This is a genomic window from Plastoroseomonas arctica (assembly GCF_018128965.1).
Taxonomy (GTDB): domain Bacteria; phylum Pseudomonadota; class Alphaproteobacteria; order Acetobacterales; family Acetobacteraceae; genus Plastoroseomonas; species Plastoroseomonas arctica.
This window is the reverse complement of the sequence record NZ_JAAEDH010000021.1, coordinates 1-55,094: the sequence shown is the minus strand read 5'-3', so window position 1 is coordinate 55,094 and position 55,094 is coordinate 1. Positions and strand designations below refer to the sequence as shown.

56 protein-coding genes (1 of these 56 running past the window's edge) are annotated in these 55,094 nt (G+C 70.4%); 32 read left to right on the top strand and 24 right to left on the bottom strand.

All coding sequences use genetic code 11. The features are described 5' to 3' along the window. The 8 genes from GXW79_RS16810 to GXW79_RS16775 form a co-directional block, all read left to right on the top strand. On the top strand, positions 1–462 hold the 3' portion of the coding sequence (locus GXW79_RS16810; RefSeq protein ID WP_246504068.1) for a phytoene/squalene synthase family protein. 348 nt of this gene lie to the left of the window's left edge; the window shows 462 of its 810 coding nt (coding positions 349–810); its start codon lies off the left edge, out of view; it ends in the stop codon at positions 460–462. Between the two features lie 236 nt (positions 463–698). Continuing rightward, entirely contained in the window at positions 699–1,364 is a 666-nt protein-coding gene (locus GXW79_RS16805) for a hypothetical protein (RefSeq protein WP_211875597.1), read from the top strand. A gap of 45 nt (positions 1,365–1,409) precedes the next feature. Further along, the gene (locus GXW79_RS16800; protein ID WP_211875596.1) at positions 1,410–2,150 is read left to right on the top strand and encodes a molybdate ABC transporter substrate-binding protein; all 741 of its coding nucleotides are present in this window, start codon (positions 1,410–1,412) and stop codon (positions 2,148–2,150) included. Then, positions 2,147–2,923, top strand: a complete 777-nt coding sequence (locus GXW79_RS16795; RefSeq protein WP_211875595.1) for a hypothetical protein — start codon at positions 2,147–2,149, stop codon at positions 2,921–2,923. Before GXW79_RS16800 ends, GXW79_RS16795 begins: the two co-directional genes overlap by 4 nt. Before the next feature lie 90 nt (positions 2,924–3,013). Further along, a complete protein-coding gene (locus GXW79_RS16790) occupies positions 3,014–3,985 on the top strand; it encodes an ABC transporter substrate-binding protein (RefSeq protein ID WP_211875594.1) in 972 nt (323 codons plus the stop codon). Continuing rightward, on the top strand, positions 3,982–4,755 hold the full coding sequence (locus GXW79_RS16785) for an ABC transporter ATP-binding protein (RefSeq protein WP_211875593.1): 774 nt from the start codon (positions 3,982–3,984) through the stop codon (positions 4,753–4,755). Before GXW79_RS16790 ends, GXW79_RS16785 begins: the two co-directional genes overlap by 4 nt. Next, positions 4,752–5,519, top strand: a complete 768-nt coding sequence (locus GXW79_RS16780) for an ABC transporter permease (protein ID WP_211875592.1) — start codon at positions 4,752–4,754, stop codon at positions 5,517–5,519. Before GXW79_RS16785 ends, GXW79_RS16780 begins: the two co-directional genes overlap by 4 nt. 17 nt (positions 5,520–5,536) lie before the next feature. Further along, the gene (locus GXW79_RS16775; protein ID WP_211875591.1) at positions 5,537–7,036 is read left to right on the top strand and encodes an amidohydrolase family protein; all 1,500 of its coding nucleotides are present in this window, start codon (positions 5,537–5,539) and stop codon (positions 7,034–7,036) included. A gap of 3 nt (positions 7,037–7,039) precedes the next feature. Here the strand turns inward: GXW79_RS16775 and GXW79_RS16770 are convergent, their stop codons facing one another. After that, a complete protein-coding gene (locus GXW79_RS16770) occupies positions 7,040–7,876 on the bottom strand; it encodes a hypothetical protein (RefSeq protein ID WP_211875590.1) in 837 nt (278 codons plus the stop codon). Between GXW79_RS16770 and GXW79_RS16765 the strand changes: the two genes are divergently transcribed. Continuing rightward, a complete protein-coding gene (locus tag GXW79_RS16765; RefSeq protein ID WP_211875589.1) occupies positions 7,848–8,777 on the top strand; it encodes a hypothetical protein in 930 nt (309 codons plus the stop codon). The genes GXW79_RS16770 and GXW79_RS16765 overlap by 29 nt on opposite strands. A 6-nt stretch (positions 8,778–8,783) precedes the next feature. Here GXW79_RS16765 and GXW79_RS16760 read toward each other — a convergent pair whose 3' ends face one another. The 4 genes from GXW79_RS16760 to folK form a co-directional block, all read right to left on the bottom strand. Beyond that, on the bottom strand, positions 8,784–9,746 hold the full coding sequence (locus GXW79_RS16760; RefSeq protein WP_211875588.1) for a Bug family tripartite tricarboxylate transporter substrate binding protein: 963 nt from the start codon (positions 9,744–9,746) through the stop codon (positions 8,784–8,786). Continuing rightward, on the bottom strand, positions 9,743–10,651 hold the full coding sequence (locus GXW79_RS16755) for an NAD(P)-dependent oxidoreductase (protein ID WP_211875587.1): 909 nt from the start codon (positions 10,649–10,651) through the stop codon (positions 9,743–9,745). The genes GXW79_RS16760 and GXW79_RS16755 overlap by 4 nt, the downstream gene beginning before the upstream one ends. A gap of 71 nt (positions 10,652–10,722) precedes the next feature. Beyond that, positions 10,723–12,549, bottom strand: coding sequence for a hypothetical protein (locus tag GXW79_RS16750; protein WP_211875586.1), 1,827 nt, complete (start codon positions 12,547–12,549; stop codon positions 10,723–10,725). 52 nt (positions 12,550–12,601) lie between these two features. After that, entirely contained in the window at positions 12,602–13,105 is a 504-nt protein-coding gene (folK, locus tag GXW79_RS16745) for a 2-amino-4-hydroxy-6-hydroxymethyldihydropteridine diphosphokinase (RefSeq protein WP_211875585.1), read from the bottom strand. Positions 13,106–13,204: 99 nt separating this feature from the next. Here folK and GXW79_RS16740 point away from each other — a divergent pair, with 99 nt between their 5' ends. The 3 genes from GXW79_RS16740 to GXW79_RS16730 are packed head-to-tail and all read left to right on the top strand — an operon-like array spanning position 13,205 to position 15,526. Further along, positions 13,205–13,843 (top strand): LabA-like NYN domain-containing protein, encoded by a 639-nt coding sequence (locus GXW79_RS16740; RefSeq protein ID WP_211875584.1) that lies wholly within the window; start codon positions 13,205–13,207, stop codon positions 13,841–13,843. A 13-nt stretch (positions 13,844–13,856) separates the two neighbouring features. After that, a complete protein-coding gene (locus GXW79_RS16735; RefSeq protein WP_246504067.1) occupies positions 13,857–14,498 on the top strand; it encodes a uracil-DNA glycosylase in 642 nt (213 codons plus the stop codon). Positions 14,499–14,509: 11 nt separating this feature from the next. After that, on the top strand, positions 14,510–15,526 hold the full coding sequence (locus GXW79_RS16730; protein ID WP_211875583.1) for an amino acid ABC transporter substrate-binding protein: 1,017 nt from the start codon (positions 14,510–14,512) through the stop codon (positions 15,524–15,526). A 314-nt stretch (positions 15,527–15,840) separates the two neighbouring features. Here the strand turns inward: GXW79_RS16730 and GXW79_RS16725 are convergent, their stop codons facing one another. The 4 genes from GXW79_RS16725 to GXW79_RS16710 all read right to left on the bottom strand — a co-directional run bounded on the left by GXW79_RS16725 (position 15,841) and on the right by GXW79_RS16710 (position 19,114). Then, entirely contained in the window at positions 15,841–16,368 is a 528-nt protein-coding gene (locus GXW79_RS16725; RefSeq protein ID WP_211875582.1) for a glutathione peroxidase, read from the bottom strand. Continuing rightward, entirely contained in the window at positions 16,361–17,032 is a 672-nt protein-coding gene (locus tag GXW79_RS16720) for a sulfite oxidase-like oxidoreductase (RefSeq protein WP_211875581.1), read from the bottom strand. Before GXW79_RS16720 ends, GXW79_RS16725 begins: the two co-directional genes overlap by 8 nt. Before the next feature lie 173 nt (positions 17,033–17,205). Further along, positions 17,206–18,102, bottom strand: a complete 897-nt coding sequence (locus GXW79_RS16715) for an alpha/beta hydrolase family protein (RefSeq protein ID WP_211875580.1) — start codon at positions 18,100–18,102, stop codon at positions 17,206–17,208. Between the two features lie 40 nt (positions 18,103–18,142). Continuing rightward, positions 18,143–19,114, bottom strand: a complete 972-nt coding sequence (locus tag GXW79_RS16710) for a Bug family tripartite tricarboxylate transporter substrate binding protein (protein WP_211875579.1) — start codon at positions 19,112–19,114, stop codon at positions 18,143–18,145. 86 nt (positions 19,115–19,200) lie between these two features. Here GXW79_RS16710 and GXW79_RS16705 point away from each other — a divergent pair, with 86 nt between their 5' ends. Further along, a complete protein-coding gene (locus GXW79_RS16705; protein ID WP_211875578.1) occupies positions 19,201–19,845 on the top strand; it encodes a glutathione S-transferase family protein in 645 nt (214 codons plus the stop codon). Here the strand turns inward: GXW79_RS16705 and smpB are convergent. Beyond that, positions 19,842–20,330 carry an SsrA-binding protein SmpB gene (gene smpB, locus GXW79_RS16700; protein WP_211875577.1) on the bottom strand — a complete coding sequence of 163 codons (489 nt, stop codon included), beginning with the start codon at positions 20,328–20,330 and terminating at the stop codon, positions 19,842–19,844. The genes GXW79_RS16705 and smpB overlap by 4 nt on opposite strands. A 27-nt stretch (positions 20,331–20,357) precedes the next feature. Next, positions 20,358–21,236: a 4-hydroxy-tetrahydrodipicolinate synthase gene (gene dapA / locus GXW79_RS16695; RefSeq protein ID WP_211875576.1), complete on the bottom strand. Its 879-nt coding sequence runs from the start codon at positions 21,234–21,236 to the stop codon at positions 20,358–20,360. 107 nt (positions 21,237–21,343) lie between these two features. Between dapA and GXW79_RS16690 the strand changes: the two genes are divergently transcribed. The 9 genes from GXW79_RS16690 (at position 21,344) to GXW79_RS16650 (ending at position 30,828) form a co-directional block, all read left to right on the top strand. Next, complete coding sequence (locus tag GXW79_RS16690) at positions 21,344–23,260, top strand: lytic transglycosylase domain-containing protein (RefSeq protein WP_246504066.1); 1,917 nt, start codon at positions 21,344–21,346, stop codon at positions 23,258–23,260. 13 nt (positions 23,261–23,273) lie between these two features. Next, positions 23,274–23,690, top strand: a complete 417-nt coding sequence (locus GXW79_RS16685) for a hypothetical protein (protein WP_211875574.1) — start codon at positions 23,274–23,276, stop codon at positions 23,688–23,690. Further along, positions 23,687–24,208, top strand: coding sequence for a hypothetical protein (locus GXW79_RS16680; RefSeq protein ID WP_211875573.1), 522 nt, complete (start codon positions 23,687–23,689; stop codon positions 24,206–24,208). Before GXW79_RS16685 ends, GXW79_RS16680 begins: the two co-directional genes overlap by 4 nt. 35 nt (positions 24,209–24,243) lie before the next feature. Continuing rightward, positions 24,244–24,657, top strand: coding sequence for a hypothetical protein (locus GXW79_RS16675; RefSeq protein WP_211875572.1), 414 nt, complete (start codon positions 24,244–24,246; stop codon positions 24,655–24,657). Next, positions 24,654–25,508: an alpha/beta fold hydrolase gene (locus GXW79_RS16670; protein ID WP_211875571.1), complete on the top strand. Its 855-nt coding sequence runs from the start codon at positions 24,654–24,656 to the stop codon at positions 25,506–25,508. The genes GXW79_RS16675 and GXW79_RS16670 overlap by 4 nt, the downstream gene beginning before the upstream one ends. Then, positions 25,505–25,951 (top strand): phosphatidylglycerophosphatase A family protein, encoded by a 447-nt coding sequence (locus tag GXW79_RS16665; protein ID WP_211875570.1) that lies wholly within the window; start codon positions 25,505–25,507, stop codon positions 25,949–25,951. The genes GXW79_RS16670 and GXW79_RS16665 overlap by 4 nt, the downstream gene beginning before the upstream one ends. Before the next feature lie 14 nt (positions 25,952–25,965). Then, positions 25,966–26,445 carry a CinA family protein gene (locus GXW79_RS16660; protein WP_246504065.1) on the top strand — a complete coding sequence of 160 codons (480 nt, stop codon included), beginning with the start codon at positions 25,966–25,968 and terminating at the stop codon, positions 26,443–26,445. A gap of 92 nt (positions 26,446–26,537) precedes the next feature. After that, entirely contained in the window at positions 26,538–27,704 is a 1,167-nt protein-coding gene (locus tag GXW79_RS16655; RefSeq protein ID WP_211875568.1) for an efflux RND transporter periplasmic adaptor subunit, read from the top strand. Between the two features lie 31 nt (positions 27,705–27,735). After that, positions 27,736–30,828, top strand: coding sequence for an efflux RND transporter permease subunit (locus tag GXW79_RS16650; protein ID WP_211875567.1), 3,093 nt, complete (start codon positions 27,736–27,738; stop codon positions 30,826–30,828). 39 nt (positions 30,829–30,867) lie between these two features. On the opposite strand, the gene GXW79_RS16645 is transcribed toward GXW79_RS16650, so the two are convergent. Both GXW79_RS16645 and GXW79_RS16640 read right to left on the bottom strand, forming a co-directional pair. Next, the gene (locus GXW79_RS16645; protein ID WP_211875566.1) at positions 30,868–31,050 is read right to left on the bottom strand and encodes a hypothetical protein; all 183 of its coding nucleotides are present in this window, start codon (positions 31,048–31,050) and stop codon (positions 30,868–30,870) included. A 101-nt stretch (positions 31,051–31,151) separates the two neighbouring features. Continuing rightward, a complete protein-coding gene (locus GXW79_RS16640; protein ID WP_211875565.1) occupies positions 31,152–31,892 on the bottom strand; it encodes a DUF1028 domain-containing protein in 741 nt (246 codons plus the stop codon). A 73-nt stretch (positions 31,893–31,965) separates the two neighbouring features. On the opposite strand from GXW79_RS16640, the gene GXW79_RS16635 reads away from it, so the two are divergent. After that, positions 31,966–32,949, top strand: a complete 984-nt coding sequence (locus GXW79_RS16635) for a Bug family tripartite tricarboxylate transporter substrate binding protein (protein ID WP_211875564.1) — start codon at positions 31,966–31,968, stop codon at positions 32,947–32,949. Positions 32,950–33,237: 288 nt separating this feature from the next. Here the strand turns inward: GXW79_RS16635 and gltX are convergent, their stop codons facing one another. Then, positions 33,238–34,611, bottom strand: coding sequence for a glutamate--tRNA ligase (gene gltX / locus GXW79_RS16630; protein WP_211875563.1), 1,374 nt, complete (start codon positions 34,609–34,611; stop codon positions 33,238–33,240). Between the two features lie 128 nt (positions 34,612–34,739). Here gltX and GXW79_RS16625 point away from each other — a divergent pair, with 128 nt between their 5' ends. Continuing rightward, a complete protein-coding gene (locus GXW79_RS16625) occupies positions 34,740–36,860 on the top strand; it encodes a ComEC/Rec2 family competence protein (RefSeq protein WP_211875562.1) in 2,121 nt (706 codons plus the stop codon). Positions 36,861–36,866: 6 nt separating this feature from the next. Here GXW79_RS16625 and lexA read toward each other — a convergent pair whose 3' ends face one another. The 6 genes from lexA to GXW79_RS16595 form a co-directional block, all read right to left on the bottom strand. Next, the gene (lexA, locus tag GXW79_RS16620) at positions 36,867–37,580 is read right to left on the bottom strand and encodes a transcriptional repressor LexA (RefSeq protein WP_211875561.1); all 714 of its coding nucleotides are present in this window, start codon (positions 37,578–37,580) and stop codon (positions 36,867–36,869) included. Between the two features lie 134 nt (positions 37,581–37,714). After that, on the bottom strand, positions 37,715–38,905 hold the full coding sequence (locus GXW79_RS16615) for a molybdopterin molybdotransferase MoeA (RefSeq protein WP_211875560.1): 1,191 nt from the start codon (positions 38,903–38,905) through the stop codon (positions 37,715–37,717). Next, positions 38,902–39,375 (bottom strand): cyclic pyranopterin monophosphate synthase MoaC, encoded by a 474-nt coding sequence (moaC, locus tag GXW79_RS16610; protein ID WP_211875559.1) that lies wholly within the window; start codon positions 39,373–39,375, stop codon positions 38,902–38,904. Before moaC ends, GXW79_RS16615 begins: the two co-directional genes overlap by 4 nt. Next, positions 39,375–40,214: an indole-3-glycerol phosphate synthase TrpC gene (gene trpC, locus GXW79_RS16605; protein WP_211875558.1), complete on the bottom strand. Its 840-nt coding sequence runs from the start codon at positions 40,212–40,214 to the stop codon at positions 39,375–39,377. Before trpC ends, moaC begins: the two co-directional genes overlap by 1 nt. Beyond that, the gene (gene trpD / locus GXW79_RS16600) at positions 40,211–41,242 is read right to left on the bottom strand and encodes an anthranilate phosphoribosyltransferase (RefSeq protein ID WP_211875557.1); all 1,032 of its coding nucleotides are present in this window, start codon (positions 41,240–41,242) and stop codon (positions 40,211–40,213) included. The genes trpC and trpD overlap by 4 nt, the downstream gene beginning before the upstream one ends. An 8-nt stretch (positions 41,243–41,250) precedes the next feature. Further along, positions 41,251–41,844, bottom strand: a complete 594-nt coding sequence (locus GXW79_RS16595; RefSeq protein ID WP_211875556.1) for an anthranilate synthase component II — start codon at positions 41,842–41,844, stop codon at positions 41,251–41,253. 98 nt (positions 41,845–41,942) lie between these two features. On the opposite strand from GXW79_RS16595, the gene GXW79_RS16590 reads away from it, so the two are divergent. Next, entirely contained in the window at positions 41,943–42,893 is a 951-nt protein-coding gene (locus GXW79_RS16590) for a 2-hydroxyacid dehydrogenase (RefSeq protein ID WP_211875555.1), read from the top strand. Between the two features lie 304 nt (positions 42,894–43,197). On the opposite strand, the gene trpE is transcribed toward GXW79_RS16590, so the two are convergent. Continuing rightward, positions 43,198–44,700 carry an anthranilate synthase component I gene (gene trpE, locus GXW79_RS16585; RefSeq protein WP_211875554.1) on the bottom strand — a complete coding sequence of 501 codons (1,503 nt, stop codon included), beginning with the start codon at positions 44,698–44,700 and terminating at the stop codon, positions 43,198–43,200. Further along, positions 44,697–46,586 carry a peptidylprolyl isomerase gene (locus GXW79_RS16580; RefSeq protein WP_211875553.1) on the bottom strand — a complete coding sequence of 630 codons (1,890 nt, stop codon included), beginning with the start codon at positions 46,584–46,586 and terminating at the stop codon, positions 44,697–44,699. The genes trpE and GXW79_RS16580 overlap by 4 nt, the downstream gene beginning before the upstream one ends. A 115-nt stretch (positions 46,587–46,701) precedes the next feature. Here GXW79_RS16580 and tpiA point away from each other — a divergent pair, with 115 nt between their 5' ends. Next, positions 46,702–47,433, top strand: a complete 732-nt coding sequence (gene tpiA / locus GXW79_RS16575) for a triose-phosphate isomerase (protein WP_211875639.1) — start codon at positions 46,702–46,704, stop codon at positions 47,431–47,433. A 50-nt stretch (positions 47,434–47,483) separates the two neighbouring features. On the opposite strand, the gene GXW79_RS16570 is transcribed toward tpiA, so the two are convergent. Then, positions 47,484–48,548, bottom strand: a complete 1,065-nt coding sequence (locus GXW79_RS16570; RefSeq protein ID WP_211875552.1) for a class I SAM-dependent methyltransferase — start codon at positions 48,546–48,548, stop codon at positions 47,484–47,486. Positions 48,549–48,880: 332 nt separating this feature from the next. On the opposite strand from GXW79_RS16570, the gene secG reads away from it, so the two are divergent. The 6 genes from secG to GXW79_RS16540 all read left to right on the top strand — a co-directional run bounded on the left by secG (position 48,881) and on the right by GXW79_RS16540 (position 54,389). Further along, the gene (gene secG, locus GXW79_RS16565; protein WP_211875551.1) at positions 48,881–49,201 is read left to right on the top strand and encodes a preprotein translocase subunit SecG; all 321 of its coding nucleotides are present in this window, start codon (positions 48,881–48,883) and stop codon (positions 49,199–49,201) included. 114 nt (positions 49,202–49,315) lie between these two features. Beyond that, entirely contained in the window at positions 49,316–50,953 is a 1,638-nt protein-coding gene (locus tag GXW79_RS16560; protein ID WP_211875550.1) for a CTP synthase, read from the top strand. 150 nt (positions 50,954–51,103) lie between these two features. Further along, a complete protein-coding gene (gene kdsA, locus GXW79_RS16555) occupies positions 51,104–51,925 on the top strand; it encodes a 3-deoxy-8-phosphooctulonate synthase (RefSeq protein ID WP_211875549.1) in 822 nt (273 codons plus the stop codon). Positions 51,926–52,009: 84 nt separating this feature from the next. Further along, the gene (locus tag GXW79_RS16550) at positions 52,010–52,627 is read left to right on the top strand and encodes a hypothetical protein (RefSeq protein ID WP_211875548.1); all 618 of its coding nucleotides are present in this window, start codon (positions 52,010–52,012) and stop codon (positions 52,625–52,627) included. Between the two features lie 69 nt (positions 52,628–52,696). Further along, positions 52,697–53,974, top strand: a complete 1,278-nt coding sequence (eno, locus tag GXW79_RS16545; protein ID WP_211875547.1) for a phosphopyruvate hydratase — start codon at positions 52,697–52,699, stop codon at positions 53,972–53,974. An 82-nt stretch (positions 53,975–54,056) separates the two neighbouring features. Further along, on the top strand, positions 54,057–54,389 hold the full coding sequence (locus tag GXW79_RS16540) for an FtsB family cell division protein (RefSeq protein WP_367614936.1): 333 nt from the start codon (positions 54,057–54,059) through the stop codon (positions 54,387–54,389). Here GXW79_RS16540 and GXW79_RS16535 read toward each other — a convergent pair. Beyond that, positions 54,386–55,094, bottom strand: a 709-nt coding sequence (locus GXW79_RS16535) for an MFS transporter (RefSeq protein ID WP_211875546.1), incomplete at its 5' end; no start/stop codon positions are given. The two genes, GXW79_RS16540 and GXW79_RS16535, sit on opposite strands and share 4 nt — an antisense overlap.

The following is a 55,094-nucleotide window of genomic DNA, read 5'->3' as shown; positions in this document are numbered from 1 at the left end:
GCCTTCGCCGGCTACCTGCGCGCGACCGCCGGCGGCCTCGCCATCGCCGCCGCGCGCCTGCTCGTCGCGGATCCCGCCTGGCTGCCGCTGATCGAGCGCCTGGGGGCGGGCTATGGGCTCGCCGGCGTGCTGCGCTCGGTGCCGCACCTCGCGCGCGCCGGGCGCTGCCTTCTGCCGGTGGAACCACTCGCCGCGGTCGGCCTGAACTGCGAGGCGGTGTGGGCCGCGCCCGACACCGCCGCCCCGCTCATCCGCGCCATGGCGGAAGAAGGTGGCGCGCGCCTCGCCGAGGCGCGCGCCGAAGCCCGTGCGATGCCACGCGCGCTGCTGGCGGCGACGCTGCCGGCCGTGTTTGCATCGCGCGATCTCGCGCGGCTGGCGCGCGGTGCTGCGACGCCCGACGCGCGTGGCTTGCTCGATCGTGCCGCGCTCATCACAGCCGGGCTGCGCGGGCGCCTCTGATTTCGCTGCCATTTGCGCCGCATCGCGCCGGGCCAGTTCCGCGACAGGGCAAGCGCGGAAGGAATTCCAGCGGACTGGGCAATAATCGTTTTCGAACAACGAGTTCGTAAACGCTCGCCGGTAAACGCAGCCTCCGTCCTGACCGCCGCAAGTATACCGCACGCAGCGCCGAAATTTCTTGCGATCCATCCCCGGCGAGGCGGAAGCTCGTCGCGTTCTGGGAAGGGAGATGCGCCATGTCCGCGACAACCTCCGCCGACACCGAACGCCGTCGGCAAATCGTCAACGTGATCCTTCCGCCGATGAAGGATGTCTGCATCGGCAATCCGAAGTTCGAGAAGATCGACAAGGGTTGGTTCAAGGGCTGCGGCTATACCACCTGCGGCGGCCTGCCCGCCTATGTCGCGCGCGAACTCGGCCTGCAGCCGCAGGTCGCCAGGGACGGGCTCAACATCGGCGGGCTCGCGGGCATGCGCAACGCCGCCATCAAGGCCGGCGCCTGGCAGCACAATGAGACCGTGCTCCGCAATCTCGGCCGCGGCATGGGGCTGGAGCCGCGCCGCCCGAAGCCCGGCGATTTCTACATGCTGTGCAGCGGCGACCGGCATGACACCGGCTGCAACGCCATCTGCCCGGAGAAGAAGGAGGAGCAGCACCTCTACAAGGGTGCGAAGGTCGAGCATGTCGGCGTCATCCTCGATTCCAACGGACCGGTGTGGAAGACGATGGATGCCGGCCAGGACGGGCCCGATACTCAGTGCGTGCGCCTGATGACGCGCAATTTCGACGCCGCCACCGGCTTCATGACCGGCGAGCGCGGACGCGAGGGCAAGCCGATGCGCCGGCTGTGCGGTTGGCTCGACGTCGACAAGTATCCCTTCCTCAAATTCGCCGAAGCGTAAGCCCGGCGACATTGCGCCGCGCGCCGGGCGTGGCATCTTGCGGCCATGATGATGACAAGGCGCGCCGTGACCAGCCTCGCCGCCGCACTCCCGGTCACCGCGGCCGCGCAATCCGCACCGGCGATCTTCGCCGCCGGCGCGGTGAAGACCGCCGTCGAGGCGCTGCTGGCCGAGCTGCCCGAACCGCCGACCGTGCGGTTCGCAACGGTGGGCGCCCTGCGCGACGAGGTGCTCGCCGGCGCACGGCCGCGGCTGGTGCTGCTTTCCGAGGACGCGCTCGTGCGGCTCGACGCGGCGGGGCTGCTGCTGCCGGGCAGCCGGCGCTCCATCGGCCGCACCGGCGTCGCGCTCGCGACGCGGGCCGGCGCGGCGCTGCCGGATGTCGGGACGCTCGGCGCCTTCCGCGCCGCACTTCTGGCGGCCCCGAGCTTCGCCTATGCCGACCCCGCCCGGGGGGCGACGGCGGGCGCGCACATGGCACGCATCTTCGACCAGCTCGGCATCGCCGAGGCCATGCGCGCGAAGTCGCGGCTGGTGCCCTTCGGCGTGGACGGCGTGAGCCTCGCCGCCGCCGGTGAGGTGGCGCTGGCCGCGAGCCAGGCGAGCGAGATCATCGGCCGCCCAGGCGTCGCCCTGGTGGGAATGCTGCCCGATGCGCTGCAACTCTGGACGCGCTACGGCGTCGCCGCGCTGCGCGATGCGGCGGAGCCCGCGCCGTTGCTCGACCTGTTCACTTCGCCCGCGGCGCGCGCCGCGTTCACCGCCATTGGATTTGTCCCATCATGATCGAGCGTCTTCGTGCCCTCTGGCCGACCCGGCCCATCAAGCTCCGCTCCCCGGTTGCGGCGTGGCGTGGGTGGGTGTTTGCCCTGTTCTGCGTGCTCTTCGCCGGCGGGATCCTCGCCTATGTGGGCATCTCCCTCGCCCCCGGCCTCATCGACGATGTGCAGATGCGCAACCGGGCGCGGCCGGTGCAGATGGCGCGCATCGAGGGCGGGCGGTGTTCCTCGCGCCTCGCGCTCCTGCACAGCTGCGAGGCGACCGTCGTCGCGACCACGAAGGAGGGCCTGGTCCGGCGCCCGCTGAACCATGTCTTCTTCGACCTCCATGTCGGCGGCTGGACGGCGCAGGTGCTGGCCGACCCCGAGCGCGCCGGCGTGTTCAGCACCGATATCGGGCTCGACCGGATCTGGCATCGCTTCGGCACCGCGCTGTTCTTCATCGTGATCGCGCTGGTCATGCTGGTCTCGCCCTGGAGCCATCTGCGCCGCGCCGCCGCCGAGCGCCGCCGGATCGCGACGCTGTCGGAGCAGCCGGTGACGCCTGTCGCGCTCGCCATCCAGGGCTGGCAGGGGCAGGTGGTGACGCTCGCCGACCCGAGCGGCGCGAGCCATCGCTGGACGATGCCGAACAAGACGCCGCTCTTCGCACTCGGCGGCGGCTATGTGCTGGGCGTAACCGGTGCCAGCGGGGAAGCGTTTCCGCTCGATGAGAAGCTGCGCTGGGCGAGGCTGACCGACCTTGAGCGCGCCGCGCTGAAACAGGCGCGGCCTGCCTGAGGGGGCCTTGCGCCTCGCGCTTTATTGCTCTCCCATACGCGCCGGGAGAACGCCCCACCACGGCAGCCGCCACGGAAAGGGGAATTTGCGATGAAGCGTTTTCTGGGCGCCGTCCTGGGTGCGTTGATGGCCGTGCCGGCCGCCGCGCAGGATCGCGCATTGCTCCAGCTCGACTGGATCCCGACCGGCGAGCACGCCGCCTATTTCGCCGGTGCGGCGCGCGGCTTCTGGCGCGAACAGGGCATCGAACTGTCGCTCACCCGCGGCTACGGCTCGGGCGACACGATCAACAAGGTGGCGGCCGGTGCGGCGCAGTTCGGCGTTGCGGACATCGGCGGGGTCATGGCGGCGCGGGCGCGGCAGAACGTGCCGGTGCGTTCCATCTCGGCGGTCTACACGCATTCGCCGCACAGCCTGTTCGTGCTGCGCTCGTCCGGCATCACGAATTTCCGCGGGCTTGAAGGCCGGCGCATCTCGATCACGCCGGGCAACAGCCACCGGCTGTACTTCCCTGAGGTCGCGCGCCGGGCGGGGACCGACCCCGACCGCATCACCTGGGTGAACACGGATGCCTCGGCGATGGCCTCGCTGCTCATCGCGCGCCGCGTCGATGCCGCGCCCTTCTACTCGATCCACCACTACTACCAGAACAAGGCCGCGCGCCGGGCGGGCGAGGAGATCGTGGTCCTGCCCTTTGTCGAGACGGGCTTCGCCATCTACGCCGCGAGCCTGATCGCCACCGACGACACCATCACCCGCAACCCCGACCTGGTCCGTCGCTTCCTTGCCGGCGCGCACCGCAGTTTTGCATGGGCCAACGAGAACCAGGTGGAAGCCTGCCGCCTGCACGTCGCGCGCAACGCCGAGGTTGAGCAGGATGATTGCGAAGGCAGCCTGCGCGCCACGATGAGCTTCGTCTTCAACCCGCACCAGCAGGCGACCGGCCTCGGCCGCTTCGAGGCCGAGCGCCTGGCCACCACCTGGCGCGTCGTGGCCGAGAGCCTGCAGATGGATGCGAACTGGGATCCCAACCAGGCGGTGTCCACGGCGCTGTTGCCGTGATCGCCATCGAGGGCGTTGGTAAGCGCTTCGCCGGCCGCGACGGCGGCGCGGTGCAGGCGCTGGAGGATGTCTCCATCGCCATCCGCCCCGGCGAGTTCGTCGCCATCGTCGGCGCCTCCGGCTGCGGGAAATCCACCCTGCTGCGCCTGATCGCGGGCCTTGCGATGCCCACCAGCGGGGCGGTGCGCATCGAAGGCACCGCCGTCACCGGCGCGCGCACCGACACGGCCATGGTCTTCCAGGCACCCACTTTGCTGCCCTGGGCCGATGTGCTGCGCAACGTCACCTTCCCGATGCGCCTGATGCACCGCGCCGGGCCCGGCACCGAGGATGCTGCGCGCGCCCTGCTCGCCCGCGCGGGCCTCGCGGGTTTCGAGACGCGGCTGCCGCGCGAACTCTCGGGCGGCATGCAGCAGCGCGTCGCCATCTGCCGCGCGCTGTTGCAGCAGCCGCGAATCCTGCTGATGGACGAGCCCTTCGGCGCGCTTGATGCGCTGACGCGCGAGGAGATGAGCCTCGAACTCCTCCGCCTCTGGACCGAAACGCCCATGGCCGTGGTCTTCGTCACCCATTCGATCAGCGAGGCCGTGCTGCTCGCCGACCGCGTGGTGGTGATGTCGCCGCGCCCCGGGCGCGTGGTGGATGTGGTGGAGATCGACCTGCCGCGCCCGCGCGATTTCGCGCAGGAGGCCTCGCCCGCCTTCCAGGCGGCGGCGCAGCGCATCCGCGCGCACATCTTCCGCCGGCCCGCCGCGAAGCTGGCCGCATGATCCGCCGCGCGCTGCCCTCGGTCATCGCGCTCGCGGCGTTCTTCGCGCTGTGGGAAGGCGCCTGCCTCGCCTTCGGCATCCGCGAATTCCTTCTGCCGCGGCCTTCGGTGATCCTCGCCTCCGTCATCGGCGCCTGGCCGCTGATGCTGAGCCATACGCTCGCGACGCTCACCACCGTGCTGCTCGGCTTCGCCGCCTCCATCATCGTGAGCCTGCCGCTCGCCATGGCGATCGCGTCCTCGACCACCATCGCTGCCGCGATCTACCCGCTGCTGGTGGTCACCCAATCCATCCCCAAGGTGGCCCTCGCACCCATCCTGATCATCGCGCTGGGTGCGAACGAGGCGCCGCGCATCATCGTCACCTTCCTCGTCGCTTTCTTCCCGCTGGTGGTCGCCGCCGTCGCCGGCCTGCTCGCCGCACCGCCGGAGCTGATCGAATTGGGCCGCGCCTGCCGTGCGGGCCGCATGCAGGAGCTGCTGCGCATCCGGCTGCCCTTCGCCGTGCCCTTCGTCTTCGGCGGGCTGAAGGTCGCCGCCGCACTCTCCGTGGTGGGCGCGGTCGTGGCGGAATTCGTCGGCGCCGATGCCGGGCTGGGCTACCTGATCCAGACCTCGATGGCCTTCTTCCGCACGCCGCTCGCCTTCGGCGCGGTGGTCATCCTGGCCCTGCTCGGCATCCTGCTGTTCCAGGCCGTCTCGCTCGCCGAGCGGCTGCTGTTCCCCTGGTCGAGCGGCGCCGAACGCCCCGCTCTGGCCGCCTGAACCCAGACGAGGCATCCATGGCCCAGGACGAACCCGGCATCACCCTCATCCGCAACGCCCGCATCGCCGATGCGGGTCTCCGCCGCGCAGCACCCGGCGATGTGCTGATCGAGGACGGCACCATCCGCGCCGTCGGCACCGACCTCACCGTGCCCGCGAACGCGCGCATCATCGACGCGACCGGCATGCTCATCCACCCCGGCCTGATCAACGGCCACACGCACGGCCATGGCGGCCTCGCGCGCGGTACCGGCGACAAATGGACGCTCGAACTGCTGCTCGCCGCTGCCCCCTGGATCGGCGGTAACCGTGCGCTCGCCGACAAGAAGCTCGCGACGCAGATCATCGCCGCCGAGATGGTGATGAAGGGCTGCACCGCGGCCTACGACCTCTACTCTGAACTGCCGCTGCCGACTGTCGAGGGCATGGATGCGGTGGCCGAAGCCTATGCCGGCATCGGCATGCGCGCGGTCATCGCGCCCATGGTCGCGGACCGCACGGTGTACGAGGCGATCCCCGGCCTGCACGACGCGCTCCCCGACAGCGTGCAGGTGGATGTGGACAAGCTCCGCCTGCGCCCCTGGCAGGACACGCTCTCCGCCATGGAGACGGTGATGCGCGGCTGGTCCTGGGCCAGCCAGGACATCCGCTTCGCCATCGCGCCCACCATCCCGCACCATTGCTCCGACGAGTTCCTCGACGGATGCGCCTGCATGGCGCGCGACCATGGCCTCGCCGTCCACTCCCATGTCGGCGAGAGCAAGGTCCAGGCGATCGTGGGCATGAAGCGCTACGGCAAGACGCTGCTCGCCCACATGGACGCGATGGGCCTGGTCAACGACCGCTTCACCGCCGCGCACGCGATCTGGCTCGATGATGACGACATGCGTCTCGCCGCCGACCGCGGTGCCTCGCTTGTCCACAATGCCGGCTCCAACATGCGCTTGGGCAACGGGATGTTCGCGCTGCGCCGTGCGCTGGATCTCGGCGTCAATGTCGGGCTCGGCACTGATGGTGCGAACTGCTCCGACAACCAGAACATGTACGAGTCGATGCGCTACGCCTCGATGCTGTCCAAGGTGCAGACGCCCGACCCGCGCGAATGGGCGAGCGTGGAGGAATGCTATTCTGCGGCCACCAAGGGCTCGGCGCGTGCGCTCGGCTTCGACAATCTCGGCGCCATCGCGCCGGGGATGAAGGCCGACATCGTCTTCCTCTCACTCACCAGCCTCAACTGGATCCCGCACAACGGCACGGTCAACCAGCTGGTCCATGCCGAGGACGGCACCGGCGTGCGCCACGTTATGATCGGTGGCAAGTTCGTCGTGCAGGACGGCAAGCTGCTCACGCTCGACCTCGCGAAACTCGCCGAGGAAGCCGAGGCCGCGCGCGAGCGGCTGGAGGGCCTGAACGCCGAATACGGCGACCTCTACGAGCGGGTCGCGCCGATCATCGCGAGCTTCTGCCCGGGCATGGCGGCGAAGCCCTACCACATCCGCCGCTATCTCTGCGACTGAGCCTCAGGCCTCGTTGTCGAGGAAGTCGAAAAGCGCCTTGAGGTCTTCCTCGTCGAACACGTCGGCGAGGTCATCGCCCATGAACTCGCCCTGCACCAGGCTCAGCGCCGTGGCCTCCTTCATGCCGTACTGGATGAGCAGCGTGACAAGCCCTTGCACATCGGCCGAGTAAGGCGCCGAGGCGAGCGGCTTCGCGAGCGTCTGCCCCTCCCGTTTGATGCGGCCGAGTTTCCTCGGCATCACGATGGTCGCAGCGGTGTTGGCCGCCGCCGCCTCGGCCTGTGTCTTTGCGGCCGCGTTGACGCCCGCCCAGATGAGAAACGGGACGCCACACATCAGGATATTTAACTCGGGTCCGTTCATCGTGCGCAGCAGCACCGTCTTGCCGACCGCGGCCGCCTTGTTGTTCTTCGGCCGCCCATCGACCCCGCCGCGAAACGCGCGATAGGCAGCGCTAGGATTGCGCACCGCGCCGCGGTTTACGCTGCTGCCATACATCAAGCCGAAATTGTGCTCGATCTGGCGGCCGAAGGCGGTTCGCTTCAGCACAGAATGGAGCGCGCCGCGCGATCGATCGCTGATCTTCTCCAGCGCGCGCGCCATTGCGCTGCGATCAGCGGCATTTCCACCGTTGTTGCCCGACATGTCGCCAACCTCCCTGCGCCCAACTAGTGTGTTGAAGTCCCACGCATTCGTTTGCGGCGACGACCTTGCGCCTTCAAGCAATGCGGTTAGAATTTCCAGGAAGTTCCAATTTTCAATTTCTGGTTGTGCCGCGGCGATGAACCTCCGGAGCACCGCACCTGGCGGAATGAAGGATTTCGCTGCGAAGCTGCGCATCGCGATGGCGGCACTCGCCTGCAACGGCACCAAGGAACTCGCCGCGCGCTTCCGCGCCGTGAACCCCGCGACCGATTTCGACGCGAGCCGGGCGTATAAGTGGCTCGCGAACCTGGCCAGGCCGCGCGGCAGCGGCGTGTACCGGGATTTGGCGGTCGTGCTCGATCTCGCCTTGCCGATGGAATGGGTGCTCGGCTCCGACGCGGGGGCCTTCGCGGAAGCCGTCGCCGCACGCTACGGCATGACCGCTGCCTTCCTGCTCGCCCAGGCAACGCGCGAACGCGAACCGCCGGCCGCTTCGGATCCGAACCAATGGATCGCCGGCCACTTCGCGACCTTCTGCCATAGCCAGGCACCGCACTACCAAGGCCGCGTCACCCGCGGCTCGATGGTCATCGCCCGCGACCGCGGCAACGGCATGGTCGCGACCTATGCGCAGAACATGCCGTTCGGTCGCGCCGAGGCGGTCGGACCGGTTGCCTTCGCCGGTGCCAACCTCGTCTTCGAACTCCGCGCGCCGGCGGTGAGCGGCGTGATGCAGTACGTCATCACCTTGCGTCCCTCGCCGCCGGCGAGCGTCCTGCTAGGCTACATCATGGGCCCGGCCACGATGCACCCTAGCCAGCCACCCTTCGCGAGCCGCATCGTGATGGTCCGCGTGCCCGACGCCGCGGCCGAGGCGCTGGCCGCCTCCAACCGCTATCTCGAAGCCGGCGAGGAACGCACCGCGGCACAGGACCTCGCGCGCCTTGGCCTGCCGGTCGAACGTACGCCGGGCCTCGATGCCGCGTTGGTCGCGGCGCTGCGCAGCGAGCCGAGCTGGAACACCGGGTCGGACCGGTTTCCGCTCGACGCCGCCGAGGCCATCGTCACCGCCTGCGACGCGCTGTGGTTCGAGTAATCCGCGCTATTGCGGCTCCAGCCCGACCTCGCGCGCCTTTTCCGACAGCAGTGCGATCTGCTGGCGCAGGAAGGCCTCGAACACCGCCGGCGTGCCGCCCTGCGGCGTGAAGCCCAGCCGCCCCAGCCGTTCGCGCGTCTCGGGCAGGGCGAGCACGGTGTTCAGCGCTTCGTTGGCCCGCGCGACGACCGGCGCCGGCGTCGCGGCCGGTGCCGAAAGCCCGAACCACACGATCAGCTCGAAGCCTGGCACCGCCGCCCCGATCGGCGGGATCTCGGGCGCCAGCGGGGATGCCGCCGCCGAGGTCACGCCGAGCGCCCGCACCCGCCCCTCGCGCACCTGCGCCATGCCGTTGGCGAAATCGGTGAGCGTGGAATCGATGCGCCCGGCGACCACGTCGGTGAGCGCCTCGGGCCCGCCGCGATAGGGGATGGGCGTCATCTGCACCCCCGCTGCGCGGTTGATCATCTCCGAACCGATCAGCGCGGAGGCATTGCCATGGCTGAACGTCAGCATGCCCGGCCGCTCGCGCGCCTGTGCGAGCAGGTCCGCCACGCTGCGCGCGGGCGAGGTGTTGGGCACCACCAGCACGTAGGGGGCGACGGCCAGGAAGCCGATCTGGGCGAAATCGCGCAGCGGGTCATAGGGCAGGCGGCGGATGAGGAAGGTGTTGAGCGCGCCGTTCGTCACCGACAGAACGCACATGGTGTAGCCATCCGCGGGGCCGCGGGCGACCGCCTCGGTCCCGATCGCGCCATTCGCGCCGGCGCGATTCTCGATCACGACGGGCTGGCCCAGCTCGCGCGAGAGCGGGTCGGCCACGATGCGCATCAGGCTGTCGGTAACGGAGCCGGCGGGGAAGGCCACGACGATGCGCAGCGGCCGGTCCGGCCAGGTGCCGCGCGCCTGGCCCGCGGCCTGCCCGGCCGCGAGGATGAATGGCGCGGCGAGCAGCGGGCGGCGCTTCATGACGTGGCCTTCGCCGCGAGGATGCGATGGATCTCGGTGTTGTCCGCCTTGGGGCCGAGCTCGCCGAGCGCGCCATCCCACAGCGTCCGGCACAGCGCCAGCGCCTCCGCACTGACGCCCGTCTCGGCGGCGATCGCACCCGCGGTCTCGAGGTCCTTGCGCATCAGGCCGAGCTGGAAGCCGCCCGCGTAGCGGCCGGGGATGATCTCCTGGCGCAGCTTGGTCTCGGTCGCGACGTTGCGCCCGGAGGAGGCGTTGAGCACGTCGGTGAAGACGCGCAGGTCGAGGCCCAGCTTCTCCGCCATGATCACCGCCTCGGAGGCGGCGAGCAGGCCCGCGGCATAGACGTAGTTGTTCAGCGCCTTCATCGCATGCGCGCTGCCGACGGTCCCTGTCCGGATGATTTTCTCGCCCATCGCACGCAGCACTTGCTCGGCCTGGGCGAAGCCGGCGTCGCCGCCGCCGATCATGATGGCCAGCGTCCCGGCGCGAGCCTTGACCACGCTGCCCGAGACCGGCGCATCCATCAGCGCCGCGCCCTTGGCATCGGCGAGTGCGGCAAGGCGCCGCGTTTCGCCCGGCACCGAGGAACCCATGTCGAGCACCAGCGTGCCCTGCCGCAGTGCCGGGACCAGGCCATCGGCGCCCTCGCACACGGCAGCGACCACCTCGGAATTGGGCAGCATGAGAATGATGAGGGAGACGCGCGCGGCGAGTGCGGCCGGCGTGTCGGCGAATTCGAGCTTACCCTCGGGCGCATCTTCGGCGAGCGCCGCACGCGCCGTTGCCTCGCTGTCGCACGCAACCAGGGAAAATCCTTTCGCCAGCAGGCAGCGCGCCATGGGAAGGCCCATCATGCCCAGGCCCACGAAGCCGACCGCGGCGGGCGCCGCTTCCTGGGACATGATCTTCTCCTCCCTCGATACCGGCCGGCAATCTCCCGTGCGCGCGGGGTTCTGGCAAGCGGTGCCGCCGGTTACCGCCGGCCCTGCTGCAGCACCAGCTCGAACCCGCCGGCGCCGCCACCGAGGATGGAGGCGCGCAGGTAGCTCGGCCCGGACTTGCCCGATTGCTGGATGGCGAGGCGCGAAGCGAGGCCCCCGCCGCCATCATCATCCTCGGCGATGACGTTGCCCTGCGCGTCGAGCAGCGCCAGCACCGTGTCGGTATTGGCGCGCAGGTTCTGGGTGAACGCGACGAGGCTGCCCTCGGGCAGGCGGAAAAACGCCTCCTCGCCGCGGCGTAGCCGGATCGAGAGCGTCTGGCCGACCGGCAGTGGCGTCGCCGCCGCGATCGAGGCGCCGAACGGCGCGCTGGGCTCGGTCTTGTCCGCCTCGACCAGCACCTCGAAGCTGCCAGCGCCGCCGCTGCCGGCGAGCAGGCCGGCACGCAGGAACAGCGGCCGCGCCTCGGACGCCGCGATCTCGAGGCGGGAGGCGAGGCCGCCGCCGCCATCATCATCTTCCGCGATCACCGTGCCGGACCCATCGACCAGCGCGAGCACCGTGTCGGTGGCATTGCCCAGCGCACGGGTGAGCGCGATCAGGTCGCCATCGGGCAGGCGGAAGAAGGCCTGCTGGTTGCGCCGCAGCCGCAGCGGCACCGCGGTGCCGAGCGTGATCGCTGGCGCCTGCGCCGCCTCGACGATTGACGTTGGGAAAGCAGGCCCAGTGCGCGGCGGCTCGACATCGAGGATCAGCTCGAAGGTGCCGCCGCCATTGCCGAGCACGCCGGCGCGCAGATAGGCGGGGCGGCGCTGCGCGGCCGGGACGTCGAGCGAGGAGCTCAACGGCTGCTCGCCGCCATCATCGTCGGTGGCGAGCTCGACGCCATTCGCGTCGAGAAGCGTGAGCACGGTATCGGTGCCATCGGCCAGCGCGCGCGTCGTCGCGACCAGGTCGCGCGCATCGTCGGGCAGCCGGAAATACGCGTTCTGACGGCGCGAGAGCGTGATCGCCACGGCCTGGCCCACCGGGATCGCCGGCACCGTCGCGGCGGCGGTCAGCGAGGTCGGGAAGCGCGCGGGCGGCTCCGGCGGCGCTTCGTTCACGACCAGCTCGAAGCGGCCGGCGCCGCCGCCGAGGATGCTCGCGCGCAGGAACAGCGGCCGGCGCTGCGCCGCATCCACCTCCACCAGGGAGGCCAGCGATTCCTCGCCACCGTCATCATCCGTGACCAGCTCGCGCCCGGCGGCGTCGAGCACGGTCAGCACAGTGTCGGTGCCCTGCGCCAGCGCGCGGGTCTGCGCGATCAGGTTGCCGTCAGGCAGGCGGTAGAAGGCGTTCTGGCCCCGCCGCAGCCGGATCGGCTGCGCCTGGCCAAGCGCGATGGGCGCGGCTTGCGCCGCCTCGGTGATGCTCTCGACGAAGGTCTGCGCCGGGGCGGGGGCCGAGCGGGTCAGCAGCACCTCGAAGCTGCCAGGCGCGTCGCCGAGCAGGCTCACCCGGATCAGCGCGACGGCGTCGGCCGCCGAGACCTCGATGCGCGAGGCGAGGCTCTCGGAGCCGCCATCGTCATCCTCGGCCACCACATTGCCGCGCGCGTCGATCGCCTGCAGCACCGTGTCTGTGCCACGGCCGAGACGCCGCGTGATGACGACGAAATCGCCGCCGGCCTCGGGTGCGATGCGCAAGAAGGCGACCTGGCCGCGATTGAGCCGGATCGGCACCGCGGCATCGGGGGCGAGCGGTGCGCGCGCACTCGCCTGCTGCATCATCTGGGCCACGGGGGGCAGGCGCGATGGCTGCGCGAGCGCCAGGAGCGGCGTGAACATCACCAGGGCGGCCAGCATGTAACGGCGCATCATTGTCTCCCAACTCGGCTTGGGCGGAGGCAAGCAGGTATCCCCGGTGGGATCAATCTCCTTCCGGCGACAATGGCCGTGCGTCCTGCGCGGCGACCTTGTCGAGCAGCGCGCCGACCGGCAGGCCGGAGCGCGGATGTACCCAGCCAGGCGAGACCTCGGCCAGCGGGCGCAGCACGAAGGCGCGCAGATGCGCCCGCGGATGCGGCAGCACGAGGCCAGGGCCATCCAGCACGCGCCCGCCGGCGTCGATCAGGTCGAGGTCCAGCGTGCGCGGCGCATTGGCGAAGGGACGCACGCGGCCGAAGCGATCCTCGATCGCGTGCAATGCGTTGAGCACGGCTTCGGGCACCGCCTCGCCCGCCAGCAGTGCGACCCCGTTCACATAGGGCGGCATCCCGGGCGCCGGTGGGATCGGCGCGCTTTCCCACCAGCGCGAGAGCGCGACCAGGTGCAGGCCGCAGATCCCGTCGAGCAGGCGCGCCGCGCGCCGGCAGGTCTCCAGCGCCGATGCGCCATCCGGCCCAGGAAGGTTGGCGCCGATCGCGACCAGCATTCTCCTTGCCGTGTCGATGGACTCGGCGCCAATTGCGTCGGTTACACCAGCGCCTATTGTGTCACCCATTGCCGACCATCCCTTTTCATCAGGAATTCCATGCCCGATTATGCACCCGAGCGTACTGCGCTGTTCATCGACGGCGCCAATCTCCATGCCGCGTCCCGCCTCCTCGGCTTCGACATCGACTACCGCGCGCTGCTCGACCATGTGCGCAGCCAGTGCAAGCTGCTGCGCGCCTACTACTATACGGCGGTGCTCGACACCGATGAGCACAACCCGATCCGGCCACTGGTCGACTGGCTCGCCTATAACGGCTACCGCGTGGTGACCAAGCCGGCGCGCGAATTCACCGACCGCGACACCGGCTATCGCCGCATCAAGGGCAATTGCGACATCGAGCTCGCGGTGGACATGCTCGAACTGGCCCCGCATCTCGACCATGCCGTGCTGTTCTCCGGCGATGGCGATTTCCGCCGCGTGGTCGAAGCCGTCCAGGCCAAGGGCGTGAAGGTCACGGTGTGCTCGACACTGCGCGTGCAACCGCCGATCTGCTCGGACGACCTCCGCCGGCAGGCCGATGCCTTCATCGACCTCGCCGACCTCGCCACCGAGATCACGCGCCGGCCGAGCGAAGCACGGCCGCGCAACCAAGCGCCGCCGCCACGCCCCGCGCCGACGCGCGCGACGCCGGCCGAGCCCTTCGCCGAGGAACCCGAGGTGAGCAACGGGGAGTGATCCCCGCCGCCGCATGACGATGACGCCCGCCGAACCCGATCGTGACTGCCCGCTCTGCCCAAGGCTCGTCGCCTATCGCGCCGCCAACCGCGCGCGAGAGCCGGGCTGGCACAACGCGCCGGTGCCCTGCTGGGGTGAGCGCGAGGCGCCGCTGCTCATCCTGGGCCTTGCGCCGGGGGTGCGCGGCGCCAACCGCACCGGGCGCCCCTTCACCGGCGATTTCGCGGGCAAGCTGCTCTACGCGACGTTGCTGAAATATGGCCTGGCGAGCGGCGCCTATGGCGAGGCGCCCGATGACGGCATGGTGCTGCGTGGCACCCGCATAGCGAACGCCGTGCGCTGCGTGCCGCCGGAGAACCTGCCCACCCCGGCGGAGATCCGCACCTGCAACCCCTTCCTCACCGCTGAGCGCGGCGCGATGGAGAACCTGCGCGCGGTGCTCGCCCTCGGCACCGTCGCGCACAATGCCCTGTTGCGGTCGCTGGGCATTCCGGTCGCGCGCCATCGCTTCGTGCACGGCGCCCAGCACGCGCTTCCCGGCGGGCTGCTGCTCGCCGACAGCTATCACGTCAGCCGCTACAACACCTCGACGCGGCGGCTCACGCCGGCCATGTTCGAGGCCGTCGTCGAGGCGCTGCTGCCCCACCTCCGCTGAAGGATTTTCGCATGCGCGCGTTGCTGATCCTGCTGTTGTTCGCCGCACCGGCGCTGGCGCAAACGATGGCACCGGCCGGCGTCACGCTCGCCGGCGTGCGCTCGCGCGGCACCCTCGCTTGCGGCATCTCAACCGGCGACCCCGGCTGGTCGCAGCCCGACAGCCGCGGCGAATGGCAGGGCATGGACGCGGATTTCTGTCGCGCCGTCGCCGCCGCCGTTCTCGGCGAGAATGCCCGCGTCGCCTTTAACCCGCTCACCGGCCAGAACCGCTTCCCTGCGCTGTCCGGTGGGCAGATCGAGGTGCTGAGCCGCACCACCACCTGGACCTTCCTCCGCGACGCCCAGCTCGGCGTGAACTTCGCAGCCCCCAACTTCTTCGACGGCCAGGGCTTCCTCGTCCGCGCGAACTCCGGCATCACCCGCGCCGACCAGCTCGTCGGCGCCTCGATCTGCTTCACCTCCGCCAGCACCCACGAACTCAACCTGCAGGATTTCTTCCGCGCGCGCGGCACGACCTTCACCCCCGTCATCTTCGCCGACAAGGACGAGGCGCGGCGCGCCTACGAAGCCAACCGCTGCGACACCTTCACCGGCGACGCCGCCCAGCTCGCCGCTATCCGCGCCGCCTTTCCCAACCCCGCCGAACACGTCCTGCTGCCCGACCGCATCAGCAAGGAACCCTACGCCGCCGCCGTGCGCCACGGCGACGACCAGTGGTTCGACATCGTCCGCTGGGTCGGCTTCGGCCTGATCGAGGCCGAAGAACTCGGCATCACCCGCGCCAACGTGGACCAGATGCTCACCGACCCGCGCCCCGCCGTGCGCCGCTTGCTCGGCGTGACCGGAGACCTCGGCCCCACCCTCGGCCTCGACCGCCGCTGGCTCTACTTCGCCATCCGCGCAGTCGGGAACTACGCCGACATCTACGACCGACACCTGGGCGCCAACAGCCCCGTCCAACTGCCGCGCGGCCTGAACGACCTGTGGACCCGCGGCGGCCTGATGTTCTCGCCGCCGCTGCGGTAGAAGAAAGCAAGGCGGGGGGCTCTGCCCCCTCGACCCCCGCCAGGGATCGCGCCGATCCCTGGACCCTGGCGTGTGTTGGTCCTGGGTTTGGAGGGGTGGGCTCTGGACTTTTATCAGCGCCTGTCATCGGGAGAGGGTGGCCGGTAAGCGCTCACCAGATGAAAGCTCACCTCGGGCCACCCTCTCCCGATGACAGGCATTCACGACAACGGCCCAAAAACCCGCCTTCCCAATCCCAAGAACCAACAAATGGAGGTCGAGGATCGACACGATCCTCGCGGGGTCCAGGGGCAGCGCCCCTGGCCTTGCTTCCTTCACCCCAGCGCGGCGTCAACAGCCCGCAGCAGGGTCGGCTGGTTCGGTTCGACGCTGGTGCTGAAGCTGGTGATGCGTCGGCCGTCGCGTGCGACCAGGTATTTGTGGAAGTTCCAGCCTGGTGTGCTGCCGCTGGAGGTGGCGAGGAAGCGGAAGAGGGGGATGGCTTGCGGGCCGCGGACGTGGCTGAGGGCGGCGAGGGGGAAGTCGATCCCGTATTGGGTGTCGCAGAATTCGCGGATGGTGGCGGCGTTGGTGCTCTCCTGGTTGAAGTCGTTGGAGGGCACGCCGATGACGGAGAAGCCGCGCGTTTTGTAGCGGTCGTGCAGGGTTTGCAGGCCGGCGTATTGCGGGGTGAAGCCGCAGAAGCTTGCGGTGTTGACGATGAGCAGCGCCTGGCCCCGGAATTCCGCAAGCGGCATGGGGCCGCCTTCGAGGCGTGTCACCGTGAAATCGAAGACGCTCTGTTCACCGGCGGCGATCATGAGCGGGGCTGCGAGCAGTGCGCGGCGCAGGACATCAGCCATACCGTTCCTCCAGCCAGGGATCGCCGTTGTTGTGATAGCCGCGGACTTCCCAGAAGCCCGGGCGGTCTTCGGCGAGGAGTTCGATGCGCGTGACCCATTTCGGGCTCTTCCAGAAGTAGAGCTTGGGCAGGACGACGCGAACGGGGCCGCCATGTTCGCGGGTGAGCGGCGCGCCGTTCCAGGAATGGGCGAGGAGGACGTCCGTGTCGTCGAAGGCTTCGAGGGGCACGTTGGTCGTGTAGCCATCGTAGCTGGTGAAGCTGATGAAGCGCGCAGTGGGCAGCGGCCGCGCCATCGCCAGAAGGGTGCGCGCCGGCACGCCCTGGAAGCGCGCGTCGTAGAGGCTCCACTGCGTCACACAATGAATGTCAGTGACAAGGTCGACCTGCTCGAGGGCCAGGAACTGGTCCCAGTCGAGGGCGATGCGCTGTTCGACCAGGCCCTCCATCCGCAGGCGGAACTTCTCCTTGGCAACATCGGGCTGCACGCCGAGGTCGAGCACCGGCCAGTGCTTCACCTCGGTCTGGCCGGGGGGCAGGCGCACGGCGTGGGCGGCGTCGGGCGCGCCGGTCAGCAGCCGGCCCTCGCGGGCCCAGTCTTGCTTGCGCGCGACAAGCTTTTCGCGCACGGCGCCGGTCACGGGAACGGGGTCATCCTCGGCCATCGCGGTCTCCTTGCCGGCCTTACGTGCGGCGCACCGTGGATGGATGCAAGAGGCGCGCGGCGTCGGGCCGACGGCGCTCAAGGCTCCACCAGGACGAATGCAGCAACCGTCGACGTTTTCGACTGAGCCGCGACACCGGCGGTGACCCGGCGATGGTGGCTTTCGCCCGTCAGCTAGGTGCGCCGCGGCGCAGCCTGTGCCAACGCGAAGGGGGCGAGGAAGCGCTCGACCTCCGGCCCCCAGACCAGGCTTCCGCCGCGCGCGAAGAACAGATTGTGCCCGTCCGAGCCGAAGGCGGGCAGGTTGTGCACCTCCATCACCCCGCCGGCGGCGAGGTAGTTCTGCTGGATGTTGCGGGCGATAGCGGGCGCGAAGAAGCTGTCATTGGCGGTGTAGATCGACAGCACCGGGATGCGCGCGGTGCGCCCATAGGCGCCGGCGGCGTCGGCGAGGAGATCGGGGCGGCAATTCGTATTCGGCGCGTTCTGGGCCCAGCCGCCACGCCCGCCCGCCATGTTGACGACCGCGACCACGCCCGCCGGGTTGCGGCTGGCCAGCGCCAGGCTGCCCCAGCCACCGGCGGACTGGCCGACGACGATCACGGGCTCGCTGCCGCGCACATCGGGCAGGGTGCGGGCGTAGTCGATCGCCGAGAGGATATCGCGGGCGGATTCGAGCCCGGCCTGCTCGAAGGCGGCGCCCGGACAGGTGGAGCTTTCGGCATAGGGCCCGTCGGAGGCGCCATAGCCGCGGCGCAGCGGCAGCGCCACGGCGTAGCCGCGCGAGGTGAACCATGACACCGCCTCGCCGCCGCACGCGGACGGCGCCATGGTGGCGCGATTGGCGGCCACCGCCGGCGATCCGTGGTTGATCACGACGAGCCGGCCGGTGCCGCTCGCCGGCTGGCAAAGGCGCATCTGGATCAGCGCGGAGGTGCCGGCGACCGGCACGCGGTGCATCTGCTCGCGTCCCTGCGCCTCGCCGATCGGCCCGGCCGCGCGGGGGCCGTCCGGTGCCGTCGCACAGCCCGTCAACACCAACAGTACGATCGCCAAGGCGCGCATGATCATCCCCCGTCCCGCCGGTGGCGGCGTTTCCCTGGAGGCGAGCCTACTCCGCCCGGATGCCCATGGCACGCACCGCGCCGCCGATCTGGGCGACGTCGCGCGCGACGAAGGCGGCGAATTCCGGCTGGGTCATGGCCGCGGGCGTGACGGAATGCTCATCGAGCCTGGCGCGGAACTCGGGCAGCGACAGCGCCTGGGTCACCTCCGCATGCAGCCGCGCGATGATCGGCGCCGGCAGCCCGGCGGGGCCCGACAGCCCCATCCAGTTGGTCGCGATCAGGCCTGGGAAGCCGACCTCGCCGGTGGTGGGCACCTCGGGTGCCATGGCGTTGCGCGCGGGGGCGGAGACGGCGAAGGCGGTCAGCCGGCCGGAGCGGATATGCTCGACATTCTGCGGCAGCGTGTCGAAGGAGAGCAGCACCGAGCCGCCGAGCAGGTCGGCCAGCATCGGGCCCGACCCGCGATAGGGCGCGTGGGTGAGTTCGAGCCCGGTCTCGCGCTGGAACATCACACCCAGGATATGGCCCACCGACCCGGTGCCGGAGGTGCCGAAGGCGGGCGGCGAGCGTTGCGCCCGGATCCAGGCGAGCAGCTGCGGCATGTCACGCGCGGGAACGCTGCTATTGGCTACGATCACCGTCGGCGCCGAGCCGATATAGGCGATGTGGGTGAAGGACGAGACCGGGTCATAGCCCGGTGCTGCGTAGATCGGCGGCGAGGTCACGATGGGCGCGGTGTTGGAGAGCATCAGCGTGTAGCCATCCGGGCGTTGCGTCGCCACGTGCTGGGCCGCCAGCGTGCCGCCCGCGCCGGGGCGGTTGTCCACCACCATCCGCTGGCCCAGCCGAGGCGAGACGACCTCGGCCAGGACGCGGGCCACGATGTCCGATGATCCGCCGGGCGGGAAGGACACCACGACGCGGACCGGCCGCGCCGGCCAATCCTGCGCGAGGGCAGGGTGCGCAAGGGCGAGGCAGAGGCTGGCGAGCAGGATGGCAGGGCGGCGGGACAGCATGGCGACCTCCGGGCGGAACCCCTTCGCTTGTGCAAGCTTTGCGCCACCTTGCACGCGTGCCATCCTCGCCGGCGAGGAGCACGAGCATGGCCTATACGCTGCACGCCTTTCCGGAATCCGGCGCCTGCTACAAGGTGGCGATGATGCTCACCCTGTCGGGTGCAGAGTGGCGCGGCGCCTGGATCGACTACTTCGCCACGACCGAGACCCGCACCCCGGAGTGGCGCGAGCGGATGTCGGTGATGGGCGAGGCGCCGGTGCTCGACGATGGCGCGCTGCGCCTGACGCAATCGGGCGCCATCCTGTTCCATCTGGGCGAGACGCTGCCGACATTCGCCCCCGAGGGCGCGGAGGAGAAGCGCGAGGCGTTGCGCTGGATCCTGTTCGACAACCACAAATTCACGAGCTACCTCGCAACCTGGCGCTTCCTGATCGGCTGGGCGCCGGACCCGGACCCGGCGGTGGTCGCCTTCTTCCGCGCCCGCGTGGAGGGCGCCTTCGCCGTGGTGGAGAAGCAGCTCGAACACCGGCCCTTCCTGCTTGGTGCGCGGCCGACCATCGCTGACCTCTCGCTCAACGGCTACCTGCACTATCCGCAAAGCGAATGGCCGCTCGGGCTTGCCGAGCGTTTCCCCAACGTCGCGGGCTGGATCGGCCGGATCGCGGCCCTGCCGGGATGGAAGGGGCCCTACGAGCTTCTGCCGGGGCCGCGGAGGCCGCCGATCCGCTAGCCCTTGTCGCGCATCAGCCGCGCCTTGTCGCGGTTCCAGTCCCGCTCGGCGATGGTGGCGCGCTTGTCGTGCTGCTTCTTGCCCTCGGCCATGCCGATCAGCACCTTCGCAATCCCGCGCTCGTTGAAGTGGATGTCGAGCGGAACGACCGTCGAGCCCTCGCGGTTGGTGGCGCCGGTAAGCGTGGCGACCTGCTTCTTGTGCAGCAGCAGCTTGCGCGGACGGCGCGGCTCGAAATGCGCGACCACGGACCCCGCCTGCCATTCCGGGATGTAGGCGTTGAACAGGTAGATCTCGCCGTCGCGCTCACCCGCCCAGGCATCGGAGAGCGCGGCGCGGCCGGCGCGCAGCGACTTCACCTCGGGGCCCACCAGCACCAGGCCGGCCTCGAAGGTCTCGCCGATCTTGTAGTCGAAGCGCGCCTTGCGGTTCTGCGCGGCGATGCCGTGGCTGATCAGGCCGGATTTCTTCTTCGCTTTTGCCATGGGGGAAGAAATGCGCTCGCGGCGGCCTCAGTTCAACAAGCCGACCGAGACCATCGCCTCGCGCACCCGCGCCTTCGAGTTCTCGGCAATCGGCGCCATCGGCAGGCGGCAAAAATCCACACCCTTGCCCAGCAGCGAGGCCGCATACTTCACCGGCCCCGGCGAGGTCTCGCAGAACAGCGCGTCGTGCAGCGGCAGCAGCCGTTGCTGGATGGCCATCGCCTCGGCAACGCGCCCGGCCCGCCACGCCTTGTGCAGATCGGCGCAGAGCCGCGGCGCGACGTTGGCCGTCACCGAGATGCAGCCATGCCCGCCGGAGGCCAGAAACGCGACCACGGAGTGATCCTCGCCGGTGAGCTGGATGAACTCCTCGCCGCAGGCGCGCGTGGTGTGCAGCGGGCGCGTGAGATTCGCCGTCGCGTCCTTCACGCCCACGATGTTGGGGTGCTTCGCAAGGCGCGCCATGGTCTCGACGCTCATGTCGACCACGCAGCGGCTCGGCACGTTGTAGATGAACAGCGGCAGGGCGACCGCATCGGCGATCGCCATGTAGTGCTGGTACAGGCCTTCCTGCGTCGGCTTGTTGTAATAGGGGGTGACGACCAGCAGGGCGTCTGCACCCGCCGCCTTGGCGTGCCTGGACAGCGCCACCGCCTCGGCCGTGCTGTTGCTGCCGGTGCCCGCAATCACCGGCACGCGCCCGCCCGCGGCCTCGATGCACATCTCGACGACCTGGTTGTGCTCCTCGTGGTCGAGCGTGGGGCTCTCCCCGGTGGTGCCCACCGCGATCAGCCCCTCGGTGCCCTCGGCGATCTGCCAGGCGACCAGGTCGGCGAAGGCGCGCTTGTCGATCGCGCCGTCGCGCTGCATCGGCGTGATCAGCGCCACCATCGAACCCTTGAGCATTGGACGTCTCCACCCTTCGTACCGGTGAGCGAACCTAGTCAGGCGCTGCACCCGCGACAAGCGTGGGGGAGATCGGCTATCGTTGCGCAATGCCAAGCATCCGCGCCTTGTTGCCGCTTCTCCTTCTCGCGTTGCCGGTCCAGGCGCAGCCCTGGGCGCCGGAAGCGGCGCGCACGGCGGGGCGTATGGCGATCGCGGCAAGCAATGCGGGGCGCTGGCCGGAGGCCGAGAGCTTCGCCGCCGTGGCCGACCCACTGGCGCGCAAGCTCTCGCTCTGGATCCGCCTGTCCAATCGCGCGGCACCCGCCACGGGGGCGGAGCTGGCCGCCTTCATCGACGAGAATCCGGACTGGCCCGCGCCCGACACGCTGATCCGCCGCGCCGAAGACGCGATCGCCGGCGGGCTGCTGCAGGATGCCGACCTGCTGCGGCTCTATGCGCGCAACTCGCCGCGCTCGCTGGGCGCCGCACTCGCGCTCGCCGAGGCGCTGGGCCGCGCCGACCGTGCCGCGGCCATCCCCGCGATGATCGACCGCGCCTGGGCGGAGACGCCGGGCGATGCCTTCGCCGAAGAAGCGGTGGCGATGCGGCACGCCGCGTCGATCACACCCGCTTCCGCCTGGCGCCGGTTCGACCGGCTCTCCTTCGCACGCGACATGGCGGCGGCGCAGCGCGCGGCGCAGCGCCTGACCGGTGCCGCGCGTCTGCGCGCCGATGCGCGGCTGTCGGGCGGGGCGGGCGATATCGGCGGCGTGCTGCTGCAGGCCCGCGCGCTGCGCCAGTCCGACCGCGACCTGGAGGCGGCGGCCGCCTGGCAGGCCGGTGAATCGCTGCAACGCGACCTGGGTTACGAGGCGAGCCGGGCGGTCTGGACGGAGCGCCAGGTCCTCGCCCGCAAGCTGCTGCGCCTGGGCCATGTGCGCGAGGCCTATCGCACCGCGTCCCAGCACGGCCAGGCCGAAGCGGGCGAGCCGCGGCAGGAGGCGGAGTTCCTCGCCGGCTTCATCGCGCTCCGCCGCATGAACGACCCCGCAGCGGCGTCGCGACACTTCGCGCGCCTGGGTGAGGGCAGCCGCAGCGTCATCACCCGCGCGCGGGCCGGCTACTGGCAGGGCAGGGCGGCCGCAGCGCGCGGCGACGCCGCGGGTGCGCGGCCCTTCTACGAAGCCGCCGCGTCGCTCCCGGCAGCCTTCTACGGCCAGCTCGCCGTGCTCGCTCTCGGCGAGGACAGCGCCCGCCTTTCGGCGCGCATCGCGGCCGCGCCGGCACCGGCGCTCACCGCCGAACGCGCGCTGGATTTCGCCGGCCGCGAACTCTCCCGTGCCGTGGTGACGCTCGCCGATCTGGGCGAACAGCGCCGCGCGCGCGCCTTCCTCCTCCGCCTGGAGAACCTCGCCTCCGACGATGTGGACCGTCGCCTGGCCGCGCGGCTCGGCCACGCGATCGGGCGGCCGGACCACGCCATCTGGGTGGCGCGGCGCGCGGGAACCGACGGCGTGATGCTGATCGAGGATGGCTGGCCCGCCCCTGTGCGCCCGGACGTGGCCACGCCCGAACTTCCCATCCTGTTCGCCATCACCCGCCAGGAGAGCAATTTCGACACCGAGGCGGTGAGCGGCGCCAATGCGCGTGGGCTGATGCAGCTGTTGCCCTCGACGGCCGCGATGACCGCGCGGCGCCTGGGCATACCGCACGCCCTGCCGATGCTGACCGGCGACCCCGCGCACAACATGCGCCTGGGGGCTGCCTATATCGAGCAGATGCTGGCCCGCTATGGCGGCGCGCTGCCGCTCGCCGCCGCCGCCTACAATGCCGGGCCCGGGCGCGTGGATGAATGGCTCGGCACCTATGGCGACCCGCGCGCGACGGTGGATGTGATCGACTGGATCGAGCAGATCCCCTTCTCGGAGACCCGCAACTACGTGATGCGCGTGATCGAGAACGTGCTGATCTACCGCGCCCGCGAGCCCGCGCTTGCCGGTGCGCCGCATCCCTTGGCAGAATTCCTGGTGCGCGCGCCGTGAAGGACGCTCCCTGATGCCGATCGGCCGTCGCCTTGTCGTCCTGGGCATGACCGCGCCGCTGCCGGCGCTGGCGCAGAAGGATGGCAGCGCGCTCGGCACGCCGGGGGGCGCCGGTCGCGCGCCCCCGCCTTCCTATGCGCCGCCGCCATACGCGCCGCCGGCCGCACCCACCCCGCGCCAGGGGCCCCCGCGCACCGGCGTCACCGATGCCGATGCCGCCGATAGCCCCGGCTACGGGCGGCGCAACGTTGACCGCAACCGCCTGCCCGACCGGCCGCACACGGGCGTGACGGACGCGGATTCATCCGACAGTCCCGGCTATGGCCGCAGGGGCGTGGATCCGCGCCGCCAGCCCGGCGCCCCGCGCACCGGTTTTACCGACGCCGATTCCGGCGACAGCCCCGGCAATGGCCGGGGCCCGCGTCGGTGAGGCTGGCGCGCCGCCTTGTCGTGCTCGGCATCGCGGCGCCGCTGCCGGCGCTGGCGCAGAAGGATGGCAGCACGCTGGGCACGCCCGGCACCGCTCCGCGCCCGCCACCGCCGCGCAGCCCCTCCGGCGTCTCCGACAGCGACCCGAACGATCCCGCCGCGCAGGGCCGCGCCCCTGTCCAGAGACGCCCGAGCGGCAATTCCGACTCTGACCCCAACGACCGCCCCGGTCGCGGCGCGCCCACGACCGGCAACTCGGATTCCGACCCGAATGACCGCCCCGGCCGCGGCCGCCCGACCACAGGCAATTCCGATTCCGACCCCAACGACCGTCCCGGCCGCGGCCGCCCCACCACCGGGAATTCCGACTCCGACCCCAATGATCGCCCGGGGCGCGGGCGGCCCACGACAGGCAATTCCGATTCAGACCCGAATGACCGGCCAGGCCGCGGCCGGCCCACCACCGGCGTTTCCGACAGCGACCCCAATGACAGCCCCGGCCGTGGGCGGGTCCGATGAGTCCACCATCCGACAATCTCTGGAAGGAGCCACCCATGAACCGCCTGAGCCGCCGCATCCTGATCATCACGCTCGGCAGCGCGCCCCTGCCCGGCGCCGCGATGGCCCTCGCGCCCCCGCCCGCGGGCCAGGCCACGGCACCCGGCAACGCCGTGCCGGTGCAGCAGCGCCGCCCCTATTCAGGCCAATCCGATTCCGACCCCAATGACGGCGCCGGCTATGGCCGCCCGCGCACCGGCAATTCCGACAGTGATCCGCGCGATGGAGCCGGCCGTGGCCGCCCGACCACCGGCCAATCGGACAATGACCCGCGCGACGCCGCCGGGCGGGGCCGCCCGCGCACCGGCAATTCCGACAATGACCCGAATGATGGCGCCGGTCGCGGCCGGCCGACCACTGGCCGCACGGACAGCGACCCCAGCGATTCCCCAGGGCGCGGCCGGCGTTGACGCCCCATCGCATCTCAGCGCGCGACGGCCTGATCCTCCATGCCGAGGATTGGCGGCCCCCGGCCGGCGCCGCGCATCGCTCGCCGGTGCTCTGCCTGCCCGGCGTCTGCCGCACGGGGGCCGATTTCCGCCGCCTCGCGGAACGCCAGTCGCGCACGCGCCGCGTGGTGACGCTCGACTATGCCGGCCGCGGCGCCAGCGACCGCGCTGCCGACCCGGCGCGCTACCGCCCCGACATCGCCATCCGCGACGTGCTCGACGTGATGGCGGCCCTGCAGATCGATCGGCCCGTTGTGGTCGGCACCAGCTTCGGAGGCCTGATCGCGATGGCGATCGGCGTCATCCGCCCCACGGCACTCGGCGGCGTGGTGCTGAACGATATCGGCCCCGAGATCGGCGCTATCGGCCACGCCTTCGTGCTCGATTTCCTCCGCCGCGATCCCAACGCCGAAAGCCTCGAGGCCTGCGAGGCGCTGCTGCGCGCCGCCCTGCCGCCGCAGCCCGAACTCGACGCGGCCGGCTGGCGCGAATTCGCCGACCTGACCTTCGCGAAGGGCGAGGATGGCCGCTTCCATCCGCGCTGGGACACAAGGCTGATCGACGAGGCGGTCGGCGCCGGCGCCGGGCCGCGGCCCGACCTGTGGGGGTTCTTCGGCGCCCTCGCCCATGTGCCGCTCATGCTGGTCTGGGGCGAGGTGAGCGAGATCCTGCTGCCCGCGACGGTCGCGCGCATGCGCAAGCAGCGGCCGGACATGAGCGTGGTCGCGCTGCCCGGCACCGGCCACGCGCCGACCCTGACCGAGGCCGCCGCGATCGCCGGCATCGACGCCTTCATCGCCGCCATCCCATGACATTGGCGCGGCTGGTCGCGAGCCTCGGCGGCATCGGGCACCTGCGGCCGGCTCCGGGCACCTGGGGCTCCGCCGCGGTGCTGCCCTGCGTGTTGCTCGGGCCGCTGCCCTGCCTCGCGCTCGCGGCGCTGGCCTGCGCGCTCGGGTTCTGGGCGCTGCATGCCCTGTCTGCGGAGGCGGCGTCCGATCCAGGCTGGGTCGTGATCGACGAGGCGGCGGGGCAGTTGCTGGCACTGGCCGTGCTGCCGGTGCCCTCACTGGCCGGCGTGATCGCCGCCTTCGCGCTGTTCCGCCTCTTCGACATCACCAAGCCAGGCCCGGTCGGCTGGGCGGATCGCCAGCACGGGCCCTTGGGCGTCATGCTCGACGACGTGATCGCGGGTGCCATGGCGGCGGCCACCCTCGTCATCGTCCAATATTTGGTTCCAGGGGTCCTCAGCTGATGATTGATCATGCCATGCGCCGGGACGCCGAGGCGCTGCTGGCCGCCCTGCAGCGCGCCGGGCTATGGGTCACCACGGCGGAATCCTGCACCGGCGGGCTGATCGCGGCCGCCCTGACCGCCATCCCCGGCAGCTCCGCCTCGCTCGGCGAGGCCTATGTCACCTATTCGAACGCGGCGAAGCAGCGGCTGCTTGGCGTGCCGGAGGCCCTGCTCGCGGCGCATGGCGCGGTGAGCGAGCCGGTTGCCCTGGCTATGGCGGCGGGCGCGTTGGAGCGAACCGGCGCCGATCTCGCGCTCGCCTGCACTGGGATCGCGGGACCGGGCGGGGCGGTGCCGGGCAAGCCCGTGGGGACCGTTTTCATCGCCGCACAGCGACGTGGCGCCCAGGCACAGGTTTTGCTAAACCATTTTTCCGGAGATCGCGACGCCGTCCGCGCGGCGAGCGTCTTGGCTGCTCTCCGCCTCGGACTTGCCCAGTTCCCGGACGGCTGATTACCTGGGCTGGTGGCTTGCAGTCGATCGCCTGCAATCTATTTGTGCGTTGCCCGCGTCAAATAAGCGATACTCGCCTGTCGGAGACCGTGATGCGCATTCGGACTTTGGTATTTGGCGGCATTGCCCTGGCACTGATCGGCGGGGGCGCGAAATTCTACCTCGACCACGCCGCCGCGCTCGGGCAGGCGGCGTCGAGCGCGCCTGCGCCCGCGCCGGCCGCGCCGCGCATCCCCGTCACCACGGAGCCGGCGCAGGTTGGCTCGGTGCCGATCGAGATCCTGGCCAACGGCATCGTCACCCCCGAAGTGGTCGTCACCATCCGTCCGCGCGTCGACGGCCAGATCACCCAGGTGCATGTGCGCGAAGGCAACCTCGTTCGCCGCGGCGACCGCCTGTTCACCCTCGACAGCCGCTTCAACCAGGCGATCCTCGCCCAGCAGGAAGCCCAACTCTCCCGCGACCGTGCCCTGCTCGCCCGCGCCCAGGCCGACGCCGTGCGCTACCAGTCGCTGCGCGGCGAAGGCTTCGCGGCGCAGCAGCGCTTCGAGCAGGCGCAGGCCGATGCCGCCGCGGCGGCGGCGACCGTGCGCGCCGACGAGGCGCTGATCCAGCAGACCCGCCTCAACATCGAATTCGCGACCATCGTCGCCGAGGCCGATGGCCGGCTCGGCGCGCTGCCGCTGCAGATCGGCAGCTTCATGCGCCTGGCCGAGAACGTGGCCCTGGGCACCATCACGCGGATGGACCCCATGCTGGTGCAGTTCTCGGTGCCCGAGCGCTGGCTGCCGGAAATCCAGCGCGCAATGCGGACCAACACCGCCATGGTGACCGCGCGCGCGGAAGCGGCCGACGCGGTGCCGGCCACCGGTGAGCTGATCTTCGTCGACAGCACGGTGGACACGACAACCGGCACCATCACGCTCAAGGCACGCTTCGAGAATGCCGATTTCCGGCTCTGGCCCGGCCAGTACGTGCAGGTGTCGATGGTGCCGCGGGCGGAGCAGAATGCGCTGACCATCCCCTCCGCCTCGCTGCAGACCGGGCAGAACGGGCGCTTCATCTTCATCCTTACCGGCGACGGCACCGCGCGCCGGCGGCCGATGGAGCTGGTGCGCATCATCGGTGACCGTGCCGTGGTGCGCGGCGAGCTTGCCGCCGGCGAGCGCGTCATCGTCGAGGGCGCGCAGCGCGTCACCGATGGCAGCCGTGCCGTCGAACGGACCACCGCGCCCCAGCGCGTGACGAGCCTCAATTGACCGTACCGAACCGTTTGCCGGAGATCGCCCGATGAACATTTCCGAGCTCTGCGTCCGGCGGCCGGTCATGACCAGCCTGCTCTGCGTCGCGGCCGTGGTCGCGGGCATCATCGCCTATACGCGGCTGCCGGTTGCCGCCATTCCGCGCGTGGACTTTCCGGTCATCACCGTCTTCGCGAACTTCCCCGGCGCCAGCCCGGAGACCATGGCGACCTCCGTCGCGCTGCCGCTGGAACGCGAATTCTCGACCATCGCCGGCATCGACACGATGTCCTCGGTCAACGGCCAGGACACGACGCAGATCACGCTGCAGTTCGTGCTCTCGCGCAACATCGATTCCGCGGCGCAGGACGTGCAGGCCGCGCTCACCCGGGCGCAGCGCCGATTGCCGATCGACATGACCACGCCGCCCTCCTACCGGAAGGTCAATCCGGCCGATGCGCCGGTGGTCCTGCTCACGCTGCGCGGTGGCGACACGCCGCTGTACCGGCTGAACGACATCGCCTCCACCATCATCGGCCCGGCCATCTCGCGCATTCCCGGCGTCGCGCAGGTGCAGACCTTCGGCGAGCAGCTCTACGCCGTGCGGGTGCGGATGGACCCCGACCGCATCGCGGCCATGGGCCTCGCCTTCGACACCGTGCAGCAATCCATCGCGCAGGCGAATTCCTCCGCACCGGTGGGCCTGCTCAACGGGACGCGGCAGCAGCTGACGCTCAGTTCCAACGACCAGCCGCAGAATGCCGCGGCCTTCGGGCGGCTGGTGATCGCGGGGCGCACCAATGCGCCGATCCGGCTGAACGAGGTCGCGAGCGTGGCCGACGGGGTGCAGAACGAACGCGTGGCCTCCTGGCGCGACGGCCAGCGGGCGCTGGTCCTCGCCGTGCTGCGGCAGCCCGACGCAAACACCGTGGAGGTGGTCGATGGCGTGATCGCCTCGCTGCCGGGGCTGCAGGCATCGCTGCCGCCGGGGGCGGAGCTCCAGGTCATGCTCGACCGCAGCCTCTCGATCCGCGACGCGGTGCATGACGTGCAGGAAAGCCTGATGATCGCGATCGGCCTCGTGGTCCTGGTCTGCTTCCTGTTCCTGCGCAAGGTGAGTGCGACGATCATCCCCTCGGTCACGGTGCCGATCAGCCTCTGCGTCGCCTTCGGCCTGATGTATGCGCTGGGCTACGGCATCGACAACGTCACGCTGCTCGGCCTCACCATCGCGGTGGGGCTGGTGGTGGATGACGCGATTGTCGTGCTCGAGGCGATCATGCGCCATATCGAGGAGGGGATGGCGCCGATGCAGGCCGCGATCCGCGGCTCGAAGGAGATCGGCTTCACCGTCCTGTCCATCACCCTGTCGCTGGTGGCGGTGTTCCTGCCCATCCTGCTCATGGGCGGTGTGGTCGGGCGCGTGTTCAACGCCTTTGCGGCGACGGTGTGCCTCTCGGTCATCGCCTCCTGCTTCGTCTCGCTCACGCTCACCCCGCTGATGGCCTCGCGCCTCAAGGGCGGCCACCACGCCAAGCCCGGGCCGATCGAGCGCTCGCTGGAAGCGGGCTTCGTGGGGATCGAGCGCGGCTATGCCTGGGCGCTGGACCGCGCGCTGAAGTTCAAGTTCGTGGTGTGGATCGTGTTCTTCGCCTCGCTCGGCGCCTGCGCCTGGATGGCGATCATCATCCCCAAGGGCTTCTTCCCGGTCGAGGACACCGGCATCATCACGATCAACACCGAAGGCCCGCGCGGCGCCTCGATCGACGCCATGTCCGACCTGCAGGGCCGGCTTGCGGAGATCCTCGGACGATCGCCGAATGTGGTCAGCGTGGTGTCCAACCTTGGCGCGGTCGGCGGCTCGGCCTCGATCAACCAGGGGCGGCTGTTCGTGACGCTCAAGCCGCTCGGCGAGCGGCCGGACATTGTCACCACCATGCAGCAGCTGCGCCGCGAGACCTCGCAGATCCCGGGTCTGCGGGTGTTCATCCAGCCGGTGCAGAACCTCAATTTCGGCGCGCGGCAGACGCGCACGCTCTACCTCTACACGCTGCAGGGTCTGCGGCTCGATGAGCTCTACGACTGGGCGCCGCGTCTGGAAGCACGGCTCGCGCAACTGCCGCAGATGCAGGACGTGAACACCGACCTCCAGGTCGACAGCCCGGTCGTGCTGGTGAACGTGGACCGAGACCGGGCGACCGCGCTCGGCGTCTCGATCGACCAGGTGCGCCAGGCGCTGTATTCGGCCTTCGGCGCGCGACAGATCAGCACGCTCTACGGCCAGGCCAATGCCTACCCCGTCATCCTCGAGGCGCTGCCCGAGGACCAGCGCGACGAATCCGGGCTGGCCAAGCTCTACCTCCGCTCGACGCGCGGCGGCCTCGTGCCGCTATCCGCGGTCGCCAGCATCGAGCGTCGCTCCGGTCCGCTCACCGTCGGTCACCAGGGGCAGCTGCCGGCGGTGACCATCGGCTTCAACACCGCGCCGGGCGTCGCACTCGGCGAGGCCGTCAACGCCATTCGCGCAGTCGAGCGCGACATGGGCCTGCCGCCGACCATCGTCACCGGATTCACCGGTTCCGCGCAGGTCTTCCAGCAGGCGCTGGCGGGGCAGGGGATGCTGATCCTCGCCGCCGTCCTGATCGTCTACGTCGTGCTGGGCGTGCTGTACGAAAGCCTGATCCACCCGCTGACCATCCTGTCGGGCCTGCCGGGCGCGGCACTCGGCGCTTTCGCGACGTTGTGGCTGTTCAACCTCGACCTCTCGGTCATTGCGGTGATCGGCGTGCTGCTGCTGATCGGGCTGGTGAAGAAGAACGCCATCATGATCGTCGACGTGGCTCTGCAACGACAACGCGCGGGCACGCCGGCGCGTATCGCCGTGCGGGAGGCCTGCGTGGTGCGGTTCCGGCCGATCCTGATGACGACGCTGGCAGCCGCGGCGGGCGCGGTGCCGATCGCGGCCGGCTGGGGCGCAGCCGCCGAGCTACGCCAGCCGCTCGGCCTCGCCGTCGTCGGCGGGCTCGCGGTCAGCCAGGTGCTGACCCTGTTCATCACGCCGGTGTTGTATCTGGGCTTCGACGGGCTGGCGCGGGTGTTCAGCCGCAACCCAGTGCCCTCAAACGTCGCGCCGGCCGAGTAGCCGGCAGCAGCCCGCCGCCTCAGGCGGGCTGCTTATCACCTAGTAGCGGTAGCCATGCCCGTAGCCGTACCCGCCGTAGTAGCGCGGGGCGGGCGCGGCGTAGTAGCCGCCGTAGCGCGGGCCATAATAGCCGCCGCGATAGGGGGCCGGCGCCACGATGCAGGCCGAAAGACCGACGGCGGCGAAGGCAAGGACAGCGAGCCGGATCACAGTGTTGCGCATCTCAAATCTCCCAAGCCAGAACGTTTGGCCTCGATGCGCATATGGCCCCACGCCGATGGCCACACCATGGTCCGGGCGTGGCAGCGCCGCCGCAATTGCTCTCAGCGCGCGGGCGGGTGATCCGGCCGGCGGAACTGCAGGTCCAGCCCCTTCGCCCGCCACCCGGCCTCAATGAGGTCGATGTCGATCAACCCGGCCGGGTTCGCCTTGCGCGGCGCATTGGTGATGCGCGCGGCGCCCATCTCCTCCCACAGGGTGAACAGGCGCCGCAGCTCCGCGATCGGGTCCTTGTGGTCGTCGACGCGCAGGTTGATGTCGGGGAAATCCTCGGTGGTGGTGAGGATCAGCGCCGCGGACTGACGACCACGCCGGTCGCCGCCGGCGGCATCGCCCGCTTCCATCGCGCGCATCATCCGTTCGGCGAGCGGCAGGCCGTGGGCGGCCTCGAACGCCGCGGCCGTCGCCGCGAGCACCTCCGGCCCGGCCAGCATGTTGCCCGCGAAGCTCGCGCCCGGCCGGCCCGTATCGCCGCACCATTCCACGCAATGCGCCCCGGTCCAGGCGGCACTCCGCCCCTCCGCGTCGATCGCGTGGAGCTGACGCAGGCTGCGCCCCTCATCGCCCGCAAGCGCACTGCGCAGCGCCGCCTCTGCGGGCAGGCCGCGCTCCATCGCGTCCAGAACGGCGGGGCCGAGATAGCGGTTGGTGATCGATTGCGTCGACACCGCGCCCACCCCCGCCCGCGTGTGCGGGCAACTCGCGCCCACCGCGAAATTGCACGTCGCGACGGCGACCGCGAAGGCGCCGCTCTCCGGTTCATGGGCACAGATGGACCAGGTCATGCAGTCACTCCTCGGTTGCACGCGCATCGAACTCGCGCCAGTTATGGCCGCAAACCACCGGGGGATTCCATCCATGAACATCACGTCCTCGCGCCGCGCTCTCATGGCCCTGGCGGTCGCCGCGGCGCTGCCCCGCGTGGCCCGTGCGCAAGCCGCATGGCCGGACCGCCCGACGCGCCTGATCGTGCCGTTCGGCGCCGGCGGGGCGGTCGATACGCTGTCCCGCACCGTCGCCAACCTCTTCGGGCCCCATGCCAACGGCCAGACGCTCGTGGTCGAGAACCGCGGCGGCGCCGGTGGCGGCATCGCGGGGCAAGCCACCGCCACCGCGCGACCCGACGGCACCACGCTGATGATGGCCGACCTGGGTGCGAACGCCATCGGGCGCGAACTCCAGCCCTCCCTCAGCTACGACCCGATGCGCGCCTTCACGCCGATCTGCCACCTGGTGAACCTGCCCATCGTGCTGGTCGTGAAGGCGAGCCTGCCGGTCGATGACCTCGCCGGCTTCATCGCCTATGCGAAGGCCCAGCGCCAGCCGATGCCCTTCGCCCATCCGGGGATCGGCCACGCCAGCCACCTCGCGCAGGAACTGCTCATCCGCCGCGCGGAACTGCAGATGACGCCGGTGCCCTACCGCAGCGGCGCCGAAGTCATGCGCAGCCTCATCCAGGGCGAGACGGACAGCGGCTTCCCCACCGTCTCCACCGCGCTGCCCTTCATCCGCGACAACCGCGTCAAGGCCATCGCCGTGGGTTCTCTCGGCCCGGTAGCACTCCTCCCCAACATCCCCACCGTTGCCAGCCTCTACCCCGGCTTCGAAGCCAACGTCTGGCACGGCATCGTCGGCCCCGCCGGCCTCGCCCCGGAGATCGTCGCCACCGCCAATCGCATCTTCAACGCCATCGCGGCGATGCCGGAATTCCGCCGGCAGGTGGAATCCACCCAGGCCGCCCAAGTCGTCGGCGGCACGCCCGAAGCCTTCGCCCAGTACATCCAGGCCGACTACGACCGCTGGGTGCCGCTGATCCGGGCTGGGGGGATGCGGGCGGAGTAGGAGAAAGCAAGGCGGGGGGCTCCGCCCCCTCGACCCCTGCCAGGAGCCTGTGGCCCCTGGACCCCCATTTGTGGTCCTGGGCTGGGAGAGGGCAGTGTTTCATCGATGTGCGCTGGTTGGGAAGGGGGCGCGTCGAGGAAGTTCGTGTGATCACGGGAGCTCTACGCGCCCTCTCCCCAACCCGGCGAGCCGCAACCCCCTCCCAATCCCAAGAACCCACAGATGGGGGTCGAGGATCGACACGATCTTCGCGGGGTCCAGGGGCAGAGCCCCTGGCCTTGCTTCCTCCTACCCCGCCGCACCCCGCAGCCGCGCCAGGGACTCCTCGCGGCCGAGTGCGACAAGGACGGCATCGACCGGGGGGCTAGTGGTGCTGCCGGTCAGCGCAGCGCGCATCGGCTGGGCGACGGTGCCGAGCTTGATGGCGTGGGTTTCGGCGTAGCTGCGCATGGCGGCTTCGATGGCGGCCTTGTCCCAGGGGGTTTGCGCGAGGATGTCGGAGATGGCGCGGAGATGGGGCTTCGTCTCGGGGGTAAGGAGGGCGGCGGCCTTGCCGTCCGGGGTGGGGGCGGTGTCGGTCAGGGCGAAGGCGACGCCGGCGACGATTTCATTGAGGGATTTCGCGCGTTCCTTCAGCGTCGGCATCAGCGAGGCGATGCGCGCGGCATGCGGCGTGGGGCCGGTGCGCGCGAGCACGGCGTCGACCAGGCGCTGGTCGTCGGCCTGGCGCAGGTACTGGCCGTTGAGGTGGGTGAGTTTGGCGTAGTCCATGCGCGATGCGCTGCGGCCGACATCGGCGAGGTCGAAGAGTGCGATGGCGCGCTCGCGGCGGACGAATTCCTCGTCGCCATGGCCCCAGCCGAGGCGGAGGAGGTAGTTGCACACCGCCTCGGGCAGGAAGCCCTGGTTTTCAAACTCGCCGACTCCCACGGCACCGTGGCGCTTGGAAAGCTTGGCGCCATCGGCGCCGTGGATGAGCGGGATATGTGCAAAGGCGGGGCGCTCCCAGCCCATGGCGTCGTAGACCATGCATTGGCGGAAGGTGTTCGTGAGGTGGTCGTCGCCGCGGATGACGTGGGTGATGGCCATGTCGTGGTCGTCGACGACGACCGCGTGCAGGTAGGTGGGTGAACCGTCGGAGCGGAGGATGATCATGTCGTCGAGCTCCGCGTGAGCGACGCGGACCTCGCCCTGGACCAGGTCGTGCACCACCGTCTCGCCGCCGCGCGGGGCCTTGATGCGGATCACGGGGGCGACTCCCTCGGGCGGGGTGGCGCCGTCGATCCAGCGTGAGCCGTCGTAGCGGAAGGGGCGTTTTTCTGCCTCGGCGGCGGTGCGCATGGCCGCCAGTTCCTCGGCGGTGTCGTAGGCGAGGTAGGCCGCGCCCTTGGCGAGGAGTTCGCGTGCGACCTCCGCGTGGCGGGCTTCGCGCGCGCTCTGAAAGACCGGCGGCTCGTCGGGCGGCAGCTCCAGCCAGGCGAGGCTGCGGATGATCTGGTCCACGGCTTCGGGCGTGCTGCGCGCCTTGTCGGTGTCTTCGATGCGCAGCAGGTACTGGCCGCCGTGGTGGCGCGCGAAGAGGTAGTTGAACAGCGCGGTGCGGGCGCCGCCGATGTGCAGGAAGCCGGTGGGCGAGGGGGCGAAGCGGGTGCGGACGGTCATGGCGCGGCAATAGCGCAGATTCTCCGCCGCGTGAATCGCGCGCGAGGCTTTCGTTTCGCAACGCACACGTCCAGATTGCACGCGGAGGTTGCACCCTGTCCTTCGCCGTCCCCACCGCAGTTCCGATCGTGCCCGCCCTGCCGTCGCGGCTCGCGCGCGCGGGGCTCGGCGTGTTCGCGCGACAGGGCGACGCGCTCGCGCCCTGGCTCGCGGTGGCGTTGGGCGTCGGGATCCTCGGCTACTTTGCGCTGCTGGAGGAGCCTTCGCCCGCCTGGCGCTGGCTGGTCCTGCCGCTGGTCACGGCGGCGCTGGCCGCGGCGCGCTGGCATCCACTGGCGGGGTGGTCGCTGGGGCTCATCGCGGCGGCGGCACTTGGTTTCGCCGCGGCGTCCTGGCATGGCGAGCACGCCGCCCCCGCGCTCGACCTGCCGCGCAACGCGGTGATCGTCACCGGCATCGTGCAGTCCGTCGAGATGCTGCCGGAGGGGCGGCGCGTGGCGCTCGCGCAGGCGCGCATCGGGCAGGAGGCGGCGCTGCCGCGCCTGGTCCGGGTGCGGCTGCGCGCCAATGATCCGGCGCGGCCGGAACCGGGCGATACGCTCACGTTGCGCACCCTGCTGCGCCCACCGCCGCCGCCGGCCTATCCGGGTGCGTGGGATTTCCAGCGCGGCGCCTGGTTCTCGGGGCTGGGGGCGTCGGGCTCGGCACTGGGGCCTGCGAGCGTCGAGCCGGGAAGTGGAGCGGCGCCGCCGCTGGCCGCCACCCGCACCGCGATCGAGGCGCGCGTGACATCGCTGATCCCCGGTGCGGCGGGGACCGTCGCGGCAGCGCTGCTCACCGGATCCCAGGGGGCGATCCCGGCACCGGCGATGCAGGCGATGCGCGATTCCGGCCTCGCGCACCTGCTCTCGGTCTCGGGGCTGCACATCGCGATCGTCATGGGCTGCGCCTTCACGGTCCTGCGCTTCCTCATCGCGGCAATCCCCGCGCTTGCGCTGCGCGGCGACGGGCGGCGATGGCCGGCGCTGGGTGCGCTGGTCGCGGGGGGCGCCTATCTCGTGCTCACCGCCTTCCAGGTGCCGATGCAGCGCAGCTTCGCGATGGCGGCGCTGGTGACGCTCGGGCTGGTGCTGGGGCGGCGCGCGTTGTCGCCGCGCGTGCTCGCCTTCGCCGCGGCGGTGGTGATGCTGGTGCAGCCGGAATCCCTGACCGGCCCGAGCTTCCAGATGAGCTTCGCCGCGGTGCTGGCGCTGATCGCGGGGTTCGAGGCGCTGCGCCCCTGGCTGCCGAGACGGCAGGCCGGGCAGGGGGTGGTGCGCGCCGCCTTGCGCTGGCTTGCGCTGGCGCTGCTCGCGCTGCTGCTGACCAGCCTGCTGGCGGGGGCGGCGACCACGCCCTTCGGCCTGCACCATTTCGGCCGGGTGCAGCTCTACGGCATGGCGGCGAATGCGCTGGCGGTGCCGCTCACCTCGGTGCTGGTGATGCCGGCGGGGATGCTGGCCCTCGCCCTGATGCCGCTCGGTCTTGATACCCTGCCGCTCGCGGCGATGGGCTGGGGGGCGCAGCTGACCCTGGATATCGCCGAGGCGGTGGCCGCCTGGCCGGGGGCCGCGGTGCCGATGCGGCCCATCCCGGCCGAGGGGCTGGCGATCGCGAGCTTCGGGTTTCTGCTTCTGTGCCTGTGGCGCGGCGCCGGGCGGTTGGTGGGTGTTCCCATCATCGCGGCCGGGTTGTCGGCGGGGCTGGTGATCCGCCCGCCGGATATCCTGGTCTCGGCCGATGCGCGGGTGATCCTGGTGCGCACGGAGGCGGGGACCTTCCTCCAGCGGCTCTCGGGCGGCAGCAACTTCACCCGTGACGCCTTCCTGCGCGCCGCGGGCCGCACCGTGGCGGAGCCGATCCTGCCCAACTCGAATGATCCCGGCCTGCGCTGCACCGGCGACATCTGCCGCGTCACGCCACAGCCAGGTGGCACCGACGCCGTGCTGGTGCGCATGGGCGAATCCGGCAGCTATTGCGGCACGGCGGCGGTTCTGGTCTCGGCCGAGCCGGTGCGGCCGCGCTGCCGCGCGAGCCAGGTGGTGGACCGCTTCAGCGTCTGGCGCGACGGCGCCCACGCCATCTGGCTCAGCCCGGAAGGCGCCGTGGTGTTGTCAGACCGCGCCCAGCGTGGCCGGCGGCCCTGGGTGCCGCCGCCGCCGGCGCCGCGCGTGCTGGACGCGCAGCTGCCGCCGTTGCCGACAGAGTGAGGCGGTTCAGTACCGCCGCATCAGCGCGATCAGCTTGCCCTGAACGCGCACCCGGTCCGGCCCGAAGATCCGCGTCTCATAGCGCGGGTTCGCTGCCTCGAGCGCGATGGAATTACCACGCCGGCGCAGCCGCTTCAGCGTGACCTCGTTCTCATCGACCAGGGCCACGACGATGGACCCGTTTTCCGCCACGTCGTCACGGCGGATGATCACGGTGTCGCCGTCGAGGATGCCGGCGTCGATCATCGAATCACCGGCGACCTCGAGCGCGTAGTGGTCGCCATTGCCGAGCATCGCGGCCGGCACCTCCACCGAGGTGCCCTGGTCACGCAGCGCCTCGATCGGCAGGCCGGCGGCGATCCGCCCGTACAGCGGCAGGTGGACGGCGGCGGCCTCGTTGGCGGATTTCTGCACGCCGGCGAGGTTGGGCGCGAAATTGCCACGGATGACGTTGGGGGCGAATTGCGGCGCCTCGGGCTCGGGCGTACGCGACTTCGGCCCCAGGCTCTCGGGCATGCGGATGACCTCGAGCGCGCGGGCGCGATGGGCGCGGCGGCGGAGGAACTGGCGTTCCTCGAGGGCGGTGATCAGGCGGTGGATGCCCGACTTCGACTTCAGCTTGAGCGCATCCTTCATCTCCTCAAAAGAGGGTGAGAAGCCCGTGGTACGCAGGTGCTTGTCGATGAAGATCAGCAGTTCATGCTGCTTGCGGGTCAACATGGGCGAGGCTTCTCCCGGGGTCGCCGCGACTCGGTGAACAAAGCGGCAACCAGTGCGGGTGTTCTAGAAAAGTTCCCCACAGGTCGTCAAACAAAAAATGCGACTCGTCCACGCCACCGGTGATGGGCTGAGCCTCAGGCGCCCAACGCGCGCAGCAGGATAGCCTCGACGATGCTGCCGGCCGGCACCGCCGGGGCGAAGGGCGCGCGCAGGATCAGCGCATCGGCGCGGGCGAGGTTCGCCAGCATGGAGCTGTCCTGCTGCGCGAAGGGCGTCGCCACGTCATCCTCGAGTGTGGCGCGCAGATGGTCGAAGCGTTTGTCGTTCTCGGCCAGCGCCGCGCCCGCGCGCACCCGCACCGTGGGCGGCGCGCCGGCGGGCAGGCCGCTCATCACCGCCATTGCAGGGAGCAGGAACTGCACGGCGCAGACCAGCGCGCTCACGGGATTGCCGGGCAGGCCGAGCACCGGCGTCGTGCCGAGCCGACCCCAGATCAGTGGCTTTCCCGGCCGCATGGCGATCTGCCAGAAATCCAGCGCGAACCCCTCTGGGCCGAGGGCCGCCTGCACCAGATCATGGTCGCCGACGCTGGCGCCACCCGTCGTCACCAGCATGTCGCAGGCGCGTGCGGCGCGTGCGGCTTCCGCGATCGCGGCGCGGTCATCGGCCGCGATCGGCAGCACCACCGGTTCGCCGCCACCGGCGCGGACCAAGGCGGCCAGCGCATGTGCGTTGGAGGAGACGATGCCCCCCGCCGGGATCGGCTCGCCCGGCAGCGCGATCTCGTCACCGGTGGCGAGGATGCCGATGCGCGGTCGCCGACGCACGGTGAGCCAGGGATGGTTGCACGCCGCGGCCAGCCCGACATCGCGCGCGGTCAGGCGCCGCCCGGCCGGGATCAGCGTGTCGCCGGCCGCGAAGTCTAGCCCGCGACGGCGGATCCAGCGCGCGACCACCACGCTCTCGCCGACCGTGATGCGCGCACCCTCAGCCTGCGCATCCTCCTGCAGCAGGATCGCATCCGCGCCTTCGGGCACGAAGGAACCTGTGAAGAGGCGCACCGTCTCGCCCGGCCCGACGCTGCCCGCGAAGGGATGCCCCGCAGGGGCGGCGCCGACCTGGCGCAGGACCGCGCCCGCCACCGCATCGGCCGTCCGCACGGCATAGCCATCCATCGCCGAGACATCGGCCGGCGGCTGCGTCACCCGCGCCACCACCGCACGCGCCGTTACTCGGCCCCAGGCTTCCGACAGGCCCACCGTCTCGGCCGGGGTCGGCGACAGCCCGTCCAGGATGCGCGCCCGCGCCTCCTCGAGCGCGATCATGCGCCGTGGAACTCGCCCGACTTGCCGCCGGATTTGTGGACCAGCCGCACCGCCTCGATCCGCATGCCGCGATCGGCCGCCTTGCACATGTCGTAGACGGTCAGCGCGGCGATGGTGACCGCCGTCAACGCCTCCATCTCCACCCCCGTCTGCCCGGTGAGCTTCACCATCGCCTCGATCTCGACAGCATCGGGTGCCGCCGGCGTCAGCTCCACCGAGACCTTGGACAGCATCAGTGGGTGGCATAGCGGGATCAGCTCCGCGGTGCGCTTGGCCGCCATGATGCCAGCCAGCCGCGCGACACCCAGCACATCGCCTTTGCCGACCTGGCCATCCATGATCCGCGCCAGCGTCTCGGGCGCCATGACGATGCGGCCGCGCGCTATCGCGACACGCACCGTGCAATCCTTGTCGCTCACATCCACCATCGCGGCGCGGCCGGCCGCGTCGAAATGGGTGAAGCCGGACATCAGCCGGCCTGGACCATCGCCCGCGCCGCGGCCTCGACGTCCGGCTGGCGCAGCAGATGCTCGCCCACCAGGATGCAGCGCGCGCCGGCCGCCGACATCCGCCGCACATCGTCGGGTGTGCGGATGCCGCTTTCGGCGACCGGGATGCGGTCGGCCGGCACCAGCGGGGCCAGCTGCTCGGTCACCGCGATGTCGGTCACCAGCGTCTTGAGGTCGCGGTTGTTGATGCCGACCAGGCGCGTCTCCAACCCCAGCGCGCGCTCCAGCTCGCGCTGATCATGCACCTCGACCAGCACGGCGAGATCGAGCGAGCGCGCCACCTCCTCCAGCTCATCGGCCTGCGTGTCGGTGAGGGCCGCCATGATCAGCAGGATGGCGTCCGCACCCATCGCGCGACTCTCGAACACCTGCCAGGGGTGGATGATGAAATCCTTGCGGAGCACCGGCAGCTTGCACGCCGCGCGCGCGGCCGTGAGATGCGCGGTCGCGCCCTGGAACCATTCGACATCGGTGAGCACGGAAAGGCAGGCCGCCCCCGCCGCCTCGTAGCTTGCGGCCAGGGCGGCAGGCTCGAAGGGCTCGCGGATGACCCCACCCGAAGGCGAGGCGTGCTTGATCTCGGCAATCAGGCCGATCCGACCCTCGGCGACGGCGGAGCAGAGCGCGCCGGTGAAGTCGCGCATCGGCTTCGCATCGCGCGCGCGCTTCTCCATCTCGTGCTGCGGCACCGAGGCGGAGCGCTCGCGCACCTCCTGCCACTTGCCTTCAATGATGCGGGCGAGGGTGTCGGGCAGCACGGTATCGGGCAGGGCGGGGGTAATGGGGGCCGAGACGTTCATGGGGGAGAGTCCTTGGGGGGGCAGGCACGGCGAAGGCGGTGGAGAATGTCGAGCGCGGCGCCGCTGTCGATCGCCCGGGCAGCGAGCGCGGCGCCGGCGCGGAGATCGCTCGCCTGGCCCGCGACCACAAGCCCCGCCGCGGTGTTCAGCACCACCACGTCGCGATAGGCGCCATGCGCGCCCTGCAGGAGGGCGACAAGCGCGGCGGCATTATGCGCGGCATCGCCGCCCTGGATGGCCGCGATATCGGCGCGCGGCAGTCCGGCATCCTCCGGCGTCACCGTGAATTCGCGGATCGCACCATCCTCAAGCGCCGCCACTTGGCTCTCGCCGGCAAGCGTCAGCTCGTCGAGCCCCAGGCCATGCACCAGCCAGGCGCGCTCGGTGCCGAGTTCGGCGAGCGTCTCGGCCATCGGGCGCAGCCATTGCGGGGCGAAGGCGCCGGTCATTTGCCGTGTCACCCGTGCCGGGTTCGCCAGGGGGCCGAGCAGGTTGAAGATGGTGCGCACGCCCATCTCGCCGCGCGGGCCGGCGGCGTGGCGCAGGGCGGCGTGATGGCGCGGCGCCATCAGGAACACCATGCCCACGTCGCGCAGGATCATGCCCAGGCTCTCGACCGGGGTGTCGAGCCCGATGCCGAGCGCAGTGATTGCATCCGCCGCACCCGATTTCGATGAGACTGCGCGGTTGCCGTGCTTGGCAACCGGCACGCCGGCACCCGCCAGCACGAAGGCCGCGGCCGTCGAGATGTTCAGCGTGCCGGCGGAATCCCCGCCCGTGCCGACGATGTCCATCGCACCGGGCGGCGCATCGATGCCCACCATGCGCGCGCGCATGGCGCGCACCGCACCGACCATCTCGGCCACCGTCTCGCCGCGCACGCGCATGGCCATCAGCAGACCAGCGATCTGGGACGGCGTCGCCTCGCCCTGCATGATGATGCCGAAGGCCAGTTCGGCTTCGGCCGCACTCAGCGTCTCCCCGCCGGCGAGGCGGGCGAGGACCGGCTTCAGGGAAGGTGCGTCCATCGCGGGGCTCAGGCCGTTGCCAGGGCCTTGACGCCGGCGAGCGTCAAAAAGTTGCGCAGCAGGTCATGGCCGTGCTGGCTCGCGATGCTCTCGGGGTGGAATTGCACGCCGTAGAGCGGCAGGTCGCGGTGCGCCACGCCCATCACGATGCCATCCTCGGTCCAGGCGGTCGCGACCAGCTCCGGCGGCAGGCTTTCGCGCCGCAGCACCAGGGAATGGTAGCGCGTGGCGCGGAACGGCGAGGGCAGGCCGGCGAATATGTCGGTGCCACCGTGATGGATGTCCCACACCTTACCGTGCACCGGCTGGTCCGCGCGGACCACATCGGCCCCCAGAGCCTGGCCGATCGCCTGGTGGCCAAGGCACACGCCCAGCACCGGCAGCTTGGCCTCAGCGGCGAGGGCGATGAGCGGCAGGCAGATGCCCGCCTCGCTCGGCGTGCACGGGCCGGGCGAGAGCACGATGGCGTCCGGCCGCATCGCAAGCACGGCCTGCGGGTCGATAGCGTCGTTGCGCTTGACCACGACCTCGGCCCCCAGGTCGCCCAGGAAGTGCCACAGGTTGAAGGTGAAACTGTCGTAGTTGTCGATCAGCAGGATCATGCCCCGATGCATGAACCGGCTGCGCGCGGGAATCAAGCGTGCCGAGTTGCTGCCCGCTGGGCTGCATGCTGCACTGCGGCATTCCGCAGGAGCCGCGCATGCAAAAACACCCCATCCTTGCCGCCATGCCGCTGCACCACGCGCTGCGCGACCGCCTCGCCGAACGCTACACCCTGCTCGGCCCGCCTTCGCGCTGGGCACCGGAAGCGCTGCAGCCGGAGATGCACGCCGCCCGTGCCGTGATCACGCTCGGCAGCCTCGGCGCCAGCGCGGCGATGCAGACGGCAATGCCCGAGCTCGGCCTGATCTGCTGCTATGGCACCGGCTTCGAAGCCGTCGACCGCGCCGCGGCCGCCGCGCGCGGCATTCACGTGACCCATGCGGGCGACGCCAACGCCATCTCCGTGGCCGAGTTCACCATGGCTCTGGTATTGGCGAGCGCCCGCCTCATCCTGCGCGCCGACCGCGTGGTGCGCGACGGGAAATGGGCGAGCCTCACCATCGACCGCATGCCCCAGGTCCCCGGCCTCGCCGGCCGGCGCATCGGCATCTATGGCCTCGGCGCCATCGGCCAGCGCGTCGCCACCCGCTCGGCGGCCTTCGACATGGAGGTGGGCTACCACGGCCGGGCACCGCGCCCCGAGCTGCCCTATGCCTACCACCCCAGCCTCATGTCGCTGGCCGAATGGGCCGACGTCCTGGTCGTGACAGTCCGCGCGAGTGCCGAGAACCGCCACGCCGTGAACGAAGCGGTGCTGCGTGCCCTCGGGCCCGAAGGCACCGTGGTCAATGTCGCGCGCGGCAGCGTCATCGACACCGATGCCCTTTGCGACGCCCTGGAAACTGGCGCCATCGCCGGCGCCGGCCTCGACGTCTACGAGACCGAACCGCAGGTCCCGGAACGCCTGAAAGACGCGCCCAATACCGTCCTCACGCCCCACATCGCCGCCCTCTCGCGCCTGGCCCAGGCCGCACAACAACAGGTGGTGCTCGACAATCTGGAGGCGTTCTTCGAAGGGCGGCCACTTCGGTCGCTGGTGAGGGAGTGACGCCCGGGGGAAGGCGCTGCCTTCCCCCAGACCCCCAACCGCCGGGGATCGCGCCGATCCCCGGGCCCCTGCATGGGTTGGTCCTGGGCTTGGGAGGGGTGTGCTGGCTTGAAGCGCCGGGGTGGGGAGGGGGCGCATCGCGGGTGCTCCCGTTGCCATCGCACCGCAGGCGCCCCCTCCCCACCCCGGCTCGCCTCCGGCGAGGCTCACCTTCCCCAATCCGGGAACCAACAAATGGAGGTCCAGGATCGACACGATCCTGGTGGGTGGGGGTCTGGGGGAGGGCAAAGCCCTTCCCCAGGCGTCACCCCTTCCGGCGCGCCGCGAAGCGGACGGCTTCCTCCGCCGCCCGGAACAGGGCGCGCGCCTTCTGCCGGGTTTCTTCGAATTCCGCCTTGGGGTCGGAATCGGCGACCACGCCGGCGCCGGCCTGGACGTGCATGATGCCGTCCTTCACCAGCGCGGTGCGCAGCCCGATGCAGGTGTCCATGCCGCCATCGGCCGCGAAGTAGCCGAAGCCGCCGGCGTAGATTCCACGGCGCGAGGGTTCGAGTTCCTCGATCACTTCCATGGCGCGGATCTTGGGCGCGCCGGTCAGCGTGCCCGCCGGAAAGCCGGCGATGAAGGCGTCGACGGAATCGAGGCCCTTGCGCAGCTTGCCTTGGACTTCCGAGCTGATGTGCATGACCTGGGAATAGCGTTCGATCTGGAACTGGGCGGTGACGCGGACGGTGCCGATCTCGGCGACGCGGCCGACATCGTTGCGCCCGAGGTCGAGCAGCATCAGGTGCTCGGCGCGCTCCTTGGGGTCGGCGAGGAGTTCGGCTTCCAGCGCGCGGTCTTCCTCAGGCGTCGCGCCGCGGCCGCGGGTGCCGGCGAGTGGGCGGACGGTGACCATCCCGTCGCGCAGCCGCACCAGGATTTCCGGCGAGGCGCCGACCGCGGCGAAGCCCGCGAAGTCGAAGTGGAACAGGAAGGGCGCGGGGTTGATCCGCCGCAACGCGCGGTAGAGCGAGAAGGAGGGCAGGCCGAACGGGATCGAGAAGCGCTGCGAGGGGACGATTTGGAAGGCGTCGCCGGCGCGGATGTAATCCTTTGCCCGCTCGACGGCCGCGATGAAGCCGGCTTCGGTGAAGTTGGAGCTCGGCTCGGGCGGGGCAGGGAGGTCGGCAGGCGGCGCGGCGCGCGGCACAGGGCGGTCAAGCGCGGCTTCCGCCTCGTCGAGCCGGGCATTGGCGACCTCCCAGGCGGCGGCGGCGTCGCCCGAAGCTTCGGGCCAGATCGGCGCGCAGAGGGTGAGCGTGTCGCGCACATGGTCGAACACGGCGATCAGAGTCGGGCGCATCAGCACAGCTTCGGGGATGCCGAGCAAGTCGGGGTTGGTGGCCGGCAGCTTCTCCATCAGCCGCACCATGTCGTAGCCGAGATAGCCGTAGAGCCCCGCGCCGATCGGCGGCAGTCCGGGCGGCAGCGCCATGCGGCCAAGCGCGATCACCGCGCGGAGGCTGTCCATGGCGGACGCATCCTCGGCCACGAAGGCATTCGGCGCCGAGAGCGCGTGGCGGTTCATCTCGGCGCGCCCGTCGCGGCAGCGCCACACCACGTCCGGCGCGAGGCCGATCGCGGAGTAGCGACCACGCGCGGCGCCGCCTTCGACGCTTTCGAGCAGGAACGCGTAGGGCTTGGTGTCAGCGAGCTTCAGGTAAGCCCCGACCGGGGTTTCAAGGTCGGCCACGCGCTCGCGTGCAACGACATACCCTCCTCCCGCCGCCAGCGCCTGCGCGAAGGCGGGAAACCCGACGATCATCGCCCGAGGCTTTCGAGCAGCGTCTGGTTCACCCGCACGGTGCTGCGCGCGCGCAGCGCGGCGTGCAGCTGTGCCTCGAGGTCGTCGGCGATCGAGCGGCGAACCTCGGAGCGCATCCGCTCGAGCGCGGCGGATTCCGCCGCGAGGTCGGCGACCTGGATCTCGACCACCTGGCCGACTGCGAAGCCGTCGCGCGTGGCGACCATCGTCGCCTCGCCGCGCGCGAGCTCGAACAGCGGGGCCAGGAGTTCAGGCGGCACCGGGCTGTCGCGCCCGGGCTCGCGGTCAAGCGGCCCGACCCGGCCGGTGGTGGCGTTGCCCACCGCGGCGGCCGCATCGAACGCCGTGCCGGCCCGCAACGCGGTGAGCATCGCGGTTGCGGCTTCTTCCTGCGCGCGCTTCTGGGCGTCCAGGCGCCAGGCCTCGCGCACCTCCGTCTCGACCGTCTCGAACGGCTTCAGGGCAGGGGCCACGATCTCGCGCAGCTCGATGCCGATGAAGCCGTCGACCGCCTCGTTCAGCCGGGCCGCGTCGCCGGCATTGGCCGCGAAGATCAGCCGCAGCGTTTCGGCCCGCTGCACCGGGCGCACCGGCATGGTGACATCGGCGCCCGCCGCGTCATGGCCCTGCGCGTCGGTGCGCACCACGGCATAGGCGAGGCCGTGCTCGCGCGCGACCTCCTCCAGCGTGGCGCCGCCGGCGAGCTGGTCCTCGTATCGGGTGGCGCGCTCGAAGGCGACGTCGAGCGCCTTCTCCAGCGCCAGCTCCTGGCGCAGCTCGGCGCGCACATCATCGAGCGAGCGCGTGCTGCCGGGGATGATCCGCTCGGCGCGGAACACGTGCCAGCCGAACGGGCTCTGCACCGGGGCCGAAACGGCGCCCTCGGCGAGCGCGAAGCTCGCCTGGGCGAGCGCGGGCAAAGGCAGCCCGGCGCGGTCGGTCTCCGGCAGCGCGCTCGCCTGGCCCTGGGCGGCGGTGGTCGCCGCCTCGATCGTGGCCCAGTCCGCACCCGCCTGCCATTGCGCGGCGATGGCGGCGGCGGCCGCCTGGTCGCGCAGCAGCGCCTGCTGCAGCACGCGGCGCTCGGGCGTTTCGAACTGGGCGCGGCGCGCCTCGTAGGCGGTTGCGATGTCGGCCTCGGCCACCTGCACCTCGGCGGCGAGCATCTCCGCGGTCAGCACCGCGACCACCGCCTCGCGCAGCGGCGGTGTCGAGAATTGCGCCGGATTGTTCTCGTAGAAGCGGCGTAGCTGGGCTTCGGTGGGTGCCGCGGGGGGCGCCGCGGCGGCGGTCGGGAAACGCGCGACATCGGCGATGCGGCGTTCCTGCAGGAAGCGCGTCAGCGGCTCGGCCATCGTGGCGGGTGCGATCGCCCCGCCGCGCACCGCACCGGCGATCTGCTGGCGCGCAAGGTCGGCGCGCATGAGCGTGAGGAACTGCTGCTCGGTGAGGTCGTTGGAACGGAGGAAGTTGAACAGCACGTCGCGCGAGAATCGGCCATCGACGCCCTGGAACTGCGGGATGGAGAACACCGCGCTGGTCACCGCCGCGTCAGGCACGATCACGCCCATGCGGCTTGCCTCGCTGCGCAGCACGCGGTCCATCACCAGGCCCTCGACCGCCTGGGCGGCGAGCGCCTTCCTGATCTCCTCGTTGCCCTGGAAATTCGGCCCCAGCTGGCGGGTGATGCGGGTGATCTCTCGCCGTGCGGCGGCCTGCGCCTCCTCGATCGGGATCGGCTGGCCATCGACGCGGGCCAGCGCCGAATCGCGGCCGAAATTGCGCACCACATCCTCGATCCCCCAGATCGCGAAGGACCCGATCAGGAGCACGAAGAGCAGCTTGGCGAACCAGGTGCCAGCGAGTTTGCGGAGCGCGGTGAGCATGGGTATCCAGACTGCGAAAGGGGCCGGACCATAGGCGAAGCGCGCCCCGGTTGCCAAACGCCGATGCGCGCAGTAATCGCGCCCTGAATCCGGAGAGCGCGCCATGACCCCTGGGATCCGCCCGCTGATCGCGGGCAATTGGAAGATGAACGGCACCATCCGCGAGGCGATTGCCCTGGCGGAGTCCATCGGCGCCAACGCCCCGCGCGGCGAGGCCGACCCGGATCTGGTGGTCTTCCCGCCCTTCCCGCATCTGCACGCCGTGGGCTCCACGCTGATGGGCCATGGCGTCGCGATGGGCGCGCAGGACTGCCACGCCGAGCCCAAGGGTGCCCATACCGGCGACGTCTCGGCGCCGATGCTGCGCGACATCGGCTGCGCCTACGTCCTGGTGGGCCATTCCGAGCGGCGCCTGAACCACCATGAATCCGATGCTGATGTGCGCGACAAGGCCGCCGCGGCCATCATGGCCGGGGTGGTGCCGGTGATCTGCGTGGGCGAGACCATGGCGCAGAAGGCCGCCGGCCAGTCCGAGAGCGTGATCCAGCGCCAGCTGCAGAACTCGATGCCGGACCGCTTCTCCACCGCCCGCGGCGTCGTCGCCTATGAGCCGGACTGGGCCATCGGCACCGGCCGCACGCCGTCCGAGGAGGACATCACCACCATCCATGCGCTGCTGCGCCGCCTGGCGCCGGCCGGCACGCGGCTGCTCTATGGCGGGTCGGTGAAGGCCGGCAATGCCCCGGTGATCCTCGCCCTGCCGAATGTGGATGGGGTGCTGGTGGGCGGCGCGAGCCTGGCGGCGGCGGAGTTCCTGGCGATCGCGGCGGCGGCATCGCCCGCCTAGGGCAACGCGCTCGCCCGGACGCCAAAGGACTTGCCGTCGAACCTCCTGGTCTACCGGCCGCGCAGCGCGGTCCGCAGGCTGCGGAGCGGCGAGGTCATACGCCAACTCGTCGATTGCTCCATTGCTGCGACGCGGCGCTGCATGTCTTCCTCCCTCGCAGCCATGTGCGCGAGGGCGACGGCCATCTCGCCTTTCACATCATTTAGCCGCGCCTCGGCCCTCAGCTCTGCCTTCAGCTTGGCCTTCAACTCCGCCTCGGCGACCGCCGAGGTGACCTGGGACGCATGATCCACGGGGTCCTCGGGCACCGCTGCGGCGCGACCGATCAAATTGGCCGCAACGGCGAGTTCACACCACTCTGCGGGCGTGCGTTCGGCCAGAGTCTCGGGGGCCGCGGGCAAGCGACGCCCACGACAGACGAAGATCGCGGTAAGGCTACTGGTCGCTTCCATCTCGGCGGCGGTGATTTCGGGGAAGGCGAAATCGGTTTCCCGTATCGTCACCTGATCCATGGGAAGCTGAATTTCGGTTTCGGGCTTGCCCGGCGTGGCGAAAGCGCCGGCGTGTTCGTGGCGGTGCACCTTCACATCGAGGAAGAACCGCTTCAGCTTTGCCTCCCACGCGCTGGGTGGAATGTGGTGGACGTGAAACCGGTTCTCCAAGTCAGCCGCCATCGCTGTGGCGTTGATGACAGGCGGAACGGCCACCACGCAAGCGCCGTCAGGTCGCATCACCCGGGCACATTCAGATGCAAGCCGGTCCACATGAGCGACATGCTCGAAAACATTGCTGCTGAACACCAGGTCAAAGAGGTCAGCGCCGCAGGGCAGCGGCAGGTTTAGATCGGCAACCTCAAAGGTGACGGGGTCGCCGGCATACCGGATTCGGGAATGCTCGATAGCGACGGCGGAGGCATCGAGCGCCAGCACCTGAGCGCCGTGCCTCGCCAGATAGGCGGCGCCGTAGCCCGAACCTGACCCGGCATCAAGAACCCGCCGGCCGGCCCCGAACTGCAGCGCGAAGCAGTAAATCGAGAGATGTGCCCAGTAGCCCCACATGTTGCCAACGATCATTCGCTCGCCGTCGTTTGTGAGGGCCTGTTCGGAAATACTCAATGGTGCGCTCCAACCGGCATGTTGCATTCAACTTCGTCTGATTGAGGGGTGCACTAGCAGAGTACTCACCTAGCGCCTACGGCCCCACGCCCCGTCGTGCTCCATGTCTGACGTAGCGCGGCCCAGGCTGCGATAATGAGCCTCGCAGTTCAACTCCCTGCGCTGCGTCGAGGACCAGCCTCACGTCTGAATGAAACGGTTGCGCGCCATGAGTGAAGACACAGGCAAGTCAATCCAAGTCACGGTCACTGAAGCTGTTCGGGCAACTCTTGGTCAGCCCACGCTTGCGCAGCCACTGGCCAAATGCGCGACCCGAGGGTAAAGCGCCCCGCATGGCCAGCCTCCTCCTCGTCCTCCACCTCATCGTCACCCTGTCCCTGATCGGCGTTGTGCTGCTTCAGCGCAGCGAAGGCGGCGGGCTCGGCGTCGGCTCCTCCCAGGGGATGGGCGGGTTCATGAGCGGACGCGGCACGGCCAACCTGCTCACCCGCACCACCGCCATCCTGGGGACGCTGTTCTTCGTGCTCTCGATTGCTCTGGCCCTGGTGAACCGCGGTTCCGTGCAGCAGCGCTCAATCCTCGATTCGCCGCCGCCGGCGGCCGCGCCCGCCGCCCCCGCACTTCCTGCGCTGCCGGCCGTCCCCACGAATTAAGCCAATCGCCGCAAGGTCTTCGCTGCCACCGGCCACAAGGTCTCCGCCGCGCGTGTCAGCCGCCCGCCATATGCGGGTGGCGCCGCCGCGCGCTTCCCGCTAGGAGGAACGCCCATGACGCGGTTCGTATTCATCACCGGCGGCGTGGTTTCCTCCCTGGGCAAGGGCATCGCATCCGCATCGCTTGGCGCGCTGCTCCAGGCGCGCGGCCACAAGGTCCGGCTGCGCAAGCTCGACCCGTATCTGAACGTCGATCCCGGGACGATGTCGCCCTACCAGCATGGCGAGGTCTTCGTCACCGATGACGGCGCGGAGACCGACCTCGACCTTGGCCATTACGAGCGCTTCACCGGCGTCCATGCCGCCAAGGGCGACAACTGGACCACGGGCCGCATCTATTCCGACGTGATCGCCGCCGAGCGCCGCGGCGACTATCTCGGCGGTACCGTCCAGGTCATTCCCCACATCACCGACAAGATCAAGGAAGTCATCCAGGCCGACACGGACGGCTACGATTTCATCCTCGTCGAGGTCGGCGGCACCGTCGGCGACATCGAATCCCTCCCCTTCCTCGAAGCCATCCGCCAGCTCGCCAACGAGCTCGGCCATCAGCGCTCCATCTTCATCCATCTCACGCTGGTCCCCTACATCCCCGCCGCCGGCGAGCTGAAGACCAAGCCCACCCAGCACTCCGTGAAGGAACTGTTGGGCCTGGGCATCCAGCCGCAGATCCTGCTCTGCCGCTGCGACCGCCCGATCCCGGAGAATGAGCGCCGCAAGATCGCGCTGTTCTGCAACGTCCGCCCCGAAAGCGTGATCCCGGCGCTCGACGCCTCGTCCATCTACGAGGTGCCGCTGCGCTATCACGAGGAAGGGCTGGATCGCGAAGTGCTCCGTCATTTCGGCCTCTCGGTCTACGGCCAGCCCGACATGTCGCGCTGGAACCGTATCCTCACCGCCATCCATGCGCCCGAGGGCGAGGTCACCATCGCGGTCGTGGGCAAGTACACGAACCTGCTCGACAGCTATAAGTCGCTCGCCGAGGCGCTCGCCCACGGCGGCATCGCGCATCGCGTGAAGGTCAACCTCCGCTGGGTCGACAGCCAGACCTTCGAGAATGGCGACCGCGAGGCCGTCGAGCGCCTCGAAGGCGTGCACGGCATCCTGGTGCCTGGCGGCTTCGGCGAGCGCGGCTCCGAAGGCAAGATCGAGGCGGTGCGCTTCGCCCGCGAACGGCGCATCCCGTTCTTCGGCATCTGCTTCGGCATGCAGATGGCGGTCATCGAGGCGGGGCGGAACCTGCTTGGCCTCAAGGGCGCGTCCTCGACCGAATTCGGGCCCTGCGCGGAGCCCATGGTCGGGCTGCTCACCGAATGGCTGCGCGGCAACGAGCGCGAAACCCGCGCCGCCGCCGGCGACCTGGGCGGCACCATGCGGCTTGGTGCCTATCCGGCAAACCTCGCCGAAGGATCGCTCGTGCGCGCGGTCTACGACGATGCGCCGAGCATCGAGGAACGCCACCGCCATCGCTTCGAGGTCAATGTCTCCTACCGCGGCAAGCTGGAGGAGGCAGGGCTGCGCTTCTCCGGCATGTCGCCCGACGGCGTGCTGCCCGAGATCGTGGAATACCCGGATCATCCGTGGTTCATCGGGGTGCAGTATCACCCGGAGCTGAAGTCCAAGCCCTTCGAGCCGCATCCGCTGTTCGCGGGATTCATCGGGGCGGCGGTGAAGCAGGCGCGGTTGGTTTAAGCAAGCATGGGGGAAATGAATTTCCCCCAAACCCCCATTCTTTCTTTTTTATCTATTGGTGCTAGCTGCCAACGAGCACCAATAGATCAAAAATAAAAGAATGGGGGTCTGGGGGAAATTCTTTTCCCCCAGTCGTTTCGGAGTTTCGGCATGATCCCCGTCGCCATCCGCGATCTCACCATCGCCAACGACCGCGCGCTGGTCTTCATCTCCGGCCCCTGCCAGATCGAATCCCGCGCGCATGCGCTGGAAACCGCATCCGCGCTCGCCGAGATGGCGCGCGTCGCCGGCATCGGCCTCATCTACAAATCCAGCTTCGACAAGGCCAACCGCACTTCCGGCTCCGCCGCCCGCGGCATCGGCATGGCCGAAGGCCTGGCCATCCTCGCCGAGGTGCGGGAGACCACCGGCCTGCCCACGCTCACCGACGTTCACACCGCCGAGCAATGCGCCCCAGCGGCCGAGGCGGTCGACGTGCTGCAGATTCCCGCCTTCCTCTCCCGCCAGACCGACCTGCTGCTCGCGGCCGGGGAGACGGGGGCGGCGATCAACGTGAAGAAGGGCCAGTTCCTGGCACCGTGGGACATGAAGAACGTCGCGGCCAAGATTGCGTCGACCGGCAACCAGCGCATCCTGCTGTGCGAGCGTGGTGCCTCCTTCGGCTACAACACCCTCGTCTCCGACATGCGCGCGCTGCCGATCATGGCGGAGACGGGCTACCCGGTGGTGTACGACGCGACGCACTCCGTCCAGCAGCCCGGCGGGCAGGGCAGCAGCAGCGGCGGGCAGCGCGAATTCGCGCCCATCCTGGCGCGCGCGGCCATCGCGGTCGGTGTGGCGGCCGTGTTCATCGAAACGCACCAGGACCCCGACCATGCGCCCTCGGATGGGCCGAACATGATCCCGCTGCGCGAGATGCCGGCGCTGATCGCGCGTCTGATGGCCTTTGATCGCTTGGCGAAATCGGGCTGACACGGCCTCTTAGCCGGTCTTTTACCCGCTGCCGGGACAATGCGCGGTGGCCGCCATTCCGTGGGCCGCAATGAAGGTGGCCCCATGCGCATCGCCTACACGAGAGAAGGTCAGCCACTCCCGGTGTTCGAGGCGGGTGATTTCGTGCGCATCAAGCGCGATGACCTCGGCTCGCCGATCGCCTATCGCGGCGGCGAGTGGGGCAGCGTCGTCTCGGTCGACGCGCATACCGCCGATGTCCAGCTGGCGGGTTTCTCCCGCCCCGCCACCGCGACGCTGCCCTATGCGCGCGCGGTGCCCTCCTCCTGGCTCGCGCCTTGCGATGCGCGGGGGGCCGCCATCCTGCTCGACCAGCGCGATGTGAGCCGTTCCGGCCTGAGGGCCAGCCAGTTCGATGATCGCGCGGCGCGTGGTCCCGGCGGCGTGCAGGACAATGCCGCCCCGGTCCAGGTGGGCGACCTGGTGCGGATGCGCCGCGACGAGGAAGGCGAATTCGTCACCGCCCGGGCCGGCGATTGGGGCGAGGTGCTGAGCGTCGGCGCCGGGCAGCTCGACATCCGCTTCGCCGGCTTCTCCCGGCCCAAGACGGCCGGCATGCCGGTCGCCCGCGGCATCCCCGCGCGCCTGGTGGAACCCTGCGACCGCCAGGGGCGCGCGGCCGCGCCGGTCGCCACCCTGCGCGCCGTCCACCGCTGGCGTTGAGGGGCGCTTGCGGTGAGCGGCGCGGCGGCCTATCCGCCTGCCGACAGCAGAGATCGGAGACCCGCCGCCATGGCCGCCATCGAAGACATCATCGCCCGCGAAGTGCTCGACAGCCGCGGCAACCCCACCGTGGAGTGCGAGGTGGTGCTCGACAGCGGCGCCTCCGGCCGCGCCATCGTCCCCTCCGGCGCCTCCACTGGCGCGCATGAGGCGGTCGAACTCCGCGACGGCGACAAGGCCCGCTACGCCGGCAAAGGCGTGCTCAAGGCCTGCGGCAATGTCGAGGGCGAGATCTTCGATGCCATTGGCGGCATGGACCCCTTCGAGCAGATCAAGATCGACGAGACGCTGATCGAGCTGGACGGCACGCCGAACAAGGCGCGGCTGGGTGCGAACGCGATGCTCGCCGTCTCGCTCGCCTGCGCCAAGGCGGCGGCGAACGAGCTGGGCATCCCGCTCTATCGCCATGTCGGCGGCACCTTCGCCCGCACCATGCCGGTGCCGATGATGAACATCATCAATGGCGGCAAGCACGCCGACAACCCGATCGACATCCAGGAATTCATGGTGATGCCGGTCGCCGCCGGCACCATGGCGGATGCCGTGCGCATCGGCGCCGAAATCTTCGGTGCCCTGAAGAAGCAGCTGCACGACGCCCATCACAACACCAATGTCGGCGACGAAGGCGGCTTCGCCCCGAACATCGGCTCTGCCGACGAGGCGCTGGCCTTCATCGCCAAGGCGTGCGAGGCCGCCGGCCACCGCGTGGGCGAGGATGTGGTCTTCGCGCTCGACTGCGCCGCGACCGAATTTTACGATGGCGGCCTCTACAAGCTCGCCGGCGAAAACAAGACGCTCGAGCCCGGCGCGATGGTCGACTACCTGGCCGAGCTTTGCGCCAAGTGGCCCATCGTCTCCATCGAGGACGGCATGTCCGAGGATGACTGGGAGGGTTGGAAGCTGCTCACCGACCGCATCGGCGCCACCGTCCAGCTCGTCGGCGACGATCTGTTCGTGACCAACCCCGAGCGCCTGCGACTGGGCATCGAGCGCGCGACGGCCAACTCGATCCTGATCAAGGTCAACCAAATCGGCACGCTCACCGAGACGCTTGACGCCGTCGAGATCGCGCACCGCGCCGGATACACCGCCGTGATGAGCCACCGCTCGGGCGAGACCGAGGACGCGACCATCGCCGACCTCGCCGTCGCGACCAATTGCGGGCAGATCAAGACCGGCTCGCTCAGCCGCTCCGATCGCTTGGCCAAGTACAACCAGCTCATCCGCATCGAGCAGGATCTGGGTGCCGCGGCGCGTTATGCCGGGCGCAATGTGCTGCGGCGCTGAGTTTTCTGCGCGCTCACGCGGATGGGTGCTTGCCAAGCGACTCCGATGTTGATTCTCTGCGTCAGGGGCTTGGGGATTGCGCGTGAGGGGTTTTGGCCAGGCATTGACGCGGCGCGCGAAGGAAGCGGTTCTCCCGCTCGCCTTCATCGCGGTCTGCTTCTACTTCGGCTGGCACGCCCGTCACGGTGAGCGCGGCCTGATCGCGCATGCCCAGCGCAGCGAGGAGATCGCGCTCGCCCGCCAGGAGCTCGTGCGGGCGGAAGCCGCGCGCGACACGATCGAGCGCCGTGTGCAGGGGCTGCGCGGCGACCATGTCGATCGCGACCAGCTGGACGAGCGGGCCCGCGCACTGTTGAACATGGTCGGCCGTGACGAGATCGTGCTGCCCTACCCGGCGGGGCAGCGCCTCTACTAGGCGGGCAGCGCGCGCAGCTGCGGCAGCGGCGAGCGCAACAGCACCAGCAGCGACACCGCGAACCCTGCCGCCGCCAGCCAGACCGCCGCATGCGGACCCTGCCACGCCGCGAGCGCGCCGCCGGCCAGCGCGCCGAGCGGGCGCACGCCGAACACCGCCACCTGCATCGTCGCCCCCACACGGCCGAGCAGGCCCTGGGGTGTGACCGCCTGGCGCAGGCTGGTCTGGGCGATCTGCCAAAGCATCGGCCCGAAGCCGAGCAGGAACTGGCCCAGCGCCAGCCACAGCACGGCGCCCCCCATCGGTGCGGCGAGGATTGCCAGGACGGCGGCCACCGAAAGCGCCGGCCCCACCATCAGCGAAAACCCCGGGCTTGTCCGAGCGCCAATCCAGGGCGCGAGCAGCGCCGCCAGCACCAGCCCCGCCCCGTAGGCGCCCAGTGCCACGCCGGCCGCCGCCGGGCTCAGCCCGAGCGGTCCCAGGGCGAGCGGCACCAGCACCGCCTGCAGCGCGAAGAAGGCGCTGTTCCAGGCGATGGCGACCAGCGCGATCGCGGCCAGGTGCGGCTCGGCCCGCACGAAGCGCGCGCCTTCGAGGATGGCCGCGGCGATGCGTGGGCGGTTCGCCTGGGGCTGCGCCGGCACCGAGGGCAGCCGCAGCGCCGCCGCCGAGGCGATCAGCCCGGCCGTGGCGGCGAGCGCGAGG

Bases quoted from the DNA above. Each gene is read 5' to 3' on its own strand.
- GXW79_RS16805 (WP_211875597.1), top strand. From the start codon at position 699: ATGTCCGCGACAACCTCCGCCGACACCGAACGCCGTCGGCAAATCGTC.
- GXW79_RS16800 (WP_211875596.1), top strand. From the start codon at position 1,410: ATGATGATGACAAGGCGCGCCGTGACCAGCCTCGCCGCCGCACTCCCG.
- GXW79_RS16795 (WP_211875595.1), top strand. From the start codon at position 2,147: ATGATCGAGCGTCTTCGTGCCCTCTGGCCGACCCGGCCCATCAAGCTC.
- GXW79_RS16790 (WP_211875594.1), top strand. From the start codon at position 3,014: ATGAAGCGTTTTCTGGGCGCCGTCCTGGGTGCGTTGATGGCCGTGCCG.
- GXW79_RS16780 (WP_211875592.1), top strand. From the start codon at position 4,752: ATGATCCGCCGCGCGCTGCCCTCGGTCATCGCGCTCGCGGCGTTCTTC.
- GXW79_RS16775 (WP_211875591.1), top strand. From the start codon at position 5,537: ATGGCCCAGGACGAACCCGGCATCACCCTCATCCGCAACGCCCGCATC.
- GXW79_RS16765 (WP_211875589.1), top strand. From the start codon at position 7,848: ATGAAGGATTTCGCTGCGAAGCTGCGCATCGCGATGGCGGCACTCGCC.
- GXW79_RS16770 (WP_211875590.1), bottom strand. From the start codon at position 7,876: ATGCGCAGCTTCGCAGCGAAATCCTTCATTCCGCCAGGTGCGGTGCTC.
- GXW79_RS16760 (WP_211875588.1), bottom strand. From the start codon at position 9,746: ATGAAGCGCCGCCCGCTGCTCGCCGCGCCATTCATCCTCGCGGCCGGG.
- GXW79_RS16755 (WP_211875587.1), bottom strand. From the start codon at position 10,651: ATGTCCCAGGAAGCGGCGCCCGCCGCGGTCGGCTTCGTGGGCCTGGGC.
- GXW79_RS16750 (WP_211875586.1), bottom strand. From the start codon at position 12,549: ATGCGCCGTTACATGCTGGCCGCCCTGGTGATGTTCACGCCGCTCCTG.
- folK (WP_211875585.1), bottom strand. From the start codon at position 13,105: ATGCTGGTCGCGATCGGCGCCAACCTTCCTGGGCCGGATGGCGCATCG.
- GXW79_RS16740 (WP_211875584.1), top strand. From the start codon at position 13,205: ATGCCCGATTATGCACCCGAGCGTACTGCGCTGTTCATCGACGGCGCC.
- GXW79_RS16735 (WP_246504067.1), top strand. From the start codon at position 13,857: ATGACGATGACGCCCGCCGAACCCGATCGTGACTGCCCGCTCTGCCCA.
- GXW79_RS16730 (WP_211875583.1), top strand. From the start codon at position 14,510: ATGCGCGCGTTGCTGATCCTGCTGTTGTTCGCCGCACCGGCGCTGGCG.
- GXW79_RS16725 (WP_211875582.1), bottom strand. From the start codon at position 16,368: ATGGCTGATGTCCTGCGCCGCGCACTGCTCGCAGCCCCGCTCATGATC.
- GXW79_RS16720 (WP_211875581.1), bottom strand. From the start codon at position 17,032: ATGGCCGAGGATGACCCCGTTCCCGTGACCGGCGCCGTGCGCGAAAAG.
- GXW79_RS16715 (WP_211875580.1), bottom strand. From the start codon at position 18,102: ATGATCATGCGCGCCTTGGCGATCGTACTGTTGGTGTTGACGGGCTGT.
- GXW79_RS16710 (WP_211875579.1), bottom strand. From the start codon at position 19,114: ATGCTGTCCCGCCGCCCTGCCATCCTGCTCGCCAGCCTCTGCCTCGCC.
- GXW79_RS16705 (WP_211875578.1), top strand. From the start codon at position 19,201: ATGGCCTATACGCTGCACGCCTTTCCGGAATCCGGCGCCTGCTACAAG.
- smpB (WP_211875577.1), bottom strand. From the start codon at position 20,330: ATGGCAAAAGCGAAGAAGAAATCCGGCCTGATCAGCCACGGCATCGCC.
- dapA (WP_211875576.1), bottom strand. From the start codon at position 21,236: ATGCTCAAGGGTTCGATGGTGGCGCTGATCACGCCGATGCAGCGCGAC.
- GXW79_RS16685 (WP_211875574.1), top strand. From the start codon at position 23,274: ATGCCGATCGGCCGTCGCCTTGTCGTCCTGGGCATGACCGCGCCGCTG.
- GXW79_RS16675 (WP_211875572.1), top strand. From the start codon at position 24,244: ATGAACCGCCTGAGCCGCCGCATCCTGATCATCACGCTCGGCAGCGCG.
- GXW79_RS16665 (WP_211875570.1), top strand. From the start codon at position 25,505: ATGACATTGGCGCGGCTGGTCGCGAGCCTCGGCGGCATCGGGCACCTG.
- GXW79_RS16660 (WP_246504065.1), top strand. From the start codon at position 25,966: ATGCGCCGGGACGCCGAGGCGCTGCTGGCCGCCCTGCAGCGCGCCGGG.
- GXW79_RS16655 (WP_211875568.1), top strand. From the start codon at position 26,538: ATGCGCATTCGGACTTTGGTATTTGGCGGCATTGCCCTGGCACTGATC.
- GXW79_RS16650 (WP_211875567.1), top strand. From the start codon at position 27,736: ATGAACATTTCCGAGCTCTGCGTCCGGCGGCCGGTCATGACCAGCCTG.
- GXW79_RS16645 (WP_211875566.1), bottom strand. From the start codon at position 31,050: ATGCGCAACACTGTGATCCGGCTCGCTGTCCTTGCCTTCGCCGCCGTC.
- GXW79_RS16640 (WP_211875565.1), bottom strand. From the start codon at position 31,892: ATGACCTGGTCCATCTGTGCCCATGAACCGGAGAGCGGCGCCTTCGCG.
- GXW79_RS16635 (WP_211875564.1), top strand. From the start codon at position 31,966: ATGAACATCACGTCCTCGCGCCGCGCTCTCATGGCCCTGGCGGTCGCC.
- gltX (WP_211875563.1), bottom strand. From the start codon at position 34,611: ATGACCGTCCGCACCCGCTTCGCCCCCTCGCCCACCGGCTTCCTGCAC.
- lexA (WP_211875561.1), bottom strand. From the start codon at position 37,580: ATGTTGACCCGCAAGCAGCATGAACTGCTGATCTTCATCGACAAGCAC.
- GXW79_RS16615 (WP_211875560.1), bottom strand. From the start codon at position 38,905: ATGATCGCGCTCGAGGAGGCGCGGGCGCGCATCCTGGACGGGCTGTCG.
- moaC (WP_211875559.1), bottom strand. From the start codon at position 39,375: ATGTCCGGCTTCACCCATTTCGACGCGGCCGGCCGCGCCGCGATGGTG.
- trpC (WP_211875558.1), bottom strand. From the start codon at position 40,214: ATGAACGTCTCGGCCCCCATTACCCCCGCCCTGCCCGATACCGTGCTG.
- trpD (WP_211875557.1), bottom strand. From the start codon at position 41,242: ATGGACGCACCTTCCCTGAAGCCGGTCCTCGCCCGCCTCGCCGGCGGG.
- GXW79_RS16595 (WP_211875556.1), bottom strand. From the start codon at position 41,844: ATGATCCTGCTGATCGACAACTACGACAGTTTCACCTTCAACCTGTGG.
- GXW79_RS16590 (WP_211875555.1), top strand. From the start codon at position 41,943: ATGCAAAAACACCCCATCCTTGCCGCCATGCCGCTGCACCACGCGCTG.
- trpE (WP_211875554.1), bottom strand. From the start codon at position 44,700: ATGATCGTCGGGTTTCCCGCCTTCGCGCAGGCGCTGGCGGCGGGAGGA.
- GXW79_RS16580 (WP_211875553.1), bottom strand. From the start codon at position 46,586: ATGCTCACCGCGCTCCGCAAACTCGCTGGCACCTGGTTCGCCAAGCTG.
- secG (WP_211875551.1), top strand. From the start codon at position 48,881: ATGGCCAGCCTCCTCCTCGTCCTCCACCTCATCGTCACCCTGTCCCTG.
- GXW79_RS16560 (WP_211875550.1), top strand. From the start codon at position 49,316: ATGACGCGGTTCGTATTCATCACCGGCGGCGTGGTTTCCTCCCTGGGC.
- kdsA (WP_211875549.1), top strand. From the start codon at position 51,104: ATGATCCCCGTCGCCATCCGCGATCTCACCATCGCCAACGACCGCGCG.
- GXW79_RS16550 (WP_211875548.1), top strand. From the start codon at position 52,010: ATGCGCATCGCCTACACGAGAGAAGGTCAGCCACTCCCGGTGTTCGAG.
- eno (WP_211875547.1), top strand. From the start codon at position 52,697: ATGGCCGCCATCGAAGACATCATCGCCCGCGAAGTGCTCGACAGCCGC.